Raw genomic sequence first — 44251 nt, 5'->3', positions numbered from 1 at the left:
TTACAAAGGTGCAGGCAGCTATTGATAAGGTATCAACTCAGAGATCTACACTTGGTGCTTTACAGAACAGATTAGAGCACACAATTAACAACTTGGATACTACTAAAGAAAATACACAGGCAGCTGAATCACGTATTCGTGATACAGATATGGCTTCTGAGATGGTAGAATACTCAAAGAACAATATTCTATCACAGGCAGGCTTATCAATGCTTTCACAGGCTAATCAGGCTAACCAGGGTGTACTTTCAATTCTCGGTTAAAAGAATACTACTATAGAAGAAGGGGGTCGATGCATATCGGCTCCCTTTTTTTTAATGTTGTAACTTGCTCTGCAATATATTTTGTAAAAATTAAAATTTTTCTACAAGAAGGGTTAAGTTTTTTTTATTTACTCCGATAAATATACTGTAAGTGATAAACAAGGTACCCAAAAAGAAATTCACTTAATTCTAGTCCTACCCAGACTAAGAATAAAAAATACTTAATGAACCCAATTAAGTAAAAGGTATAGCAAATAGCAAATTTTTAAAAAGCAAATTAAAAGAAAAACAGTTAAAAAGAAAGAAAGTAAAAAGCATATCAAAAGTAAATTAATTATGGAGATTTTCTAAATCAAGGAGGAAACGATTATGGTAGTACAGCACAATCTTTCATCAATGAACACTAACAGACAGTTAGGCGGAGTTTCAGGAGCATTATCAAAGGCAACAGAGAAGTTGTCTTCTGGTTATAAAATTAATAGAGCAGCTGATGATGCAGCAGGTCTTTCAATTTCAGAAAAGATGAGATCACAGATCAGAGGCCTTACAAGAGCATCAGATAATGCACAGGATGGTATTTCACTTATCCAGGTTGCTGAAGGTGCTTTAAACGAAGCTCATTCAATCTTACAAAGAATGAATGAATTAGCAACACAGGCAGCAAATGATACTAATACACTAACAGATAGAACAGCTCTTCAGTCAGAAGTAGATCAGCTTGTATGTGAGATTAATAGAATTAAGAGTACTACACAGTTTAATACACAGAACCTCTTAGATGGTACATTTACAGGAAAGAATCTTCAGGTTGGTTCTATTTGTGGACAGGCAATTACACTTAATATTACAACATTTAGTGCAGGTACAAATGGTCTTGCAGTAGATCAAGTAAAATTATCTAGCTTTACAGCAGCTGGTTGTGCAATGGCAGCAATTCAGTTAGCAATTGATAAGGTATCAACACAAAGATCTACACTTGGTGCTGTTCAGAACAGACTAGAACATACAATTAACAACCTTGATACAACAACTGAGAATACACAGGCTGCTGAATCACGAATCCGTGATACAGATATGGCAGAGATGATGGTTGAGTACTCTAAGAATAACATCTTAGCTCAGGCAGGTCAGTCAATGCTTACACAGGCTAACTCTCAGACACAGGGTGTATTATCACTCTTACAGGGTTAATAAAAAGACAATTACGATTTTTGATAAAAATAGACAGTATCATAAATCTCTTTATAAATTTCAAATCCTTCAGAAGGGGAGCCAGTCTTTTGACTGGCTCCTTTTCAGTAATTGAAAAGAAACTATTTATATGGTATTATAAAGTTAGTTTAAACGTGTTAAAAATTTAATAAAATACAAATATTTTTAAGATGAATATCTTTTAAAAGCTAGAATGGAGGAAATATGACAACTAGTGAAATTATATCTGTAGCTAAAGGACTGTATACTAATGCAAATATAGATAATGACTATATAAATAAACTAAATATGGTTTTTAATGAGTTGTTAGAAATAGCCAATGTTACAACAGATTCTATAAAAAGAAATGTTTTGTTGCAAATGATTATGGATTTAAAAGATAATCTTGAAAGCGGTTTTAGGTCTAGAAGTGCGGATATAATTTTTGAATTCTTAGCTACAATTGAGGGAGAGAAAAGAATAGAAAAAGATATTGATAAAGAGTTTAACAGGAAAACTCTGATTGATACATTTAAAGAGAATTTAAAGGTGTTAAGTAAATATAATCATTCATTGTTCATTGGATTAATGAATGAATTATATCCCGAAGATTGTCTTATAGAAGGAAAAATTAGTGAATCAGATGTTGAACATGTTATAAATGAATTTAGTAAATATATAGATAAATATAATGGAGAATTTATAGATGGCAAATTTGTTGATCGTGTGGATTTAGACAAAATGGATGAGATAAATAGAAATAATCTTTATATGAATCCAGAAAGACAATACGATTTTGATTTGGATTATTGTGGGAATAAGTCTATAAAGATTGTGGAAAAAGATAAGATTTTTTTCCTTCCTAGTGGATATGATAGCAATTTAGAAGCTGATATTTTATTTAATGACTCTAATTACCAGGTTGATACAGCATATGTTTTAGTAGGGTTGGGAAATGGCAGTATTTTAGACTATTTTCTAAAGCATACTAATATAGATAATGAAATTATATGCGTGGAACCTGATATTGAAGTCTTTATTAAAACGATGCATATTTATAAATTTCCAAGTCAAAAAGAAAGATTAAGATTTTACATTTTTGTTAATGGAATTAATGATCGTAATCTGGAAGGTGTATTTCAATCGATTGTTACACCACAAAGAATTCCTGTTACAACTATAGTTACAATTTCTAGTTATTACTCTAGTTATTATGATGAAGTTAAAAAATTTAATGACAGGTTTCAAAAAGCAGCAAAGTGGAACACGATGAACCTTAATACTAAGGTTTTTAGAGGGGCTAATGCTGTTGAAAATATTATCGAAAACCTTCCAATATTAATTAAAAATAGTAGTATCTATGACTGTGTAACATGTATGAAAAGTTACAAAGATAGAACGGCTTTTATAGTTGGTGCAGGACCATCTCTAGATAAAAATATCGATGAGCTAAAAAGAGTGAAAAATAAAGGTATTATTATAGCAGCTGATACTGCTGTAAAAATATTATTAAATAATGGAATAGTTCCAGATATGATGGTTACTATTGATGCGATAAAAAAGAAGGAAACATTTGATGATGATAGAATGAATGATATTCCTATTTTGACAGGTGGAGAAGCCTTAAATATCGCAATAAAGAATCACAGATCAAAACTCTTTTTTCTAACAGATTTAGAATATGTTAGATATTTTATTTTGAAATATGATAAGCCAGATATATTTTTTAGCACTGGAGGTTCAGTTGCGACTTCTGCAATGTTTTTTTCATACCTTGTGGGCTTTAAAAGAATTGTAATGGTAGGCATGGATTTGGCTATGACAAAAATGAAATACCACGCTAGTGATATTTATAATGAGGGAACATTTGAATTAAATGATCCTAATATAGTTGAATGCGAGTCTTATGATGGATCTAAAGTATATTCAACTTTAGATTTAGTTGCTTATGCAGAATGGATTGAAGAGAGCTTGAGTAAATTTAGAGATAGCGAAGTAATTAATGCAACAGAGGGCGGATTAAAAATTAAAGGAGTTGAAAATGTTACCCTAGACTATGCTGCTTCTTTGGTTGAAAATGAGTTAGAAGTGGATTTTTCTAAAGCGTTAGCTGAAGTTCCTATAACCTTTACAAGCAAGGAAATACAGGAAATCTTAGAAATAAATGCATCTTATGTTGAATTTGCTAAAGCACAGGATAGAAAATTGAAATTATTAATATCCGATTTAGAGCATGCTAAAAATGAGTTCGAAATGGGGAAAAAAGTGGATTTTACACCGCTATTTGATAGAATTCATGAATTTGATGATAGTAGGAGAAATGATGCTTTTCAGGATTTGGTTTCTATTAAGGCAAAGCAGAAGGAAAAGGAAATAGCAGACGGAGTTATTAATTTTAATAAAAAAGCTGCTGATGATAGTACGGAGGAATTATTAGAAGCAGTAATAAATATGTTAAAGGCAACACTTGAAGCAAACAAGGAAGTGGGGGAAAAGTTTAGTGAGGTCTACAAAAAAGTTTAATATTGGAGATATTACTATTGGAGGGGATGGTAAAGATAAGGTTTTAGTTATCCCTGAAATAGGAATTAATCATGAGGGCAGTTTAGAGACAGCTAAAGAAATGGTGCTTTCTGCTAAAAGAGCAGGAGCTAGACTTATAAAGCATCAAACTCATATTGTGGATGATGAAATGAGTCATATGGCAAAGGAAGTTATTCCTGGTAATGCTAATGTCTCAATTTATGAGATTATGAAAAGATGTGCTTTAAACGAAGAAGAGGAACTTGAATTAAAAAGATATACAGAGGAGTTAGGAATGGTTTTCTTATCGACTCCATTTTCAAGGGCAGCAGCTAGGAGATTAAAGAAGTTTGGAGTTAGTGCCTTTAAGATTGGGTCGGGAGAATTAAATAACTATCCCTTAATTGAAGAAATAGCAGAATATGGGAAACCAATGATTGTCTCAACTGGTATGAATAGCATGGATTCTGTGGATAGAGCTGTTAATATACTTGAAAAGTATGGGGTTGATTATGCGTTAATGCATACAACAAATTTATATCCAACTGATCCAAAACTTGTAAGGCTTGGAGCAATGGAAGAGATGATGGAACATTTTCCTAATATTCCTATTGGACTATCAGATCATACATTAAATAACAATGCTTGCATAGCTGCTATGGCGCTTGGGGCAAATTTAGTAGAAAGACACTACACAGATAGAAAGGATAGAACTGGGCCGGATATTGTATGCTCCATGGATGAAGGAGAGTTAAAAGATTTAATAGAGGCTGCAAATACTATTCCTTTAATGTTAGGTGGAAAAAAGGAGGCTGCAAAGGAAGAACAGGTAACTATTGATTTTGCTTTTGCAACAGTTGTAACTATTAAGCCGATTAAAAAAGGAGAGATATTAACTAAGGAAAATCTTTGGGTGAAAAGGCCAGGAACCGGGGAAATCAAAGCTAAGGATTATGAAGGGATTCTTGGGAAAAAGGCGATGATGGATATTGAAAATGACTGTCAGCTAACTTGGGACATGATCGAGGAAGACTAGAGTTTCTAGCTTATGGCTAGGTTTTAAAGAAACTAGTAGGAAAGACTAAAATGGGTGGAGCAAATGGAAAAATGTCAAAAGAAAATCGTTTTTGTAACGGGGACAAGAGCGGATTATGGAAAAATTAAAGCATTGATTTCAGAAGTGGAAAAATCTTCATCTTTTGTAGCCTATGTGTATGTATCAGGTATGCATTTAATTAAGAATCTTGGATCTACTTATAGAGAGGTTTTAAAGGATGGATATAGTAATGTCTATGTAGATTTTTCTCAAAGAAATACTGGAGATATGAGCTATGACCTAGGCAGTGTAATTTGTAATTTTACCAATTATGTAAGCCATGTGAACCCAGATTTAATTGTGGTCCATGGAGATAGAAACGATGCCTTGGCTGGGGCTATTGTTGGAGCTCTAAAAAATATTAGAGTGGCTCATATTGAAGGAGGCGAGCTTTCAGGAACAATTGATGAATCTATAAGACATGCCATCTCAAAATTTGCTCATATACACCTGGTTTCAAATGAGGGTGCAGAAAAAAGATTGCTTCAATTAGGGGAGTCAGAAGAGAGAATCTTTATTATGGGATCTCCTGATATTGATGTTATGCTATCAAAGGATTTGCCAAGTCTTAATCTTGTAAAAATAAGATATGACATTCCTTTTGAAAATTATGGAATTTGCATGTATCACCCGGTAACTACTGATTATGACAATTTACATTGGAAGATAAAAAATTTAGTGGATTCTTTAATTGAGTCAGAGAAAAACTACGTAGTTATTTATCCTAATAATGATTTTGGTTCAGAACTTATTCTTAATGAATATAGAAGACTTGAAAAAAATGGACATTTTAAAATATACCCATCCATTAGATTTGAATACTTTTTAACCCTTTTAAAAAATGCAGAATTTATGATTGGGAATTCTTCTGCAGGAGTTAGGGAAACTAGTGTTTATGGGGTACCGGCAATTGATCTTGGCAGCAGACAAACTAATAGATATAGTTTGAAAGACTCTAATGTGCAGCATTGTAATGAAGATAAGGGAGAGATTTTAGAGGCGATAAAAAACGTCGGGAATTATAAGATCACGAGGAATGATTTTGGTCTTGGAGACTCCAGGGGGAAATTTATGGAGATTCTAAGGCGTGATGAAATATGGAATTTTGATATTCAGAAACATTTTGTAGATAGGAATATTTACTAAGGTAGGTGTAGCTATGATTAATGGTAAGAAAGTTTTGGCATTAATTCCAGCTAGGGGAGGAAGTAAAGGAATTCCAAATAAAAACATTTTAGAAATCAACAGAAAGCCCTTGATTGCTTACACAATCCACGAGGCGCTTAGCTGTGATTATATTGATGCGGTGGTGGTATCAACAGATAGCGAGGCTATTGCAAAAGTTGCCACAAAGGCGGGAGCAGAAGTTCCCTTTATGAGGCCAGAGGAGTTAGCAGGAGATAAGGCAAAGTCCATAGATTCTGTCTTGCATGCGATTACTATGTTAAAAAACATGGGGAGAGAATATGACTATGTGGTTTTACTTCAGGCAACTTCCCCACTTCGTAATGCCTCAGATATTGCAGGAGCCTTAAAGACCTTTGTTAAAAATGAAGAGAAGGGATTAGCTTCTGTTTCAGAGGTTTTAGAGTCACCAATTCTTATGAGAAAATTTGATGAGAAGGGAAAGCTAGTAAATTTAATTGAGGGCTCAAGTACTATGAGAAGGCAGGATATGCCAACCTTTTATAAGGTAAATGGTGCAATTTATATAAATAAAGTTGAAGAGCTTACAAAGGATACAAGTCTTAATGACAATGAAGTTGGTTATATTATGGATAGAACCCACTCGGTAGATGTGGATGATTATGAAGATATTGCAGTTGTTAATTATTATCTTGGCGCACTAGGAAGGAAATAGGGTAGTTAAATGAACTGGATAGAGCTTAATAAGTCAAAAGCACTAGTGACAATGGTAGTTATTGTCAATGATTATGATTATCTTGAAAATGTAAAGAAAAAGGCGAATGAGTTAATAAACGAGGCGCCTTTACTTAACTTGAGCTTAATTGGCATATGGGATGATGAGGAAATTGACAATTACGCTAAGGCTAAGAATAAGGCCATAAAATATGTCTCTACAGAATATGTAAGCTTTGTAAGGGATAGTGATTTTGTTGCGGACTACTATGAGAAGGATTGGTTAAAACTTCTATCTAGTTGTGAAAAAATGTCGGACTTTGAGTCAAACCCTGTGGAAAACTACAGCTTTGAAAGAATAATTATGCTAACGGCCTCAAGACTATCAGGCCTTGTGGTGCAGGTGGAAAGCATAAAGACCTTAGGAGGCTTTAATGAATATCTACAGTCAGCAGAGGAGTATGAGTTACTTACTAGACTTAAGGAATATGCACCTTTTCTTTCAAAATATGCCTTTGTAGCTAAATTTTCAAACTTCGAGTCAAAGCCTATCTTTAAAGAGGACTTTATGACCTATGCTTATTGTCTTATTAGGTTTAAGGATTATTTAACTAAGCATAAGCTCTGGAATCAGGCCTTGATTCGTAAAGCTAACTGGGCCATTACCTTTGAACAGGAAAAGGAGTTTGAAAATATCCTCTTTGGTATCTTAGGGGATGAGAAATATTTTAAAAAGATAATGTCAAAATACGATCCAATTCTTATTGTAAATGACTATGAATACCTTTGTATTGATGTATTAGAAAGCTTTACAAAGGATTTTTATGAGGCTTGCAAGGCTAGTGGCAGAGCAGTAATTGTAGTTAATGGACATAATAGAGATTTGATTTATAAAGCAAGAAATATGCATATAAGTGCGGTTCTTGGTATTCAATCAGGTATTTTTTCAGATGTAGACCCTAATAAGTTAAACATCAATAGTTTGGATTGTCCGAAGTTTATTAACATTTTCGATCATCCACTTTATATAAGCTATCTGTTGATGTTTGTGGTGGATAGGTTCTACTGCTTAGCTTGCGATGGGGACTATGCAAAATTTGCCAAGTCAAACTTTAACTCTGTTAAGGATTCCTTTATCTGGTATCCCGGAGGTAAGATGGCTAAGAGCCTAAAAGCAGCTTCTAAGGATATGGATATTGATGAAAATAGAGAATATGACGTAAGTTTTCTTGGTAGCTTTACAGATTATAGAAGCTTGATATCTGATTTTTACAAATTGCCAAAGGGGGAGCGAATTATTGCCAATGTCATGCTTAGAATCTTAAGAAAGGACTCTTCTCTTAGCTATGACAAGGCCTATAAAAGGGCTATTGATGAGCTCTTTAGAGAGGATGAGTATACTCATGAAATCTATAATGAGAGAAAGCAAAGGCTAGTAACCATGCATCATCTCTGGCCGGTGGCAAGGCTTGTAAGTGCTTATTATAGGGAGAAGGTTATTAGAAAACTCCTTGATGATGGCCTTACAATTCATGTCTTTGGAAATAGCTGGAAATCTCCAGTTTTAAAGGACTACAAGAAGCTCATTATTCACGAGGAACTAAACTATAACGAAGCCCTTGAGGTCTATGCGAAATCTAAGATAAGTCTTAACATTTTCGCATGGCACAAGGATGGCCTATCGGAGCGAATCTTTAACGCTATGTTTAATAACAGCTTGTGCGTGACGGATAGTTCAAAAGCTTTAAAGGAGAACTTTAAGGATAAGGAGGAGCTAATAGTTTATGAGCTAGATAAGCTAGAGGAGCTCTCAGAGACTATTAGGTATTATCTAAGCAATAAAGAGGAGCGAATTAGGATAACTAATAATGCCTATGAAAATGTAAAGGCTAATCACAGTTGGAAGAAAAGAGTTCAGGAGTTTGAGGATATTCTTGAAAATGTAGACTAGAGGGGAGAAGTTATGGCTAAGGTTTATGTTATGACCCATAAAAAATTTAATCCACCAGAGAATAAGGATTATGTTCCTATTCATGTGGGCAGGGAGAAAAGTGAAGATTTAGGCTATATTGGCGATGACACAGGGGATAATATTTCTGGCCTTAATTTCTTATACGGCGAATTGTCGGGAGTTTACTGGCTCTGGAAAAACCTGGATTCTAATGAAAATATAGGAATTTGTCACTACAGACGCTACTTTATTGATGACAATAAGAAAATCATAGACCCGGCGGTTTTTGATGAAGAATTGAAAGAATACGACATGATTGTCTCTTATGAGAATAAGCTTTCTAATATGAATTTTAGAGAGGCCTTTGCAAGGGCTAATAATGTGGAGATTCTTGATGAAATGGGGAATTACATCAAGGAAAATTTCCCAGAGGATTACATTGCTTTTAGAGAAGTTATGAAGTCTAAAAGCTCTTATATTGGCAATTTAATGGTTTGTAAAAAAGAGACCTTTGATGATTATTGTAATTGGGCCTTTGCCATTCTTTTTGGCATGTCAAATCGCATTGATTACACTAAGTTTACAGATCTTTACCACCTTAGAATCTTTGGCTTTTTAGGTGAAGCCTTGCTAAATATATACATTTTCAAAAATAATCTAAAGGTTAAGTCCCACAGAGTTTTAATTACAGATGAGAAGGCGGAAACTAGGGAGCTTAGGCTTGCAGTTAGCCAGCTAATTAAGCTTCACCAAATTGAGGAGGCCAAGGAGCTCTTCTATAAGGTGCTTGAAACTAGGCCAGACCTTAATTTAAAGGATTCTGATTTGACTAACAGCATGACAATTATTGCAAGCATTCTTGATGTCCTTAATGCGGAGAAAAATATTGCCATGAAGGGAGCTCTTGATTATAGTGATGACCTGAATGTGCTTATTGAGCATTTTAAAAAGGTGGAGGAAATCCTTGAGGAGTCCCTTGGTATCGGGGATGACGATGGTTTAATGGGCTTAAAGACCATGAAGAAAAACGCCTATTATGAGGGCTTTAAGGACTACTTTGAAAAGACTCATACTAGCGCCTTTGTGGTGGAGGCAATTTGCCAAAAAAGTAAGCGTCTAAAGCATTGGACGAATGACTTTATTAGAATTCATCTTGAGCTTATGGAAGAGGGAAAAATATAGCTTTTGAAAGTGGGGAGAATATGAAAATTCTGCTTTTTAAATGGAATGCTTTTATGCAGCCTGAAGTGGAGGAAACTTTTAAAGAATTAAATTACGATTATGAGGCCTTTTATTTAGTTCCAAAGGATTGGAATGATGATGAAAGGCTTTTTGAGATTACAAGGGAGAAGCTGCTTAAAGGAAACTTTAGTCATGTTTTTTCAATAAATTATTCCTCTATTATTGCCGAGGCCATTAAAAGCCTAAATAAGGATATTCTCTATATAAACTGGAATCACAGTGTGCCTTTTGAAACTAGGAATTTAGAGGGGTTAAATTATGACTTCAACCGCAGCTTCATCTTTGATAGGGCTTATACTAACAGGCTTTTAGAGGCGGGTTATAAAAATGTATATCATCTGCCACTTGCTACAAAGATTAGGGATATTGCCTTTAAAAATCCAGCCTATACATATGACGTATCTTTTGTAGGCTCTATGTATGTGTCAGAATATAAGGACTTTAGTAGACCCTTAAGCCAAAATTTAAGAGGTTATCTTGATGGCCTTGTGGAATTTCAGTGTCAGCTAAATGGTGGAAATATCTTTAATGACTGCATAAATAATGAGCTTTTGGAAAAGATAAATGGGGAGATTAGTAAGGAGCAAATCTACTACCTACTTAGCAGGGAGGCCACAAAGAGGCAGCGTCTTCTTGCCTTAATGCTTTTAGAGTCTAGGTTTAAAACTGCCCTTTTTTCAAAGGATGAGATGCAAGAATTAAAGAATACTTACATGGGTGGTTATATAGACTATAGTACTAAGATGCCAGAAATCTTTAGGAATTCTAAGATCAATCTAAATGTTAGTCTTAGCTGCATTGAGACGGGAATCCCTTTAAGAGTTCTTGATATTATTGCCTGTGGCGGTTTGGTACTTTCTAATTTCCAACCAGAAATTTATGAATATTTTAGACCTGATGAAGATATTATCTGCTTTAATAATAGCGAAGAACTTCTAGCTAAAGCAAGCTTCCTCATTAAAGAAGATGGCTTTAGAGAAAAGGTCATTGAAAATGGCCTTGAGATTATAAAGAAAGCCTTTAGCTATAAAGATAGGGTGGAGGCTATGTTTGGGATGAAGTAGATAATCTTTTTACAAATCTGACAAAATTAAATTTAGAATCTTTTCGTAGCTGTGGTTTTCCTTTACCTTTTCATAGGCAGAGAGTGCCATAGCTTCTCTTTTGTCGTCGTGTTCTAGGTAGTAGTTACATTTTCTTAATAAATCCTCTTTAGAATCATAGAGGCATAAATCCTCGCCGTCTACGAAGTGCCTTAAAAAATCTTCCTGATAATTAGACATCAAAAAGCCCTTAGAAGCTAGGATATCCATGCATCGAAGAGGGATTCCTGACCTAATACTTCTAAGGCTAATATTAAGATTTATCTTTGTCTGCCTGAAAATGTGTGGCATATGGTCGTAATAGTCCACAGGTCCGAAAGTGTGCACATTTTCAAGAAAATCCACAGGATTATGGGTATAGAGACTTACCTTATAATTCTTAGCAAGACTCCTATCAAGGGCTTGTAAAATATGGGTGCGCTCCTTGTTTGCTAGCTTCCTGCACAAAAAATAATTGGCATAGACATAGCTTACAGTTTCCACGCCGTCTGGATTTGCCTTCACTTCCATCTTATCAAGCATCTCCTCAAGGATAGGGCCTGTTATGAGGTCCTCTAAATAAAAGCTACCATAGACCTTCTCCTGGGCATCCATAATGGCCTCAAGATAGCCCCTAGTGTAGTCATTAATCCCAGCCTTTACTAGGCGGTCGTAGAGGTTGTGCTTCTCGTTATACATAGAGCCAATAAAGGAAATGTCGGCGCTATAGTTTGGATGAGTGATATTAGTTGTGGACTCGGAAGTCTTATCATAAGGGCTTCCAAGCTGCTTATCAAGCCTATGAACATTTACAGGAAGGGGCATGTAGTGAATGCTTTTAATGCCCTGGTCTGCAAAGCGGAAGTAATCGGCACTATCAAAGGTGTAGATGTGATTACAAGGGTTGATTATGGTATATGAAAATGTATTTATCTGGGGACTGTCATAAATCAGGCACACATAAGGCAGATTAATTAAATTGCAGCAATTAGAAATTAGAGGAGAGTAATTAAAGCTAAAGGCGCAGTCGTAGTGGCTTTTCTCGCACTCTGTAAGGAAACGAGTCTTAAAGCCTTCATCTACCCTGTCTCTTATGGCTGGGTCTGATATGAGTTTGTAGCTGTGGCCCATTCTTTTTAGGGCTTCCTTTAAATCTTCAATTCCAAAACTCTTATAATCTAAAATCAGTATATTCATGCTATCCCCTAATCTTTGTTGGTTAATTATTTCTTGGCTTTCTGCTTTTTTATCTAGTCTCTAAAGGCTTGGTCAATAATTTGCAAAAGTCTTGTGGTTACATTGTGATATTTTTTAACAGTTTCATGTCCGTTTTTTGCAATTTCTATTCTCTCTTCGTCGTGCTCTAAATAGTAGCCGCAAAGCTCTACTAAGTGGTCTAGGTCCTCGTAGACTACAAGGTCTTTTCCATTTTCAAAAACTTGTAAAAGCTCCGTTTGATAGTTACTAATAAGAAAACCGCCACTTCCTAAAATGTCAAAGACTCTTAGTGGAATGCCTGTTTTAATGGCCTTTGAGGTGAAGTTTAGATTAATCTTTGACTGATTAAAAATTATTGGCATCTCCTCTAGGCTGCTGGCGTTTCCTCTGTATCTCACATTTCTAAAGTCCTTTAGGGAGCTTTGGGTGTAGAAATCTAATTTATACTTTTGCCCTAGCATATTTAGGGCTAGTTTTCTTTCTTTTTCTGCCACGCGGTAACTAAGGTGCGCCTGTGTAACTAGGGCTTTCTTGTCTTCTCTGGCGTCTGGTGGGAAACGATAAAGATGGTCTACATTTTCAATAAAATAATCACAAAATTCTTCGCTTGCCGCCTCGTCTAGGAAGTTAAGCCCATAGACGTTTAGCTGGGCGTCAATTAGGGCGTCGTGATAGCCCTTATAATAGTCGCTAAATTTGGCAGTACTATAAGGGTTTTTCTCTTCGTAACTTGAACCAATAAAGGAAATGTCTGCCCTAAACTTCTCTTTTTGCGCTTCACTGACACTCTCAAGATAGCTATCTAGACGGTCTGTGTTAGCGTAAAGGGGAGTGTGATAAATGTGGCCTGGATTCTCATTTTCAAAGTCATTATATAGGCTTAAATCAAAGAGAAAGACTCTGTTAAAGGAGTTGGATAGGGATTTTGAAAATAGCTCTAGCACGGGACTATCCACAATCAGGCTAATGTAGCGCAGCTTTAGAATCTGGCACAAATCCGATAGCCAAGGGAAGAAGTTTATGGTAAAGACAAAGCTAAAACCTCCTGGCAAGAGGACTTTTGATACCTGTTCTACGCACTGGGCAGGAAGTAGATTTTTATTGGTTACTTCAATATTAATTTCTTCGACTTCAAAGCCTAGGTTTTTGAAGCCGTGAATGATATCTGGCTCGCAGATACTTCCATATCTGTAAAATAATATTTTCATAAGCTTTTCTCTCTTTATTTGGTCACGATAATTTCTTTAAATATTATAACAAAAGCGTAAGAATATGTAAATCTCCTTAAAGACTGACCTCTTTTTTGTTCTAGCTTTAAAACATTAATGGAAAAATGGGGGTGGTTGTGATATTATTTTTAATGTAATTATGATTGCAAAATAAGGGGAATTTGCTATGAATAAAGATTGTTTTATTTATAATTTTTTAGAGGAAGCGGCGGCCAAATGGCCTGAAAAGCGAGCTATAATTTATGATACTTTTGAGGTGAGCTACAAGCAGCTTTTTGATGATGTGGTTAGAAAGGCTATTCATATGCAGCGTTTCCAAGGTCAGAGAGTGGCAATTTATGGCCCATCTTCATATAGATGGATTGTTAATATGTTAGGTACTGTGGTTTCTGGTAAGGATGTAGTTTTGGTGGATTTCTTCTTGCCTGCACAGGTAAGAAAGGGCTTGCTTGCTAAGGCTAGTGTGGAGTTTATTCTTACTTCAACTAATCAGTACATTTTGGCAGATAAGGATGCTAGAATTATTAAGAATGCAGAGAAGGACAACGTTGAAGGTCTTAAACTTGATTTAAAGCGTGGAGAGGGTAACATTTTAATGTTTACTGCAACTGGTGGTGAGTACGATAAGGCTGCGGTGCTTACATCAGAAAACCTTGTGGCAGCAGCGAATGCAGTTAATAGTAAGATAACATGTGACACTAAGGATGTAGTTCTTACTCCTATTTCAATGCATAGAATCTTTGCAGTGCTTTATGGACTTATGTGGCCTTTAGCAAATGGCGCTTGTGTTGCTGTTGGCAGGGGCTTAAGACATATTGATGCGGATACATATTATTACAATGCAACGGTTTTACCTATTACACCGGCTATGGCTAGATATCTTACAAGGGTTAATGGCTATAATAAGGAGTTAAAGAAGATTATCGTTGGCGAGGCTAAGTGTCCTAAGAAGTATCTTGAAAGCATGATGGCTCGTGGGGTTGAGGCCTACACAGTCTATGGTGCCCTTGAAACTTCTGGTTGTATTGGCATTGGCAGGGCTGACGAGGACGGTTTTGAGCTTTATGATGGTGTAAATGCAACAATTGCCGAGGATGGAGAAATCTTAATTGGCGGTGACATGATTATGGCGGGTTACGAGACTGACCCTGAGTATACTTCAAAGGCCTTAGATGGCGGGGTTTACCACACTAAGGACTATGGCGAGTTTACAGCGGATGGTCGTCTTCGTCTTAATAAGACTAATCCTGATCTTATTCAGCTTGCAACAGGCGAGAAGATTAGTAAGAGGGTTACATGCAAGCAGTTATCTGAGTTAAATGGCATTGCAGATACTTGCGTAGTTAAGTATGCAGACCTTTTAACGGCAATTATTGTTCCTGTTGATAAGTCGGATAACGAGGCTAAGTTTAGACATCTTATTGATAAGTACAATGCTAAGAAGGGTTACAGATGGGAAATCCAGAAGATTATTGTTAGCCAGGAGGCTCTTCCTACTAAGGAAAATGGAGAGCATGACGAGGCTAAGATTATTGATAAGTATTTGGCTTGTAACTAGTAAAAAAATTAAATTTGTGATTTAGGCAGGTGGCTTTTGGGGTGACCCCAAAAAGTTAGACTTTTTTAAGCGTAGCAGTTTTATGGCTGCTACGCTATTTTTATGGAATTTAGGCGGGAGTGGCTACATTTTCATAAAATTTAAAAGAAATTCTAGAAAGGGTTAAGTTTTGAAACTTTGCTCCGATATATATTACAGATGTGCTGTAGGGCTGGCGTCGACTAGTTTAGTTACGCGTGTACCATAGAATGTGATTTGACGAAATTGCATTTAGCGTACGGACGCCAGCTATATACAAAGCACAGGGCTAATTAACTAATTAGCATCGAAACTTTAACTTAACGGAACAATGAAATTTAAGGGGGACAAAGATCACAAGCTCTCAAGTCCCATCCTTGCTCCGGTGTAGGTACAAACCGGTTGCACATCTCAGTGGTTATGCCAGATTTATATCTGGCATCCTACCTACAGTATCATGTGGAGAAACGCCTGTAGGTATACAAGTAAGGAGGTTTACTTATGAGTAATTATGAAATGGAACAGATTGAAGCACTACAGGCTGCTAGCCCATATTGCGAGAAGTTAATTACAGCTATTGGCCGCATTATTAAGGAGTATTCTGGTGATAAGTTACCTGATACAGATGAGTATATGCACCACATCCTTAAGGGTCTTTACTGGATTTTTAGCATTTATGGTTCTACACAGGATATGATTAATCCTAACGGCGAGGTTATTGATCAGGACGAGGTTAACTCTTATGTTCTTGAGCTTAACAAGGCTAATAAGGAAGAAGATGATGAGGCTAGAGTAGAGGCTTTCACTGGTATTTTAAAGTTTGTAGAGGACTTTAAAAGAGAAGCTGATTTAAAGATTTCAGCTGCTTAAAGGATAAGAAAAAAGTTTATTATAAAAAGGGCGTGTGAAAAAATGAGAAATCATTTTTTCATGCGCCCTTTTAACTCAGTCGGAGTACAAGCTCCGAGCGAGTCTTGAATTTGATGTGCTATAGAGCTGGCGAGTCGAATCCTTAACGGTTATACTCGCCGCTACGTATAACCGTTAAACATCATGCCTGTGTAGGCAGAGAGGTTATACGGGTCAGTAGTTGTTCTTTGTGGATTTTTATAAGCCACTATTTTATTGTTTACGTAGTTCATAGGATCTAGGGAAATGTCTTCGGCCTTCTTTTGGATATCACTCTTAAAGGAATCGAGGCTATTAAAAACGTCTTTCAAATTGCCCTCTTGAGCCTTTTTAACAATTTCCTCCTTGTCTACGCGTATTAAACCTTGGTCATCTACTGAAAGACCGCTTTGGCCTAGCTGTTCTTTATAGGAACTTGCTATGGCCTGTATCTCTTTACGTAGCTTCTCGTTGCCACCAAATTGATTATTGGTTTCATCCGTAGCTACAGAAATCAAGTTGTTGTAGCCGGATACCAGCTCCTCGATGCTTTCTGCAATGGAATCTGCATCAGCGAGAAGACTTATAGTAGCCGGCACCTGCGTGACGGTCTTAAGGTTTAGTATAAATGCTTTGTCGTAGGTTATGTCATTATTAGGACTTGCCCTTTGACTGCCATTTATAGTATATGAGGCATTAGATGGGAATTGGGAAATTCGATCTAAGCCTAGGGTTCTTACTAGATTTTCGTTTTTTGTAGCATTTTCCATACTAGTAGCTGCATCTATATTGAAGTTATCTTCCGTGTCGGTGTTTGCTACTATGTTAAAGGTAATTGGCTTTATGCCTTTAAAACCGGTGGCGTTGGATTCAATGGTTAGGGCGGTGTTTCCTAAACTATCCTCTAAAACCATGGAGCTTAAGCCGATGTTTGATTTATTAATAAGCCTAGATATATTTTCCTGGACATCAATGGTTGCTTCATTATCATAGATGCTAAACTGGAATTCGTAGGTGATGTTATTAATATTTAAATCAAATGAATAATCCCCGGCGGCAAACAAATTGGACTTTGGCTGCAAATAATTACCTATATTAACCTGATTCTGGGCAATCTTATCTACAGACACAGTCAAATCTTCTATATTTAATTTCGAATCACCAATAAATACAGCATTTACGGCTTCTGGATTTGAGGAAACAGCTGTCTTTTTATAGTTCATTCCCGTTCCGTCGGCGTTTGATAGCTCGTTGGCGATATTATTCAATTCTCTTGCATTCTCTTTTAAGTCGATGGCATACTTCACCGCATCGTCTGAGGTGTCAGTCTTATAGGTTGGAGACTGGCTGTTATGCTTTACAACTTTATTATATGTAGTTTTTAGTTGGTTTTTCGTATGGGAGTCGTATTTAGAGTTAGCCTTATGCCCATACTGAGATAAATAGTAATCGTATACGCTACTGATCATAACAGTCACCTCCTTGTCTGTATAATCAATAAAGAAAGTAATAGGAATCCTTTCCCTACTTCTAAAATGTATTAAATTCCCTTGCTTTAGTAAAATAGTCACGTCTTAGTAGTAAAATTTTACAACATACTACCCTTTATCATAATTTTATAGTACCATAGTCCTATAAAAAAGTAAAGTAAATTTTTTAGAATAGATAACAAAAATTTATCAAAAGAATATTTTTTAATTTTGTTGTTGACTATTGTCTTTTGTCTATGCTATATTAGAACGGCTATGGAAGAGGTCTTTTTTTTATGCCCTGAATTTAATAACCCTAAGATTTAGGCATGGAATTAAGCAACCAATTGGTGTTATAAACACCTACAAAATTAAGTAAATTGGAGGTGGAAGTTGTGCGTATTAAGATAACATTGGCATGTACAGAGTGTAAACAGCGTAACTACAACACAACTAAGGATAAGAAGACACATCCTGACAGAATGGAAACAAAGAAATACTGCAAGTTCTGTAAGTCACACACATTACACAAGGAAACAAAGTAATCTAAAACAGTGAGGTGCAATTATGAGCGAAGCTAAGACAAAAAAGCAGAAGAAGAGCTGGTTTAAAGGATTAAAGGCAGAGTTTTCTAAGATTGTTTGGCCAGATCGTCAGACTCTTACAAGAGAGACAGTTTCAGTTCTATTTGTATCCGTATTATTAGGTGTAATTATTGCAGTAGTGGATTTAGCAGTCCGCTTTGGTATTGAATTCATCGTAAAATAATAAGGAAAAGGTGATAGAATGGACGAAGCAAAATGGTATGTTGTACATACTTATTCAGGATATGAGAATAAGGTTAAAGTCAACATAGAAAAAACAGTTGAAAACAGAAATCTTCAGGACCAGATTCTAGAAGTGCTCGTTCCTCTCGAGACTGTAGTCGAAGTTAAGGACGGCTCTAAGAAGACTGCTCAAAAGAAGATGCTTCCTGGATATGTCCTTATCAAAATGGTTATGAATGATGACAGTTGGTATGTCGTTCGTAACACAAGAGGCGTTACAGGATTTGTTGGACCTGGATCAAAACCAGTTCCACTTACTCCAAGTGAAATCAAGTCACTAGGTATCAACCTTCCAACTGGCGAATTAAAGCCAGCTGTTCAGTTCGACGGCAAGGTTGGAGATAAGGTAATGATTCTTTCTGGTGCTTGGGAAGATACAATTGGAGAGATTACTAGTATCAACGAAGGTAAGCAAGTTCTTACTATTAACGTTGAAATGTTTGGCCGTGAAACACCGGTCGAAATTGATTTCACAGACGTGAAATTAATGTAACAATTAAGGTCTACATAGGTAGACAGCCTATTTCGGGCGTGGGAGACCGCAGAATATAAGATGTTTCATAGTACTTATATTCTTAAGTTAAAGATTATAGCGGTCGCCAATTACCACATTATTTTTAGGAGGTGCCACTATGGCAAAGAAAGTAACAGGTTATATTAAATTACAGATCCCTGCAGGCAAGGCAACACCAGCACCACCAGTTGGTCCAGCACTTGGTCAGCACGGAGTTAATATCGTAGAATTTACTAAGCAGTTCAACGCAAAGACAGCAGATCAGGGCGATTTAATCATCCCTGTAGTAATTACTGTTTATGCTGATAGAAGCTTTAGTTTTATTACAAAGACACCACCAGCAGCAGTTCTTCTTAAGAAGGCTTGCAACATTAAGTCAGGTTCAGGCGTACCTAACAAGACTAAGGTTGCTACAATTAAGAGATCTGAAGTTCAGAAGATCGCAGAGCTTAAGATGCCAGATTTAAATGCTGCATCAATTGAAGCAGCTACTTCAATGATCGAAGGAACAGCTAAGAGTATGGGTATTGTTGTAGAGGACTAATTAGTCTTTAGTTAACAAACTTACACAAGCTATTTAGAAACAGCTCTTTATCACTTTATGTGAATTGCAGGAGCAAAATACAACATATATCACATACCGATATATGTGGGAGGAAAGTTAATCCTTCCGTTATTACCACTAGGAGGTTTATATAATGAAAAGAGGAAAGAAATATGTAGAAGCAGCCAAGAATATTGACCGCGCTACATTATATGATGCAACAGAAGCAGTTTCATTAGTTAAGAAGACTGCAGTTGCTAAGTTTGATGAGACAATCGAAGCACATATCAGAACAGGTTGTGACGGACGTCACGCTGAGCAGCAGATCAGAGGTGCTGTTGTTCTTCCACACGGAACAGGTAAGACTGTAAAGGTTTTAGTATTCGCTAAGGGTGCAAAGGCTGATGAAGCTTTAGCAGCAGGCGCTGATTTCGTAGGAGCTGAGGAATTAGTTCCAAAGATCCAGAACGATGGTTGGTTTGATTTTGACGTAGTTGTTGCTACACCTGATATGATGGGTGTTGTTGGTCGTCTCGGTAGAGTACTTGGTCCTAAGGGCTTAATGCCAAACCCTAAGGCTGGTACAGTTACTATGGACGTAACAAAGGCTGTTAATGATATCAAGGCTGGTAAGATTGAGTACCGTCTTGATAAGACAAATATCATTCACGTGCCAATTGGTAAGGCTTCTTTCACAGAAGAGCAGTTATCAGACAACTTCCAGGCTATTATGGATGCAATCGTTAAGGCTAAGCCAGCAACACTTAAGGGTCAGTATTTAAGAAGTGTAGTTTTAACTTCTACAATGGGTCCTGGTGTTAAGGTTTCAACAGCTAAGTATGTTGGTTAATTTTTAACGCTTGACAACCTATATATTTTGATAGTATACTATCACACGTTGGTAATTAACTTATTGTTAATTAACATATATTATTGCCCTAAGACAGTGAGTCCGTAAGGTTAAAGGTTAAACGCTCGCCGAGGAAAGAAATTAAGATTATTATGTAATTTCAAGTCCTTCTGTCTTAATGGCAGAAGGGCTTTTTTCTTTACTTTCATGAGGCAATTCCCCGTTATATAACGGAAAGAATCTAAATAGGAGGTAAAATTTAATGGCAAAGGTAGAACTTAAAGCACCTATCGTAGACGAAATTAAGGCTAACTTAGATGGCGCTTGTGGCGTTGTTTTAGTTAACTACCAGGGTTTAACTGTTGCTGAAGATACAGAACTTCGTAAGCAGTTAAGAGAAGCTGGTGTAGTTTACAAGGTTTATAAGAACACTTTAGTTAAGAGAGCAATTGCTGGTACAGAATTCGAGAACTTCACAGAGTTACTTGATGGTACTAACGCTATTGCAATTTCTAAGGACGATGCTACAGCTCCAGCAAGAGTTTTAGCTAAGTTCGCAGAAAAGGCAGAAGCACTTGAGTTAAAGGCAGCTGTTGTTGAAGGTACATTTTATGATAAGGATGGCGTTAAGGTTATCGCAAGCATCCCTTCAAGAGAAGAACTTCTCAGCAAGTTACTTGGCTCTATGCAGTCACCTATTACAAACTTCGCTCGTGTTATTAAGCAGATTGCTGAACAGAACGAAAACGGTGCAGCTTAATTTAGCTGTTGGATAGTGAGCAAGCATTAGTTTGCAAGTTATTAGATACGTGAGTTGGTAGCAAGTCTACTAACAACTATCAGAGATATTTATAAATCGTGGCATTGACCACAACTATAAGAAAAGGAGATTTAGTGATTATGACAACACAGGAAATTATTGAAGTAATCAAGGGTTTATCAGTTTTAGAATTAAATGATTTAGTTAAGGCATGTGAAGAAGAGTTCGGCGTATCTGCAGCAGCAGGCGTTGTAGTTGCAGCAGCAGGTGCTGGCGCAGCAGCAGAAGAAAAGACAGAATTCGACGTTGAGTTAACAGCTGGTTCAGGCGTTGGCGTTATCAAGGTTGTTCGTGAAGTAACAGGTCTTGGCTTAAAGGAAGCTAAGGATATGGTTACAGCAGCTCCTAAGGTAATCAAGGAAGGCGCTTCTAAGGAAGAAGCTGAAGAAATCAAGAAGAAGCTTGAAGATGCAGGTGCTACAGTTACATTAAAGTAATTTCACTTGAACATTCTAGTTGAAACTATGATATAATTATTAAGAGCCCAACGATGAGCTAGCTCTCGATTGGGCTCTTTTATTTTGACTAGTAATTAAATAAAAAACGGAGGTCCTGCTTGATATGAAATCTGTAGATTATTATAATGATTTACCATATAAGGTTAGAATCATTCCGAACAAAACAAAGGACACATTTACTGTGGCTTACCCAGAACTTCCAGAGGTGGTAAGCGAAGGAAAGACTATTGAAGAAGCCCTTAACAAAGCAAAAAAGGCGAAGTATGAGTGGCTTTCATTAGCAGTTAAAAACGGAACAAAAATTGTGGAGCCAGATTAATGGCAAAACAAGTTATAATACATTTTCTAAAAAGTACTGCAGTTATTGCGAATCTAATTTAGCGGGGTAACGTAATGCAGTACTTATTCTATAAAAATAATTCTTAAAAAATCCCTATGTTGGTATTGACTAACTTGACTTATTGTGATAATATGGACAATGCACTATTGTGGTATTTGTGTCTATTTGACACTATCAATTGATGATAAACCACATTTGCGAAATAAACACAAGGGGTGAAACGTCAATGGAAAAGAACAGATTACGCCCAGTAAAGTCAGGCAAATCAATGCGCATGAGTTTTTCTAGAACTAAGGAAGTTCTTGAAATGCCTAACCTTATTGAGGTCCAGAAGGATTCTTATCAGTGGTTCTTGCGCGAAGGCTTAAAAGAGGTCTTTGATGACATATCTCCAATTGCAGACTACAACGGTAGATTGAGTCTCGAATTTGTAGATTATGAATTGTGCGAGGATGAAGTAAAGTATTCCATCGAAGAGTGTAAAGAAAGAGATGCAACATATGCAGCTCCACTTAAAGTCAAAGTCAGACTTCACAATAAAGAAAGTGAAGAAATTAGTGAACATGAAATTTTCATGGGTGATCTTCCTTTAATGACTAGAACAGGAACTTTTGTAATTAATGGTGCTGAGCGAGTTATCGTAAGCCAGTTAGTACGTTCACCTGGAATATATTATGACATTCAGAAGGATAAGTACGGTAAGATTTTCCTTTATAGCGCTCAGGTTATTCCTAATAGAGGTGCATGGTTAGAGTATGAAACAGATGCTAACGATGTATTCTATGTTAAGGTTGACCGTAATAAGAAAGTACCTATTACAGTTCTTATTAGAGCAATGGGTGTTAACACTAACGCCGAAATTATAGATATTTTTGGTGAGGAACCAAAGCTTCTTGCTACTATGGAGAAGGATTCTTCTTCTAATTATCAGGAAGGTATTCTTGAATTATATAAGAAATTAAGACCAGGAGAGCCATTATCAGTAGAAAGTGCTGAATCGCTTATTCATGGTATGTTCTTCGACCCTAGAAGATACGATCTTGCTAGAGTTGGTAGATATAAATTTAATAAGAAGTTATCTTTCAGAAGCAGACTTAATGGTCAGGTTTTAGCTGAAGATGTTCTTGATCTTAATGGTAATGTTATCGCTAAGGCTGGTGAGACAGTTACTAGAGAATTAGCTCAGGAAATTCAGGATGCTGCCGTTGCTTCTGTATTTGTCAGCGTTGAAATTAAGAGCTTTGATGGCTCTGTTTCTAATAGAACAGTTAAGGTTTTATCAAACCGTGCTGTAGATATCCGCAAGTGGGTAGATATTTCAGATGAAGAAGCTAAGGAATTAGGCGTTACTGAAGCTGTATATTATCCAGTACTTGAGCAGATTTTATCAGAGAATTCTGATATTGAAGATATTAAGGATGCAATTGAGAAGAATATTGCTGACTTAGTTCCTAAGCATATTACAGTAGAAGATATTTTTGCTTCTATTAACTATAACATGCACTTAGAGTACGGCGTTGGTACAAAGGATGATATTGATCACCTTGGTAACAGACGTATTAGAGCTGTAGGTGAATTATTACAGAACCAGTTTAGAATTGGTATCTCTAGAATGGAAAGAGTTGTTCGTGAAAGAATGTCAACTCAGGACCTTTCTGGTATTTCACCACAGTCATTAATTAATATTAAGCCTGTAACAGCTGCTATTAAGGAATTCTTTGGTAGTTCACAGTTGTCACAGTTCATGGATCAGAATAACCCATTAAGTGAGATTACTCATAAGAGACGTCTTTCTGCCTTAGGTCCTGGTGGTCTTTCAAGAGATCGTGCAGGTTTCGAGGTTCGAGATGTACACTATACTCACTATGGTAGAATGTGTCCTATCGAGACACCTGAAGGTCCTAACATCGGTCTTATTAACTCATTAGCTTCTTATGCTAGAATTAACGATTATGGTTTCGTTGAGGCTCCATATCGTATCGTTGATAAGTCTGATCCTAAGAATCCTAGAGTAACTAATGAAGTTAGATACTTCACAGCTGATGAAGAAGATGATTTCCATGTTGCTCAGGCTAATGCTGAAATCGACGAAGATGGTTACTTTGTTCGTAATACAGTTTCTGGTAGATTTAGAGAAGAAACTTCTCAGTTTGCTAAGGAACAGATTGATTTAATGGATGTATCTCCTAAGATGGTCTTCTCAGTTGCTACATCTATGATTCCATTCCTTCAGAATGATGACTGTACTCGTGCCTTAATGGGTTCTAACATGCAGCGTCAGGCAGTACCTCTTCTTATGACAGAAGCACCAGTTATTGGTACAGGTATTGAGAACAAGACTGCAGTTGACTCAGGTGTTTGTGTAGTTGCTGAGGAAGATGGTGTTGTATTATTATCTGAATCTAACAGAATAGTTGTTAGAGAATTAGATGGTAATGTAAGAGAATACAAGTTAACAAAGTATTCAAGATCTAACCAGTCTAACTGTTACAACCAGAGACCTATCGTATTTAAGAACGATGAGGTTAAGAAGGGTGATGTAATCGCTGATGGTCCTTCAACATCTAATGGTGAAATTGCCTTAGGTAAGAACCCTCTTATCGGTTTCATGACTTGGGAAGGTTATAACTACGAGGATGCTGTACTTCTTAGTGAGCGTCTTGTTAGAGATGATGTTTATACATCAATTCATATTGAAGAATATGAAACAGAAGCTAGAGATACTAAGCTTGGACCAGAAGAAATCACAAGAGATTTACCTTCAACTGCTGCAGAAGCTGTTAAGGATCTTGATGAGAATGGTATCATTCGTATTGGTGCTGAGGTTCGTGCTGGTGATATCTTGGTTGGTAAGGTTACACCTAAGGGTGAAACAGAACTTACTGCTGAAGAGAGATTACTTAGAGCTATCTTTGGTGAGAAGGCTAGAGAAGTTAGAGATACTTCACTTAAGGTACCTCATGGTGCATACGGAATTATCGTGGGCGTTAAGGTATTTACAAGAGAGAACGGTGATGAATTAGCTCCTGGAGTTAACAAGTCAGTTCGTATCTACATCGCTCAGAAGAGAAAGATTGGCGTTGGTGATAAGATGGCCGGTCGTCATGGTAACAAGGGTGTTGTTTCAAGAGTTCTTCCTGTTGAAGATATGCCATATCTTCCAAATGGTCGTCCTCTTGATATCGTGCTTAACCCATTAGGTGTACCTTCACGTATGAATATCGGACAGGTCCTTGAAATTCATTTAAGTTTAGCTGCTAAGGTTTTAGGCTTTAACATTTCTACACCTGTATTTGATGGTGCTGATGAAAATGATATTACTGAAACATTACAGCTTGCTAATGACTACGCTAATACTCCATTCGATGCTAAGGAATTAAAGGAATGGAAAGAAGATGCTGAAAAGCAGGGTGAGGAATTACCTAGCGATTTAGTAACATTTGAAGATAAATATAAGGATGTTCTTACAGAGGAAGTATTTGACTACCTTTCAAAGAACAGAGATCATAGAGCTGAGTGGAGAGGTGTTCCAATCGGTAGCGATGGTAAGGTAAGACTCCGTGACGGTAGAACTGGTGAATTCTTCGATAGCCCAGTTACAATCGGTTTCATGCACTACTTAAAGTTACACCATTTAGTAGATGATAAGATTCACGCTCGTTCAACAGGTCCTTATTCACTTGTAACTCAGCAGCCACTTGGTGGTAAGGCTCAGTTCGGTGGACAGAGATTCGGTGAAATGGAAGTTTGGGCTCTTGAAGCTTATGGTGCTGCATATACACTTCAGGAAATCTTAACAGTTAAGTCTGATGATGTTGTTGGACGTGTTAAGACATACGAAGCTATTATTAAGGGTGAGAATATTCCTGAACCAGGTATCCCTGAATCATTCAAGGTATTACTTAAGGAATTACAGTCACTTGCACTTGATGTAAGAGTTCTTGATGCAGATAATAACGAAGTTAAGCTCCTTGAGAGTTCTGAATACGAAGTTACTGACTTTAAGAAGGTCTTAGATGATGGTAACTACAGAAGAAACTCTAGAGAACAGGAAGCTGAATATGCTAAGGCTGGTTCAACTATTCAAGAAATAGGTGAAGATGGTTTTGAAGATGCTACTGATGTAGATGATAGCTTTGATGACGATAGTTTTGATGAAGCTGATGATTACGGTGACGGTAGCGAAGAATAAAGAGAAGGGAGCACTATAATGGCAGAGAATTTAAAGAGCAATAAGTCTTTAAAATTTGACAAGATTCAGATTAAGCTTGCATCTCCTGAAACAATTAAGGAATGGGCTCGTCGTAGTGATGGTTACTACGGTGAGGTAACTAAACCTGAAACTATCAATTACAGAACACTCAAGCCTGAAAGAGATGGTTTATTCTGTGAGAAAATATTTGGACCTAGTAAAGACTGGGAATGCCACTGCGGTAAGTACAAGAAGATCAAAGATAAGGGTATTATCTGTGATAAGTGTGGCGTAGAAGTTACTAAGGCATCTGTACGTAGAGATCGTATGGGTTACATTCACTTAGCAGCTCCTGTATCACATATCTGGTACTTTAAGGGTATTCCAAGTAGAATGGATCTTATCCTTGATATCGGTCCTAAGAACTTAGAGAAGGTGCTTTATTTTGCATCTTACATTGTAATTGACCCAGGTGAAACAGACATTCCATTTAAGAAGATTTTATCTGAGACAGAATATAGAGAATTATATGATCAGTATGGCAATACTTTCAGAGTAGGTATGGGTGCTGAAGCTATCCTTGAACTTCTTTCAATGGTTAACCTTGAAGAAGAAGCTGAAAAGCTTAAGGAAGAGTTAGCAACTACAACTTCTCAGAAGGCTGCTAGACTTATCAAGAGAATTGAGGTTTTTGAAGCATTTATTAGTGCTGGTCAGAAGCCTGAATGGATGATCTTAACAGAGATTCCAGTAATCCCACCAGATTTAAGACCTATGGTTCAGTTAGATGGTGGTAGATTTGCTACTTCAGATCTTAATGATCTTTATAGAAGAATTATCAACAGAAATAACCGTCTTGCTCGTTTATTAGAGCTTGGCGCTCCTGAGATTATCGTTCGTAACGAAAAGAGAATGCTTCAGGAAGCTGTTGATGCACTTATTGATAACGGTCGTCGTAATGGTCGTCCTGTTACAGGTCCTGGCAACAGAGCTCTTAAGTCATTATCAGACTTATTAAAGGGTAAGCAGGGTCGTTTCAGACAGAACTTACTTGGTAAGCGTGTCGATTACTCTGGACGTTCAGTTATCGTTGTTGGACCAGAACTTAAGATTTATCAGTGTGGTCTTCCAAAGGAAATGGCTATCGAATTATTCAAGCCATTCGTTATGAGAGAATTAGTAAGACGTGGTCTTGCTGACAATATTAAGAAAGCTAAGAAGAGCGTAGAACATCTTGAAACAGAAGTATGGGATGTATTAGAGGACGTTATTAAAGAACATCCAGTAATGCTTAACCGTGCTCCTACACTTCATAGACTTGGTATTCAGGCATTCGAACCTATCCTTGTAGAAGGTAAGGCTATTAAGTTACATCCACTTGTTTGTACAGCCTTCAATGCCGATTTCGATGGTGATCAGATGGCTGTCCATCTTCCATTAACTGTTGAAGCTCAGGCTGAGTGTAGATTTATGTTACTCTCACCTAACAACTTACTTAAGCCTTCAGATGGTGGTCCAGTTGCCGTTCCTTCACAGGATATGGTACTTGGTATTTACTACTTAACACAGGAAAGACCTGGTGCTAAGGGTGAAGGTAAGTTCTTTAAGAGTACTAACGAAGCTATCTTAGCTTATGAGAATGGTGTAATTACACTCCATTCAAAGATTTTAGTTCATGTAACTAAGAAGGATGCTAACGGAAACGAAGTATCTGGTAACGTTGAAACTACACTTGGTAGATTATTATTCAACGAAATCCTTCCTCAGGATTTAGGCTATGTTGATAGATCTAAGGAAGAAAATTTCCTTCTTCCTGAAGTTGATTTCCATGTAGGTAAGAAGCAGCTTAAGGACATCTTACAGCATGTTATTAATACACATGGTACAACAACAACAGCAGAGGTATTAGATGATATTAAGGCAATGGGTTATAAGTATTCTACTAGAGCGGCTATGACAGTTTCTATTTCAGAAATGACAGTGCCACCTATTAAGAAGCAGCTTATTGCTGAAGCTGAAGCTAAGGTTGAACAGATTACAAGAAACTACAACCGAGGACGTTCAACTGATGAAGAAAGACATAAGAATGTAATTAGAGTATGGCAGGAAACTGATGATAAGTTAAAGGATGCCCTTCTTGAAGGTCTTGATAAGTATAACAACATCTTCATGATGGCCGATTCAGGTGCCAGAGGTTCTAACCAGCAGATTAAGCAGTTAGCTGGTATGCGTGGTTTGATGGCCGATACATCAGGTAACACTATCGAACTTCCTATCAAGTCTAACTTCCGTGAAGGTCTTGATGTACTTGAATATTTCATTTCTGCCCATGGTGCTCGTAAGGGTCTTTCTGATACAGCCTTAAGAACAGCCGATTCAGGTTACTTAACAAGACGTCTTGTTGATGTATCTCAGGATCTTATTATTAGAGAAACTGATTGTTCTGAAGGTAAGGCAATTCCTGGTATGTATGTTTACTCATTTGTTAATGAGAGATCATCACATTCAGGTTCTAAGGAAGATATCCTTGAGCCATTACAGGAAAGAATTACAGGTAGATACTTAGCTGAAGATATCGTTGATCCAGAAACTGGTGATATCATTGTTAAGGCTAACCACCTCGTAACACCAAAGAGAGCTGAAGCTATTTGTAAGACAGGCGTTAAGCAGGTTAAGATTAGAACAATCCTTACTTGCCGTTCACATATTGGTGTTTGTGCTAAGTGTTATGGTGCAAACCTTGCAACAGGTCAGACAGTACAGGTTGGTGAAGCAGTTGGTATTATCGCTGCTCAGTCAATCGGTGAACCTGGTACACAGCTTACTATGAGAACATTCCATACTGGTGGTGTTGCTGGTGATAACATTACACAGGGTCTTCCTAGAGTAGAAGAACTTTTCGAAGCTAGAAAGCCTAAGATGTTAGCTGTTCTTGCTGAATTTGGTGGTACAGTAAGTATCAACAAGACAGAAAAGAAGGAAGAGATTATCATCACTGATGATGAAGGTAACTCTAAAGCATATCCATTATCAAAGGATACTAGACGTAAGGTTGAAGAAGGTCAGGTTGTTAAGAAGGGTGAAGAAATCACAGAAGGTTCTGAAAACCCACATGATATCGTAAGAATCTTAGGCGTTAGAGCTGTTCAGGATTATATCCTTAGAGAAGTTCAGAGCGTTTATAGAATTCAGGGTGTTGATATCAACGATAAGCATATCGAACTTATTGTTCGTCAGATGCTTAAGAAGATCGTTATCGATGAGCCAGGTGATTCAGATTTCTTACCAGGTTCTACAGTAGAAACTATAGAATTTACAGAAACTAATGAACAGTTAGAGGCTGAAGGTAAGAGAACTGCTACAGGTACACCTATTATCTTAGGTATTACTAAGGCTTCACTTGCAACTAATTCATTCCTTTCAGCTGCTTCATTCCAGGAAACTACAAAGGTTCTTACTGATGCAGCTATTAATGGTAAGGTCGATCCACTTATCGGTCTTAAGGAAAATGTTATTATTGGTAAGTTAATCCCAGCTGGTACAGGTATGAAGAGATATCAGAATGTACAGCTTGATACAGGTCTTGATTATGAAGAGCCTGTTGAGGAGATTGCAGTTTCAGAGGATGCTGATGCAACAGAAGAAATCGCAGTAACTGAAGAGTAATAATAATTAATATAATTTATAATAAAGGTGTTTTAGTTTTCTAAAACACCTTTATTTAAAATAAAAAGAAATCATGAGGAAAAAAATTATTTTATAATGTTTTCCAATAAATAATGTGGGATTTACAAAAAATCACAAATAATTGTTATCTAAACTAAATATATACACTTGACATATATAGTGGAAAATAATATAATTTTAGGGCGTGCCAAATAGGTATGCCCTATTTTGATGCGCGACATTCTTAGTGAATTACTAAGATGCAACCAAAATTTATTCTAATTCCGGGAGGTGAAATACGAATGCCTACATTTAACCAGTTAGTAAAGCAGGGAAGAAAGTCAGCTGCTAAGAAGTCTACAGCACCAGCTCTTCAGAAGGGATATAACTCACTTCAGAAGAAGACTACAGACATTTCAGCACCACAGAAGAGAGGTGTGTGTACAGCAGTTAAGACAGCAACACCTAAGAAGCCTAACTCAGCTCTTAGAAAGATTGCCAGAGTACGTCTTTCTAATGGTATCGAAGTAACATCTTACATCCCAGGTGAAGGTCATAACCTTCAGGAACACTCAGTTGTTCTTATCAGAGGTGGAAGAGTAAAGGATTTACCAGGTACAAGATATCATATCATCAGAGGTACACTTGATACAGCAGGTGTAGCTAAGAGAAGACAGGCTCGTTCTAAGTATGGTGCTAAGAGACCTAAGGACGCTAAGTAATTAAGTCTTTTGATACCAACCGAGCTATCGGTAAATTTTAATAATCTACATAAGTAGATTAAGTAACAGCACTTATGTGCAATGAATAGTCGTAAGACATTTAACGAACATAAATTTATTATTGTGCCGGAGTTAGATTAATCCACGGTTGCAGATTAAGATAGACGGCGCGTACACGAATTTTTGTGAGTACCTATGAATTAATTATTATTAAGGAGGGAAGAACCGTGCCACGTAAAGGACATACTGTAAAAAGAGATGTATTAGCAGATCCTATTTACAATAACAAGGTGGTTACAAAGCTTATCAACAACGTTATGCTTGATGGTAAGAGAGGCGTAGCCCAGAAGATTGTATACGGAGCATTTGAAAAGGTAGCAGCTAAGAGCGATAAGCCAGCTTTAGAGGTTTTTGAAGAGGCTATGAACAACATCATGCCAGTTCTCGAAGTTAAGGCTAGACGTATCGGTGGTGCTACATATCAGGTACCAATCGAAGTTAAGCCTGAAAGAAGACAGGCATTAGCACTTCGTTGGATTACAACTTTCTCTAGATCTAGAGGCGAGAAGACTATGGAAGAAAGACTCGCTAACGAGATTCTTGATGCAGCTAACAACACAGGTGCATCTGTAAAGAGAAAAGAAGATATGCACAAGATGGCAGAAGCAAACAAGGCTTTTGCTCATTACAGATTTTAATTAAAACGGAGGGATATAAGCAATGGCAGGAAGACAATATCCACTTGATAGAACAAGAAATATTGGTATCATGGCTCATATCGATGCCGGTAAGACTACTCTAACAGAGCGTATCTTATACTACACAGGTGTTAATTATAAGATCGGTGAAACATACGAAGGTACTGCTACAATGGACTGGATGGAGCAGGAGCAGGAAAGAGGTATCACAATTACTTCAGCTGCTACAACATGCCACTGGACATTACAGGAGCAGGCTAAGCTTAAGAAGGGCGCTTTAGAGCATAGAATTAACATCATTGATACTCCAGGTCACGTTGACTTCACAGTAGAAGTAGAACGTTCATTAAGAGTACTTGATGGTGCTATCGGTGTATTCGATGCAAAGGGTGGTGTTGAGCCACAGTCAGAAAATGTATGGCGTCAGGCTGATACATATGGAGTTCCAAGAATGGCATTCGTTAATAAGATGGATATTCTTGGTGCTAATTTCCCTAACACAGTTAAGGAAATTGGAACAAAGTTAGGCAAGAATGCTGTAGTTATTCAGTTACCTATCGGTAAGGAAGACTACTTTAAGGGTATTATTGACCTTTTCGAAATGAAAGCCTATATTTACAATGATCAGAAGGGTGAAGATATCTCAATCGTAGATATCCCTGATGATATGAAGGATGAGGCAGAAATCGCTCATACTGAATTAGTTGAGAAGATTGCTGAATTAGATGATGATCTTATGGAGAAGTATCTTGAAGGCGAAGAATTAGGAATCGATGAGATGAAGAAGGTTCTTCGTAAGGGTACTATTGAAGGTACAGCTATTCCAGTTTGTTGTGGTTCAGCTCACCAGAATAAGGGTATTCAGAAGCTTCTTGATGCAGTTATCGAATTCATGCCAGCTCCTACAGATGTACCTGATATTAAGGGTACAGACATGGAAGGTAACGAATTAACAGTTAAGTCTTCAGATGATGAGCCTTTTGCAGCTCTTGCATTCAAGATTATGACTGATCCATTCGTTGGTAAGTTAGCATTCTTTAGAGTATATGCTGGTACATTAAACTCAGGTTCTTATGTACTTAATGCTACTAAGGATAAGAAGGAAAGAGTTGGTCGTATCCTTCAGATGCATGCTAATAAGAGAGAAGAAATCGATAAGGTTTATGCAGGTGATATTGCAGCTGCTGTAGGTCTTAAGGTTACTTCAACTGGTGATACAATTTGTGATGAACAGCATCCAGTTATCTTAGAGTCTATGGAATTCCCAGAGCCAGTTATTGAGCTTGCTATCGAGCCAAAGACTAAGGATGCTCAGGGTAAGATGGGTGAAGCTTTAGCTAAGCTTGCTGAAGAAGATCCTACATTCCGTGCTCACACAGATCAGGAAACAGGTCAGACAATTATCGCTGGTATGGGTGAATTACACCTTGAAATCATCGTTGATAGACTTCTCCGTGAATTTAAGGTAGAAGCTAACGTAGGTGCTCCTCAGGTTGCTTACAAGGAATGCTTTACTAAGGCAGTTGATGTTGATAGTAAGTATGCTAAGCAGTCAGGTGGTCGTGGTCAGTACGGTCACTGTAAGGTTAAGTTTGAACCTATGGATGCTAACGGTGATGAATTATTCAAGTTCGAGTCAGCAGTAGTTGGTGGTGCTATTCCTAAGGAATATATTCCAGCTGTTGGTGAAGGTATTGAAGAAGCTGCACAGGCTGGTATCCTTGCTGGATTCCCAGTTCTTGGTGTTAAGGCAACTGTTTACGATGGTTCTTACCATGAAGTCGATTCTTCAGAAATGGCATTCCACATCGCTGGTTCTATGGCTTTCAAGGAAGCTATGGCTAAGGCAGCTCCTGCTATCTTAGAGCCTATTATGAAGGTTGAAGTTACAATGCCTGAGGAATACATGGGTGATGTAATTGGTGATTTAAATTCACGTCGTGGACAGATCGAAGGTATGGAAGATATCGGTAATGGTAAGCTTGTAAAGGCTTATGTACCACTTTCAGAAATGTTTGGTTATTCAACAGATCTTCGTTCTTCAACACAGGGTCGTGGTAACTACTCAATGTTCTTTGAGAAGTATCAGCAGGCTCCAAAGTCAATTCAGGATAAGGTTATTGCAGCTCACGCAAAGTAATATAAATTTCCTGTAACATTAGTTAATAAAAACCTTTTGGTTTTATTATATAGTGTATAAATTACAAGATGGAGGCAAGCCTTCATCTTGTAATAAAGATATTTGACAATAATCCCAATAAATTATTGTTGAAAAAATTTCAGAAATGAAATATAATATATATCAGCTATGATAATCCCGAAATTCGGGCAACTAATCAAAGTTGGTTATTATTAAGGAGGATTTTAAATAATGGCAAAGGCTAAATTTGAAAGAACAAAACCACATTGTAACATTGGTACAATCGGACACGTTGATCACGGTAAGACAACATTAACAGCTGCTATCACAAAGACTCTTCATGAGAGACTTGGTACAGGTGAAGCTGTTGCATTTGAAAATATTGATAAGGCTCCAGAAGAAAGAGAAAGAGGTATCACAATCTCTACTGCTCACGTTGAGTACGAAACAGAGAAGAGACACTACGCTCACGTTGACTGTCCAGGCCATGCTGATTATGTAAAGAACATGATCACAGGTGCTGCTCAGATGGATGCTGGTATCTTAGTAGTTGCTGCTACTGATGGTGTTATGGCTCAGACAAGAGAACATATCCTTCTTTCAAGACAGGTTGGTGTTCCTTACATCGTAGTATTCATGAACAAGTGTGATATGGTTGATGATCCAGAACTTCTTGAATTAGTAGATATGGAAATCAGAGAACTTCTTAACGAATATGACTTCCCAGGCGATGATACACCAATTATCCAGGGTTCAGCTCTTAAGGCTCTTGAAGATCCTAACTCAGAATGGGGCGACAAGATTCTTGAACTTATGCATACAATCGATGAGTATGTTCCAGATCCAGAAAGAGATACAGATAAGCCATTCCTTATGCCTATCGAAGATATCTTCTCTATCACAGGTCGTGGTACAGTTGCTACAGGTAGAGTAGAAAGAGGTATCCTTAAGGTTAACGAAGAAGTTGAAATCGTTGGTATCCATGAAGACATCCGTAAGGTTGTTGTTACTGGTATCGAAATGTTCAGAAAGCTTCTTGATGAAGCTCAGCCAGGTGATAACATTGGTGCACTTCTTAGAGGTGTTCAGAGAGACGAGATCCAGAGAGGTCAGGTTCTTTGTAAGCCAGGTTCAATCACACCACACCACAAGTTTACAGCTCAGGTTTACGTATTAACAAAGGACGAAGGTGGACGTCATACTCCATTCTTCAACAACTACAGACCACAGTTCTACTTCAGAACAACTGATGTTACTGGTGTTTGTGAATTAGCTGCTGGTACAGAAATGTGCATGCCTGGTGATAACGTAGAAATGACAGTTGAACTTATCCATAACGTAGCTATGGAGCAGGGTCTTCGTTTCGCTATCCGTGAGGGTGGTAGAACAGTTGGTTCTGGTGCTGTTGCAACAATCATTGAATAATTTTAAATCATTTAGACATAATTAGATTTAATATATATAATTTATAGTTCGGACGCCAAGGGGCTTGTAGTTTACTACAAGCCTCTTGTTTTTTTCTCTAATCTATCATATACTTATGCAGGAAATCCGATATAAAGAATGACTAGATTTGGGCTTGGCGCATAAGTTAAGTGCAGCCAATTAAAGCATATGGTCATTCATGGGTTGTTTACGTTGTATCCGCTTAGGGCGAGAACGACAGTAAGGAGGAGCAATATGAATAAGAACAAATTAAATGTTCGCAAGTTAGTTGAGTTAGGTGTATTAACAGCTATCATTCTTATTATGGCTTTTACACCACTAGGTTATTTAATGACACCATGGGGAATTCAGATTACTTTAATTGTAATTCCTGTTGCAGTTGGTGGAATTATTCTTGGACCTAAGGCAGGCGCTTTCTTAGGTTTAGTATTTGGTTTAACATCATTTTCACAGAGTTTTTCAAGCGTATTAGGACAGCAGATGTTACAGGTTAGTCCAGTAAAGACATTCATTTTATTAGTAGGTAACAGAATTTTAGTTGGTTTAATTCCAGCTTTGATCTATCTTGGATTTAGAAAGCTTAAGCTTAACAGGGCAGTGGCAATCACAATTTGCTGCTTCTTAACACCTATTACTAATACGGTTCTTTACATCGCAGGTAACTGGTTAATGTTTAAGGATACATGGTTAGGCAATGAGTCGTTAACTGGCGGTTATACTGGTAATGGCGGTTTTAGCTTACTCTTTTTCATGCTTGGTTTAGTAGCTGTAAACGGTATAGTAGAGGCTATTGCTTCAACTATTATTGGTTCTGCAGTTTGCCAGGCTCTAACACATACAGTTAATAAGACAGATACACCCATAAGTGCTAGCTATAAGGAAAGCGTAGCAAAGGATGTAGTTGATAATAAGAATTTAGGCGAGTCAGCTTAAAACTAAATGAATTTGTAATATAAGGAACAGCTAAATGTGCTAGAATAACAGTAGTAATTATTGTTATAACATTTGGCTGTTCTTTTTTGATAAAAATAATGCTTTAATAAATTAGGATGGCAATAAAGAAAGTTGATATAGGAATACATTTTCATAAAAAGGAGTTTATATGAGAGAGATTGATTTAATGGAGGTTGGCGGCTTTAAGGTTGGTCATTACACTGACGAAGAGGCGGCAACAGGATCAACAGTGATTTTATTTGATGAAATGTCACCCGCGGGAGTGGACATTAGAGGAGGCGGTCCAGCTTCTAGGGATTCGCAGATTTTAAATCCATTAATGGCGGCAAATGAAATTAATGGTGTTTTATTATCAGGGGGTAGCGCTTTCGGCCTTGATGCGGCTGGAGGTGTGCTTGAATATTTGTCAGAGAGAGGTATCGGCCTAGATGTGGGAGTTGCAAAGGTACCTTTGGTGCCGGAGGCTTGTATATTTGACCTTGGAGTTGGAAGAGCTGATGTTCGTCCAGGGAAGGATGCGGGTTACAAGGCTTGCGAGAACGCTAGTTACGAGAGCCCACAGAGAGGTAACGTGGGCGCTGGAACAGGTGCATCTGTGGGAAAATGTTGTGGCCCCGACAGAATGATGAAGTCCGGTTTAGGCACATTTGCAGTAGAATTAGGCGAGCTTAAAGTAGGTGCAATCGTGGCGGTTAACGCAGTTGGTGACGTTTATGAGAATGGCAAGGTTATCGCAGGCTTGATGAATAAAGATAGGACAGGGCTTGCAAGTTCTTTTGATGAAATATTATCATGGACTGAGAAGGCGTCTATGGGAAATGTAGGTGAGAGTGGTAAGATTGATTTCGCAGAGTCAAAGGCTTCCACTAATACTACAATTGGCTTGATTGTCACTAATGCCAAGTTTTCTAAGGCGATGCTTTGTAAGATTGCTGGTATGGCCCACAATGGTTATGCAAGAAGCATTAATCCGGTGCATAGCATGATGGATGGAGACAGTATTTATGCGGCTTCAACAGGAAATGTGGAGTCGGATGTTAATACAGTTGGCATGCTTGCAGCCTTCGTTATGGAGAAAGCTGTAATTGATGCGGTTAAGCAGGCAAAGCCAGCTTATGGGCTAAAGGCCTATGAGGATTTTGCAAACTAGGCTGAGCAGTAAGTGTGCGGGAAGCGTGTGAAGTGCAGCTAATCTAGGAAACAAAAGGTAAATTTTAGAAAGAGTCGTAATTAGGATTGCGGCTCTTTTTAGTACCATAAAAGTGTAGTTGTTAGAGAGTAATTAACTCTGACATCTGCACTTATTTTTTTGCAAGAAAATACAATAAGGAGAAGTGCCTTGTGACTTGCAGATATAAAAGATTGCGTACAATTTAAAATTTTAACTAAATAAGAAAAACTATCAATAAGGATTATTGACCTCCTAAATAATTTTATGTTATTATCTTACACGAACTCGAGTTAGTCTAGTTGAACGCAATTTAGTAATGTAAAACATGATTTAGATTGATTAAACTAAAAAACTTTAGGGATTCGTAACATTTTCATTACATTAAAAAAATAGGGAGGAAAAGATGAAAATCAATAAGATTTTAGCTACAGTACTTGCTTTAGTATTAGTAGCAGCAAGTATTCCTGCAGTTAGCGCAAAGGCTGCAGATGATTATGTTTATGGTACTTTAGCTTACCTTACATACGGAGAGTATTTCTCTAGCGAATTAGGGGATAGCGTAGCAGTAGCAGCAGATGGATACGACACTATCACAAGTGCTACAACATCAAAGTATAAGTCATTTGTTAACTCAGCTTACACTACAGACGAGTCAACAGGTGAGACATCTATTTACGGTATCAGCAATGTTCCAGTAAGAATTGAGAAGTCAGTTTATGAAGCAGCAGTAGCTGGCACAAATACAGCTGTTGCAGAGTTACTTAACAGAGGTTTTACAGTTTCTGATAGCGAATTATCAGTTTATAAGGAAATTTCAAGCGATGCATCAATTAGCGCTTATGTTGGTTTAACTAACAATGATGTTGCTGCAGATGAAGGCTCTTCAATTTCAACTGATTCAGTATGGGGTAACTATATCGTTTACATTTATGCAAATGATGGTTCAGCTCTTGATTCAGGTAAGAACATCGAAGGTGCTTATGTAACAACAACAGACGGTCAGTCTTATCCTTTATATCACTCAGCAAACCTTTGGTTCCAGGCTTATGAGTTCTCGTGGGCAGTTGAAGAAGACTTCACAGAGCCACACGGAAACAACCCTTACACAGCCTCTTTAACAGGTCTTACAGGTAAGACAATTAGCTCAGTAACTTACATCTTTAAGACAACAGATGAAAATGGTAATGCTACATTTTCAAAGAACACATACAATGTAGGTGCTTTAAAGGTTAAGGAGTTACTTGATGATTCATCAAGTGTAATTGCTACAGAGGCTAACAACACAAATAATAACACTTCTGATTTAACTGTGACAGCACCAGCAGGTTCTAACTACAGTGTTGCATCAGTAGATTCATTAACAGAAGGTACAGATTATACAGTAGCAGCAACAGATACAGGTTTTGCTATTACATTTGCAGAAAATGTAGCTGCTGGCGCTTACACAGTAACACTTACAGACGATAATTACGAAGATATGACAGTTAGCGTAGTTGTTTCAGCTAATGTATCAGAGGGCGATATTACAATCGAGAATAATGCATTAGTAATTAATAATGAAAATGTATCTCTTGCCGATTTCTTAGCAGCACTCTCATCTGCAACACTTACAGTAGATGGCACAACAATTAGCAATGGCGCAAGCGTGCTTTTTAACGTGGATGGCAGCGTTAACCTTGAAGCTAAGACATCAGGCCGTGGAGCTAAGACATTATTCCCAGAAACAGGTAGCTATGAAGTTGTATTAACTGTTCCAGGTTACGGTACAATCACAGGTACAGTTGTTAAGACAGAAGCTAGCGAAGAAAACAGTGAAGCAAGTGAAGTTGCAAACGATGAAGTTAATAATGGAGAGGTTGCAGCTGAAGAAGGCGATGTTGCATTAAATGGAACTAGCGAAACAACTACAGAAAAGACAAATACAAACGATTCAGCTAAGACATCAGTATTTGTAGTAGTTGCAATTCTTGCAGTAGCTGCTATTACAGGAGAAGAAATTCTTAGAAGAAAGAAGAGAGCATAAAATTTATATATAGTGGAGGAAAACTTTAATGGTTTTCATTGTTGGACTTATTTTAATGTGTGTGTTAGTTTGGCTCTTTGCAGATCAAATTAAGAAATACCCAGCTTACTTCTATGCTGGAGCTTTTATATTAACGGTTATATCTTATATTGTTTATAAAAATGTAACTATGCCAGAATTTGTAAAGACTTACCTTCTTGGTATCTTTACAACAGGAACATTAGGAATTGCAGGCTTTTATATCGTAATGTTTACAGGCGCCTTAAGAAATGGCAGCCCACTTATTAAGAAGCTTATGATGATTAGAGGAGAATTATCAATTCTTTCTTGCATCTTAATGTTTGCTCATCTTGCAATTTTTGGCCCATCCTACATTGGAATGGCAGCAAAGAACGCCAGTGTAATGTCAAAGAGTTTACTTGTAAGCATTATTTGCGGAACAGTGCTTCTAGTTCAAATGACCTACCTTGGTGTGACATCCGTTAAGGTGATTAGACGTAAGTTTAAGGCAAAGACTTGGAAGAAATTACAAAGAACAGCTTATCTCTTCTATTTCCTTACATACGTTCACGGGGTAACAATGCAGGCAACTAAGATTAAGTCAGCAGATAAGAGTGCTTTAGTTACTATTATTGCTTATAGCATTTTATTCTTTACATACGTAATTATGCGTGTGAGAAAAGCCTTACTTGCAAAATACAAGAAGGCAGATGCCCTTAAAGTGGCTAAATTCGATAAGATAGGCACATCTATTGCAGGAGTTCTTGCAGTGGCACTCCTTTGCCTTATTACAATCCCACAGTTTAGTGAGTACGCAGAGGCAAGCGAAAGAATTGAGGCTAGAAAGAAAGAGGCCGCAGAGCTTCAGGCAATGCTTGATGCCCTTGAGGAAGATGAAGAAGTGGCAGCTGATAGTGCTGAAAATGTAACAGGAGTAGCAGAGGAGAATGCATCAGAAGTAGCATCTTCAAGCGATGAAGCAAGTAGTGAAAATGCATCTACTACTGTAGATTCATCTAACGCAAGCTCAAGTAATTCAGCCTCAACAAACACATCAGGTTCAGCTAGCGCTAGTGCTGGTAGTACAGGCTCATCAAGCTCTGGCAGTTCAACAGGAAGTTCAGGCTCATCAAGCGCTGCTAGTTCAAGTGCAGGAAGTTCATCAGCTAGCCAAGGCTCTTCTTCATCCACAGGAAGCGCCCAGGCAGAAGCTACAAGAACCTATAAGGCAGATGGAAGCTATAGCGCATCAGCAACAGTTGAGGACTATGCATATCCAATCGTTGTTACAATCACAATCAGCAATGACAAGATTGTCTCAGCAACAGCCAACATAAGTGCAGCATCAGATTTGGATTATGATTTTGCAGAGATGGCTGCAGGCGGTTTATCAGCCAGCGGTTATAGCGCAGTTTCAGGTGCAACATATTCATCAGCGGCTATCCAGAAAGCATATGATGCAGCAGTAGCCAAGGCAAAGAATTAATAAGGTATAAGTTCACGTTAGAGGGTTTAGCAGTTGACACAAATATAATATTTATACTAAAATTTAATGCCAGTAGGGTAACTTACTGGCATTATCTTATGTAAACGATGTGACTTTCATATTTAATGTGAAAAGCAATAGATTAAAAAGAAAGGGATAGGACTACGTTTTGTAGCCAGGTGATTTAAAATGTTTACTTTATCGGAAATACTAAAAAGAAATTATAAGAGGCTAGGCAGTTTGCTGCTAGTGCTTTTGGTGTTTGCGATGAATTTAACAGCTTGTGCTAATTCGAAAACTAGTAGCAGTACCGGAACAGAGTCGGCTAGCCTATCAGAGTTACATTTTGACACAATCATGTCCATAAGTTTATATGGCAGTGACAAGGCGGCTTTGACAGAAATTATAAATGAGGCCTATGACGAGGTGGATAGATTAGAGTCCATCTTTAGCGCCCAGCTTGAAACTAGCGAGCTTTACAGTATAAATCAGGGGATTGCAAAAGGCCAGACAAGCTTTGTGATTTCTAAGGAGCTAACAGAGGTTATTGACTACGCCATTAAAGTAAATGAAGAGTCTAATGGGGCTCTTGATATTACTATTGGAAATTTAATTAATCTTTGGGGCATTGGTACAGATCACGAGAAACTACCAACTGATGATGAGATAGCAACAGCGCTTGTTGGCACTGGCTGTGAATACTTAAGCCTTGATAAGGAGACTAATACTTTAATGGTTTCCTCTGAAAATGTGCAGCTAGACCTTGGGGCTATTGCTAAGGGCTACGCAGCAGATCTAATAAAGGAGCTGATATTAGCTAAGGATTCAAGCGTGGTGGGCTTGCTAGATTTTGGTGGCAACATCATGACTATTGGTTCAAAGCCTGATGGCAGCAATTGGAAGGTGGGCATTACAGACCCTCTTGATTCCACTAGCGTTTACGGCGGGGTTAGTGTCTCTGACCTTTGCGTGGTCACTTCTGGTAATTACGAGAGATATTTTGAGGAAAATGGAGTGCGCTACCACCACATCTTAGATGCCGCAAGCGGCTACCCTGCAGATAAGGGTATCATTAGCTCATCTATTATTGGGGCTTCCTCAATTGAGTGTGACGCCCTTTCAACTGCATGTTACTGCCTTGGGGTAGAGGATGCACTTGCTTTGATAAACTCCCTTGATGGCGTGGAGTGTGTGCTAATTGATAATGATGGAAATTATTATACTAGTGATGGAATCGGGGACTATAATTTTACAAAGGCAGAGTAAGGCCGGCGCCTGTGATGCGTGGTCTGGCGCCGCCGGCTCTATCGGCGTGCCTTGACGTAAACTGTGGTTAGCATCATCTGTGCGCCGCCCATGTGACCGGCGCCGCTCTTGTAAAAAGCGCCGCCCTAGCAACTGGCGCCGCAGTTTGCACCTGCCCAAATTTAGAAAGGAGATAATATGGATTTGAATAAAAAGGACATGAAGAAAGCAGACAGCTCTAAAGATAAATCTAAAGCTAGCTCTAAGAAAATCGCAATTATATTATCTCTTCTAATCCTTGTAATTGGACTTGGGGCGGGGCTTAGCCTTTATATAATGAACAGGGAAGCGACAGATGGCAGCTATGCCTACATTTACCAAAACAACGAACTTATTAAAGTGGTAGACCTAACCAACGTGAAGGAAGACTACGAATTTAGAATCGACTCAGAGGACGGGGGTTATAATATTGTAAAGGTAACAACAGATGGCAGCATCGGAATCATAGAGGCATCTTGTCCAGATCACGTCTGCATGAACACAGGCTTTATAAGAAATGGCCTAGTTCCCATAACTTGCCTACCAAATGAACTCGTAATTGAGGTTAAGAATTCTAAAGAGGATAGTAATCTTGAATACGATGGGGTTGCCCAGTAAGGAGTTTTTATGTCAGTTAGAAAAATCACATTGTTAGCCCTATATACAACTATAGCCCTAACAATTTTTGTAATAGAATCAGCAATACCAACAGTTGTGCCAATTCCCGGAGTGAAACTTGGCCTATCTAATATAGTGACACTTTTTGTAATAAAACGACATGGAGCAAAGGAGGCGGCTATCGTCCTTATAATGAGAGTAATACTTGCCTCAATATTTGCAGGACAAATAGTATCCTTTACATACTCCATTGCCGGTGGCTTTTTGTGCCTAATTGTAATGGCAATTATAAACTTTATTCTAAGAGGCGAGTTTTTATTTATAACTAGCGTCTTTGGTGCCATTGCCCACAACGTAGGTCAGATTCTTGCAGCATTTTTTGTTTTGAAAATGTCTGGCATCTTCGCCTACATTCCTTTCCTTATAATTAGCGGTATCATTACCGGCTTGTTTACAGGCTTTGCCTGCTACTTTGCAGAAAAGAAGATTCCAAGGAAGCTGACTAATGAGCTTAAGTAGAGGGTAAGCTAGAAAATACAGTTAGATAAAGTTATGATATAAATATAGAAGTAAAATAAAGAAGATAAATATAGAGGAAAATCCCTATCACAGTAATTTTGTGATAGGGATTTTTAAGTTCATTTAATTCTAAAATTAATATTTGTATTTAAATTACCGACGATTAAGCATTTTCAAAACGTCCACTAGCGCCGCAAGGAAGCACGAGTCCGTTTGAGCTTACTGGAAGGCCTACTTCCTGTGAGTCTACAAAGGCATTAGGATTCTTATCAAGTGTTTCCTTTAATTCAGTCTTTAACATGTAAGTTAAAACAGCTGGCTGAAGACCTGTTGTGTATGAATTAATAAGGAAGAATAGTGGGTCGTCACTTAGAATCTGCATACAAATCTTAACGAGATTGTGGATGGATTCTTCAATCTTCCAAATTTCGCCCTTAGGTCCACGACCATATGATGGTGGGTCCATGATAATTGCATCGTATGTGTTTCCACGTCTGATTTCACGTTCTACAAATTTAACACAGTCGTCTACGAGCCATCTAATAGGGGCATCAGATAGTCCCGAACTTGCAGCATTTTCCTTAGCCCAATTAACCATACCCTTAGAGGCATCTACGTGAGTTACCTTAGCGCCGGCAGCGGCAGCGGCAAGAGTAGCACCACCTGTGTAGGCGAAGAGGTTAAGGACCTTGATTTCCTTGTCTGGTTCGGCTTTCTTCTTATTATATATGAGTGTTGAGAACCAGTCCCAGTTGGCAGCCTGCTCTGGGAATAGGCCTGTGTGCTTGAAGGAGAAAGGCTTTAAGTTAAATGTAAGCTTCTTTCCTATTGGCAATTCGTAGTTAATCTGCCACTGCTGTGGTAGGTCGAAGAACTCCCATTCTCCGCCGCCCTTAGAGCTTCTGTGGTAGTGTCCGTTCATGTGCTTCCAGCCGTATTCCTTCTTTGGAGTGTCCCAGATTACCTGTGGGTCCGGACGCACGAGCAAATATCCGCCCCAGCTTTCAAGCTTCTCACCCTTTGATGTGTCAATAACGTCGTATTCTTTCCAATTATTGGCTATAAACATAGTATCCTTCTTTCTTCTAACGATTTATTAAAACAAATTGGCCTCTGCCAAAATGTTAGTTATCTTTTTACGCACTAAAGATTATATATGATAGTGAACTTTTAAGCAAATCAATCTTTGCAATTGACAGAAATCTTTTTTATAGCTTATCATAGGTGTGATTGACTGGGGGCTTTGCCTTGCTGGTTAGTCACATTTTGTAAAGCGGACATTCGGAATCCGCTTCGCTACTTCCTCATGAACGCAGTGGCACTTTGTGCCACCTGTCAGAAGGGGCTTTAACCCCTTCTGACACTAGTAAGCTTTATACCCCCGCTTAAAG

General features: G+C 37.8%; 36 protein-coding genes and 1 other annotated feature. Of the genes, 32 read left to right on the top strand and 4 right to left on the bottom strand.

The genetic code is table 11. The annotated features are described in order from the left end of the window. From QVA17_RS05860 to QVA17_RS05820, 9 genes are all read left to right on the top strand, one after another. Positions 1-263: flagellin (locus QVA17_RS05860; RefSeq protein ID WP_287387039.1), on the top strand; the 263-nt coding region annotated here is incomplete at its 5' end. A gap of 369 nt (positions 264-632) precedes the next feature. Beyond that, positions 633-1454 (top strand): flagellin N-terminal helical domain-containing protein, encoded by an 822-nt coding sequence (locus QVA17_RS05855; protein WP_027430885.1) that lies wholly within the window; start codon positions 633-635, stop codon positions 1452-1454. A gap of 225 nt (positions 1455-1679) precedes the next feature. Next, positions 1680-3977 (top strand): motility associated factor glycosyltransferase family protein, encoded by a 2298-nt coding sequence (locus QVA17_RS05850; RefSeq protein ID WP_287387037.1) that lies wholly within the window; start codon positions 1680-1682, stop codon positions 3975-3977. Further along, positions 3955-5013 carry an N-acetylneuraminate synthase family protein gene (locus QVA17_RS05845; protein ID WP_287387036.1) on the top strand — a complete coding sequence of 353 codons (1059 nt, stop codon included), beginning with the start codon at positions 3955-3957 and terminating at the stop codon, positions 5011-5013. Before QVA17_RS05850 ends, QVA17_RS05845 begins: the two co-directional genes overlap by 23 nt. Before the next feature lie 63 nt (positions 5014-5076). Continuing rightward, positions 5077-6219, top strand: coding sequence for a UDP-N-acetylglucosamine 2-epimerase (neuC, locus tag QVA17_RS05840; protein WP_287387034.1), 1143 nt, complete (start codon positions 5077-5079; stop codon positions 6217-6219). Positions 6220-6232: 13 nt separating this feature from the next. Beyond that, positions 6233-6934, top strand: a complete 702-nt coding sequence (locus tag QVA17_RS05835) for an acylneuraminate cytidylyltransferase family protein (RefSeq protein WP_287387033.1) — start codon at positions 6233-6235, stop codon at positions 6932-6934. A 9-nt stretch (positions 6935-6943) separates the two neighbouring features. After that, positions 6944-8884, top strand: coding sequence for a glycosyltransferase family protein (locus QVA17_RS05830; protein ID WP_287387031.1), 1941 nt, complete (start codon positions 6944-6946; stop codon positions 8882-8884). A gap of 12 nt (positions 8885-8896) precedes the next feature. Next, positions 8897-10066, top strand: coding sequence for a DUF4422 domain-containing protein (locus QVA17_RS05825; RefSeq protein ID WP_287387029.1), 1170 nt, complete (start codon positions 8897-8899; stop codon positions 10064-10066). A 20-nt stretch (positions 10067-10086) separates the two neighbouring features. After that, on the top strand, positions 10087-11190 hold the full coding sequence (locus QVA17_RS05820; RefSeq protein WP_287387027.1) for a glycosyltransferase family protein: 1104 nt from the start codon (positions 10087-10089) through the stop codon (positions 11188-11190). 9 nt (positions 11191-11199) lie between these two features. Here the strand turns inward: QVA17_RS05820 and QVA17_RS05815 are convergent, their stop codons facing one another. Both QVA17_RS05815 and QVA17_RS05810 read right to left on the bottom strand, forming a co-directional pair. Continuing rightward, on the bottom strand, positions 11200-12405 hold the full coding sequence (locus tag QVA17_RS05815; protein WP_287387025.1) for a glycosyltransferase family protein: 1206 nt from the start codon (positions 12403-12405) through the stop codon (positions 11200-11202). 53 nt (positions 12406-12458) lie between these two features. Beyond that, the gene (locus QVA17_RS05810; protein ID WP_287387024.1) at positions 12459-13634 is read right to left on the bottom strand and encodes a CgeB family protein; all 1176 of its coding nucleotides are present in this window, start codon (positions 13632-13634) and stop codon (positions 12459-12461) included. Between the two features lie 187 nt (positions 13635-13821). On the opposite strand from QVA17_RS05810, the gene QVA17_RS05805 reads away from it, so the two are divergent. After that, on the top strand, positions 13822-15213 hold the full coding sequence (locus QVA17_RS05805) for a class I adenylate-forming enzyme family protein (RefSeq protein ID WP_287387023.1): 1392 nt from the start codon (positions 13822-13824) through the stop codon (positions 15211-15213). A gap of 519 nt (positions 15214-15732) precedes the next feature. Then, positions 15733-16101, top strand: a complete 369-nt coding sequence (locus QVA17_RS05800; protein ID WP_027430875.1) for a hypothetical protein — start codon at positions 15733-15735, stop codon at positions 16099-16101. Between the two features lie 161 nt (positions 16102-16262). Here QVA17_RS05800 and QVA17_RS05795 read toward each other — a convergent pair whose 3' ends face one another. Continuing rightward, the gene (locus QVA17_RS05795) at positions 16263-17588 is read right to left on the bottom strand and encodes a hypothetical protein (RefSeq protein WP_287387022.1); all 1326 of its coding nucleotides are present in this window, start codon (positions 17586-17588) and stop codon (positions 16263-16265) included. Between the two features lie 395 nt (positions 17589-17983). Between QVA17_RS05795 and rpmG the strand changes: the two genes are divergently transcribed. The 21 genes from rpmG to QVA17_RS05690 all read left to right on the top strand — a co-directional run bounded on the left by rpmG (position 17984) and on the right by QVA17_RS05690 (position 42860). Continuing rightward, the gene (gene rpmG / locus QVA17_RS05790) at positions 17984-18133 is read left to right on the top strand and encodes a 50S ribosomal protein L33 (RefSeq protein WP_027430873.1); all 150 of its coding nucleotides are present in this window, start codon (positions 17984-17986) and stop codon (positions 18131-18133) included. Between the two features lie 22 nt (positions 18134-18155). Next, complete coding sequence (gene secE / locus QVA17_RS05785) at positions 18156-18356, top strand: preprotein translocase subunit SecE (protein ID WP_027430872.1); 201 nt, start codon at positions 18156-18158, stop codon at positions 18354-18356. A gap of 18 nt (positions 18357-18374) precedes the next feature. After that, entirely contained in the window at positions 18375-18908 is a 534-nt protein-coding gene (nusG, locus tag QVA17_RS05780; protein WP_027430871.1) for a transcription termination/antitermination protein NusG, read from the top strand. A 139-nt stretch (positions 18909-19047) separates the two neighbouring features. After that, a complete protein-coding gene (gene rplK / locus QVA17_RS05775; protein ID WP_027430870.1) occupies positions 19048-19473 on the top strand; it encodes a 50S ribosomal protein L11 in 426 nt (141 codons plus the stop codon). A gap of 154 nt (positions 19474-19627) precedes the next feature. Beyond that, on the top strand, positions 19628-20323 hold the full coding sequence (gene rplA, locus QVA17_RS05770) for a 50S ribosomal protein L1 (protein WP_034209983.1): 696 nt from the start codon (positions 19628-19630) through the stop codon (positions 20321-20323). 69 nt (positions 20324-20392) lie between these two features. After that, positions 20393-20529 (top strand) — a sequence feature (ribosomal protein L10 leader region). A 56-nt stretch (positions 20530-20585) separates the two neighbouring features. Further along, positions 20586-21083, top strand: a complete 498-nt coding sequence (gene rplJ / locus QVA17_RS05765) for a 50S ribosomal protein L10 (protein ID WP_027430868.1) — start codon at positions 20586-20588, stop codon at positions 21081-21083. A 140-nt stretch (positions 21084-21223) separates the two neighbouring features. Then, positions 21224-21580 (top strand): 50S ribosomal protein L7/L12, encoded by a 357-nt coding sequence (gene rplL, locus QVA17_RS05760; protein WP_027430867.1) that lies wholly within the window; start codon positions 21224-21226, stop codon positions 21578-21580. Positions 21581-21704: 124 nt separating this feature from the next. Continuing rightward, positions 21705-21920: a type II toxin-antitoxin system HicB family antitoxin gene (locus QVA17_RS05755; RefSeq protein WP_074521632.1), complete on the top strand. Its 216-nt coding sequence runs from the start codon at positions 21705-21707 to the stop codon at positions 21918-21920. A gap of 247 nt (positions 21921-22167) precedes the next feature. Then, on the top strand, positions 22168-26133 hold the full coding sequence (rpoB, locus tag QVA17_RS05750; protein WP_287387018.1) for a DNA-directed RNA polymerase subunit beta: 3966 nt from the start codon (positions 22168-22170) through the stop codon (positions 26131-26133). 18 nt (positions 26134-26151) lie between these two features. Beyond that, positions 26152-29799 carry a DNA-directed RNA polymerase subunit beta' gene (gene rpoC / locus QVA17_RS05745; protein ID WP_287387016.1) on the top strand — a complete coding sequence of 1216 codons (3648 nt, stop codon included), beginning with the start codon at positions 26152-26154 and terminating at the stop codon, positions 29797-29799. 302 nt (positions 29800-30101) lie between these two features. Beyond that, the gene (rpsL, locus tag QVA17_RS05740) at positions 30102-30521 is read left to right on the top strand and encodes a 30S ribosomal protein S12 (RefSeq protein ID WP_027430864.1); all 420 of its coding nucleotides are present in this window, start codon (positions 30102-30104) and stop codon (positions 30519-30521) included. Between the two features lie 227 nt (positions 30522-30748). Continuing rightward, the gene (rpsG, locus tag QVA17_RS05735) at positions 30749-31219 is read left to right on the top strand and encodes a 30S ribosomal protein S7 (RefSeq protein ID WP_287387015.1); all 471 of its coding nucleotides are present in this window, start codon (positions 30749-30751) and stop codon (positions 31217-31219) included. Between the two features lie 22 nt (positions 31220-31241). Then, complete coding sequence (gene fusA / locus QVA17_RS05730) at positions 31242-33359, top strand: elongation factor G (protein WP_027430862.1); 2118 nt, start codon at positions 31242-31244, stop codon at positions 33357-33359. 231 nt (positions 33360-33590) lie between these two features. Continuing rightward, a complete protein-coding gene (gene tuf, locus QVA17_RS05725) occupies positions 33591-34784 on the top strand; it encodes an elongation factor Tu (RefSeq protein WP_287387013.1) in 1194 nt (397 codons plus the stop codon). 255 nt (positions 34785-35039) lie between these two features. Further along, a complete protein-coding gene (locus QVA17_RS05720; RefSeq protein WP_287387012.1) occupies positions 35040-35738 on the top strand; it encodes an ECF transporter S component in 699 nt (232 codons plus the stop codon). Positions 35739-35907: 169 nt separating this feature from the next. Continuing rightward, complete coding sequence (locus tag QVA17_RS05715) at positions 35908-36909, top strand: P1 family peptidase (RefSeq protein WP_287387010.1); 1002 nt, start codon at positions 35908-35910, stop codon at positions 36907-36909. A gap of 424 nt (positions 36910-37333) precedes the next feature. Beyond that, positions 37334-38953: a hypothetical protein gene (locus QVA17_RS05710; protein ID WP_287387008.1), complete on the top strand. Its 1620-nt coding sequence runs from the start codon at positions 37334-37336 to the stop codon at positions 38951-38953. 28 nt (positions 38954-38981) lie between these two features. Beyond that, positions 38982-40439: a ferric reductase-like transmembrane domain-containing protein gene (locus tag QVA17_RS05705; protein WP_287387007.1), complete on the top strand. Its 1458-nt coding sequence runs from the start codon at positions 38982-38984 to the stop codon at positions 40437-40439. 267 nt (positions 40440-40706) lie between these two features. Then, on the top strand, positions 40707-41705 hold the full coding sequence (locus tag QVA17_RS05700; RefSeq protein WP_287387005.1) for an FAD:protein FMN transferase: 999 nt from the start codon (positions 40707-40709) through the stop codon (positions 41703-41705). A gap of 177 nt (positions 41706-41882) precedes the next feature. Further along, on the top strand, positions 41883-42341 hold the full coding sequence (locus QVA17_RS05695) for a NusG domain II-containing protein (protein WP_287387003.1): 459 nt from the start codon (positions 41883-41885) through the stop codon (positions 42339-42341). 9 nt (positions 42342-42350) lie between these two features. Then, positions 42351-42860, top strand: a complete 510-nt coding sequence (locus tag QVA17_RS05690; RefSeq protein ID WP_027430856.1) for a Gx transporter family protein — start codon at positions 42351-42353, stop codon at positions 42858-42860. A gap of 163 nt (positions 42861-43023) precedes the next feature. On the opposite strand, the gene QVA17_RS05685 is transcribed toward QVA17_RS05690, so the two are convergent. Next, positions 43024-43929: a class I SAM-dependent methyltransferase gene (locus QVA17_RS05685; RefSeq protein WP_027430855.1), complete on the bottom strand. Its 906-nt coding sequence runs from the start codon at positions 43927-43929 to the stop codon at positions 43024-43026. Between the last annotated feature and the right edge of the window lie 322 nt (positions 43930-44251).

The sequence above is a fragment of the Lachnospira sp. genome, assembly GCF_016290755.1.
Taxonomy (GTDB): Bacteria; Bacillota; Clostridia; order Lachnospirales; family Lachnospiraceae; genus Lachnospira; species Lachnospira multipara.
This window is presented reverse-complemented; position numbering and strand designations above follow the sequence as displayed.

What these genes read in the sequence shown, in the direction of transcription:
- neuC (WP_287387034.1), top strand. Translation starts at nt 5,077, where the DNA reads ATGGAAAAATGTCAAAAGAAAATCGTTTTTGTAACGGGGACAAGAGCG.
- QVA17_RS05810 (WP_287387024.1), bottom strand. Translation starts at nt 13,634, where the DNA reads ATGAAAATATTATTTTACAGATATGGAAGTATCTGCGAGCCAGATATC.
- QVA17_RS05855 (WP_027430885.1), top strand. Translation starts at nt 633, where the DNA reads ATGGTAGTACAGCACAATCTTTCATCAATGAACACTAACAGACAGTTA.
- rplK (WP_027430870.1), top strand. Translation starts at nt 19,048, where the DNA reads ATGGCAAAGAAAGTAACAGGTTATATTAAATTACAGATCCCTGCAGGC.
- rpoC (WP_287387016.1), top strand. Translation starts at nt 26,152, where the DNA reads ATGGCAGAGAATTTAAAGAGCAATAAGTCTTTAAAATTTGACAAGATT.
- QVA17_RS05835 (WP_287387033.1), top strand. Translation starts at nt 6,233, where the DNA reads ATGATTAATGGTAAGAAAGTTTTGGCATTAATTCCAGCTAGGGGAGGA.
- rpsL (WP_027430864.1), top strand. Translation starts at nt 30,102, where the DNA reads ATGCCTACATTTAACCAGTTAGTAAAGCAGGGAAGAAAGTCAGCTGCT.
- QVA17_RS05795 (WP_287387022.1), bottom strand. Translation starts at nt 17,588, where the DNA reads ATGATCAGTAGCGTATACGATTACTATTTATCTCAGTATGGGCATAAG.
- QVA17_RS05690 (WP_027430856.1), top strand. Translation starts at nt 42,351, where the DNA reads ATGTCAGTTAGAAAAATCACATTGTTAGCCCTATATACAACTATAGCC.
- QVA17_RS05695 (WP_287387003.1), top strand. Translation starts at nt 41,883, where the DNA reads ATGGATTTGAATAAAAAGGACATGAAGAAAGCAGACAGCTCTAAAGAT.
- QVA17_RS05830 (WP_287387031.1), top strand. Translation starts at nt 6,944, where the DNA reads ATGAACTGGATAGAGCTTAATAAGTCAAAAGCACTAGTGACAATGGTA.
- QVA17_RS05800 (WP_027430875.1), top strand. Translation starts at nt 15,733, where the DNA reads ATGAGTAATTATGAAATGGAACAGATTGAAGCACTACAGGCTGCTAGC.
- rplL (WP_027430867.1), top strand. Translation starts at nt 21,224, where the DNA reads ATGACAACACAGGAAATTATTGAAGTAATCAAGGGTTTATCAGTTTTA.
- QVA17_RS05815 (WP_287387025.1), bottom strand. Translation starts at nt 12,405, where the DNA reads ATGAATATACTGATTTTAGATTATAAGAGTTTTGGAATTGAAGATTTA.
- QVA17_RS05700 (WP_287387005.1), top strand. Translation starts at nt 40,707, where the DNA reads ATGAATTTAACAGCTTGTGCTAATTCGAAAACTAGTAGCAGTACCGGA.
- QVA17_RS05755 (WP_074521632.1), top strand. Translation starts at nt 21,705, where the DNA reads ATGAAATCTGTAGATTATTATAATGATTTACCATATAAGGTTAGAATC.
- rplA (WP_034209983.1), top strand. Translation starts at nt 19,628, where the DNA reads ATGAAAAGAGGAAAGAAATATGTAGAAGCAGCCAAGAATATTGACCGC.
- QVA17_RS05705 (WP_287387007.1), top strand. Translation starts at nt 38,982, where the DNA reads ATGGTTTTCATTGTTGGACTTATTTTAATGTGTGTGTTAGTTTGGCTC.
- nusG (WP_027430871.1), top strand. Translation starts at nt 18,375, where the DNA reads ATGGACGAAGCAAAATGGTATGTTGTACATACTTATTCAGGATATGAG.
- QVA17_RS05850 (WP_287387037.1), top strand. Translation starts at nt 1,680, where the DNA reads ATGACAACTAGTGAAATTATATCTGTAGCTAAAGGACTGTATACTAAT.
- QVA17_RS05720 (WP_287387012.1), top strand. Translation starts at nt 35,040, where the DNA reads ATGAATAAGAACAAATTAAATGTTCGCAAGTTAGTTGAGTTAGGTGTA.
- secE (WP_027430872.1), top strand. Translation starts at nt 18,156, where the DNA reads ATGAGCGAAGCTAAGACAAAAAAGCAGAAGAAGAGCTGGTTTAAAGGA.
- fusA (WP_027430862.1), top strand. Translation starts at nt 31,242, where the DNA reads ATGGCAGGAAGACAATATCCACTTGATAGAACAAGAAATATTGGTATC.
- QVA17_RS05715 (WP_287387010.1), top strand. Translation starts at nt 35,908, where the DNA reads ATGAGAGAGATTGATTTAATGGAGGTTGGCGGCTTTAAGGTTGGTCAT.
- QVA17_RS05825 (WP_287387029.1), top strand. Translation starts at nt 8,897, where the DNA reads ATGGCTAAGGTTTATGTTATGACCCATAAAAAATTTAATCCACCAGAG.
- rpoB (WP_287387018.1), top strand. Translation starts at nt 22,168, where the DNA reads ATGGAAAAGAACAGATTACGCCCAGTAAAGTCAGGCAAATCAATGCGC.
- QVA17_RS05820 (WP_287387027.1), top strand. Translation starts at nt 10,087, where the DNA reads ATGAAAATTCTGCTTTTTAAATGGAATGCTTTTATGCAGCCTGAAGTG.
- QVA17_RS05710 (WP_287387008.1), top strand. Translation starts at nt 37,334, where the DNA reads ATGAAAATCAATAAGATTTTAGCTACAGTACTTGCTTTAGTATTAGTA.
- QVA17_RS05805 (WP_287387023.1), top strand. Translation starts at nt 13,822, where the DNA reads ATGAATAAAGATTGTTTTATTTATAATTTTTTAGAGGAAGCGGCGGCC.
- tuf (WP_287387013.1), top strand. Translation starts at nt 33,591, where the DNA reads ATGGCAAAGGCTAAATTTGAAAGAACAAAACCACATTGTAACATTGGT.
- QVA17_RS05685 (WP_027430855.1), bottom strand. Translation starts at nt 43,929, where the DNA reads ATGTTTATAGCCAATAATTGGAAAGAATACGACGTTATTGACACATCA.
- rplJ (WP_027430868.1), top strand. Translation starts at nt 20,586, where the DNA reads ATGGCAAAGGTAGAACTTAAAGCACCTATCGTAGACGAAATTAAGGCT.